Here is a 57,671-nt window from a genome sequence, read left to right as displayed (position 1 = left end):
TATTGCTTTTCGGCAATCTAAAGAAGTAGTATCCAACAAATGAAATAAAGTAAACAGTTTACTCAAAATCTTTCGTGTTTCTGCATCGCTATGTGTTAAACGATGTGTCAGATAATAGATATCTGTAACTGACTTTGCAGTAATATAACCCTCAAATTGCTTATTTGCAGAATATATAAAGAGCTTTTGTGCTGCTTCAGCAAACGGGACACGAGACTGTAACGCATCGATGATAACACAAGTATCAACTAAAACTCTCATATTGTATTCAACCTTTCTTCCCGTGCTTCTTCCAGCGTCATATCATTTGGAAGAACACCAAACAATGACTTAGCAACATCTACTCTGTCCTGATATGGATTAGACAATTTTGCAACAACTTTTCCGTTACGGGTAATATAAATATCCTCTGTTTCTGCAAGCATAAGGTATTTACCAAGATTAGTTTTTAATTCAGTTGCAGTAATAGACATATCATCATCCCCTTTCTTGAAGAATAATTATTTATCGTCTAAAAAATAGAATCTCTCTTTTCAGTTATATTATACACAAATCGAACGATTTTATCAACAAAATCGTTCGATTTGTGCAAATTTTAATATTTACCAAACTTTGAGACTATCCTCCGCATCAATCCCTTCTTGAAAATGTATTATAAGCATTTCTTCCGGTCCCAACTGCCATTTTCATAATTTGTTATAAGTTGTTACCGGATTATATTTCCCTTATGAGGATTCGTAAACAAGGATAGAACAATATAACACGATACAAGATGTGACGGAGAGGACACCCGCGAAAACTTTAGTGTTTTCAAGGGTTTAACGAGATTTTTATAACACAATATAACAGTTATTAAATCCCTAAAAATACCCCAAGTGAGAATTCAAATTTTACAAGAATATTTGTTGTTTTTGTGATTTTCAATGCATTTTTCTCTTCTGAACCAACCTCAAATCTTATGAAACTCCTGAATTTACAAGAAATATATGTTATATTTTCAAATTTTATGTATTTTTTCTCTACACAAGCACTTTTCAAGCTCGTAATGTCAAAACATTTACATGAAATATTTGATATATTTTCAAATTTAATGTACTTTTCAATTTTTCACGCTCAATTATAATACCCCATAATATTCACAATCAATTCCACCGCAAAAATAAGCAGTTGGATTTCTCTATTGAAGCCATCCAACCGCCTATCTTTAAATTTCCGATATTTTATTTCTGATATTTTATTTCCAATATCTTATTTCTTCTACATCCTTACTAATATCCAGCCTGTTTTTCCAATATACACAGTCCTCTTTTCCTGCAATCGCTCCCCACACAACATAGTTATTCTTTAATAATTTCCAAGGATTCGCATGTTAATTGATTCTGCATTAATTCCGCTAAGGGCATTTATGGCACCTGCCTGTGTGGATTTTCCTTCAAACTCAACATAAAACCGATATTCCCATTTTTTCTCCGGAACAGGTCTTGACTCGATTCTTGTCATGTTAAGATCATTGTAAATAATGTGAGACAACATCTGATACAATGTACCACTTTCGTGAGGCATTTCAAAGCTAATACAAATAAGGTCAGCATTACGTCTCGCAATTTTATTCCTGCTGATAATTATAAACTTTGTTGTATTAGTTGCATTGAAGTTAATTCCTTTATGTAAAATATCAAGTCCGTATATTTTTGCTGCATTAGCACTGGCTATACAGCCTCTTGATTTGTCAGACTGCTCTGAAATATATCTGGCACTTATTGCAGTGTTAGCCAGATTAACCTTTCCCCAGCCATGTTCTTCGATAAATGCGTTACTTTGCATAAAAGCCTGGGGATGAGAATAAACATCCTTAATATCCTCAATTTTAGAACCTTTTATACCACAAAGACAATGCTCAATTTTAACATCAAAGGTATCCACAATATAATTATGAAATTCTACTAACAAGTCGTAAACATCCGTAACAATTCCTGCTGATGAATTTTCAAAAGGAAGCACGGCATAATCAGCCTTGCCATCTCTTACATATTTCATAGCCTCTCTGAAAGTCGACACGTTAACATAACTTGACTTATCACCAAAATATTCCGTAGCAGCCTGCTGGCTGTACGCTCCCGGTATTCCCTGATAAGCTACCGTAACATCTTCCTTTGGCAAATCATCCACAATATCAAAGCCAATATCGCTGTTTACCCCTTCTTCCGTAAGTAACTTATACTGCATTTTTCTGCTCATGGACATAATCTGCTCAAAAAGTTCTTCCACACCATGTCCGTAAAATTTATTACTTGCCTGAGCCTTTAAAGTTTTTAACTTATCTAACTCTCTCTTTCTGTCTAAAACCGGCTTTCCCGTGTGAAGCTTATATGCTGCCACATCCTTACATATATCCATTCTTTTCTCAAAAAGCCTTATAATCTGTTCATCAATAATGTCTATCTCTTTTCTGCTGTCCTGTAAATCTCTCATTTTGTTCCTTTCATAATGAAAAATATTTCTTAACGTAATCTATCTTTGAACTTTTTATACCAATCAGAACACTTAACTATCCCGGCTAATCATTCTGCTGCCTAAAACTACATCCGCCACATCCACTACACTTATTTTGTGGCTGTAAATCCTCTAACAATTGTGAAACCGTCTTGTTAAAAATCGGATGAACGGCATATGGTGCTATCTGATTTAAAGGTTCTAACACAAATAATCTCTTATGCATCTCAATATGTGGAATTTTCAAATCCGGTAAATTAACAATTTCATTATCAAACAAAATAATATCAATATCAAGAGTTCTTGGTCCCCAATGAATCTCCCTTGTTCTTCCGGCTTCTAACTCAATTATATTAACCTTCCTCAATAATTCTTTCGGAGAGTACAATGTCTCAATTTCTACACATCCATTTAAGAAATTATCCTGCTCCACTGGTCCATATGGCTCTGTTTCAATAAACTTTGATACTATGCTGACCCTACAGTTTTCATCATCATAAAGACCTTCTATTGCCTGATTAAGGTATTCTTCCTTATCTCCCATATTAGAGCCAATGCTTAAATATGCTCTGCTCCACTTTCTTCTGACTGTAACAGCCACATTGCCAAAAGGCAGCTTTATAGGTGCATTAGGCTTATTTATGGTAAGCTCCACTTCCTTAATCTTAGGAAATTCCTTTAAAAGCCCTCTTGCTGTCTGTTCTGCAACAGCTTCAATTAAATCAAATCTGTTTTCCGTCATAAACTTATTAATAAACTTACATGCCTTAGAGTAATTTACTGTTTCCTCCAAATCATCACTCATTCCGGGAGTTCTTACATCAGTAAACAAATCCGCATCCACATAAAACTTCTGTCCGTTTATTTTTTCTTCTTCATTACAGCCATGGTAAGCAAATACCTCTAACTGTCTGATTTTTATACAATCCATATTATATCCTTTATTTTACATTTTTTATGGCTTTTGCCATCATAAGAGCCTGATAATTTTCCTTAACATCATGAACCCTGAAAATGGTGCATCCTCTTTCATAACCCATAACTGTTGTGGCTACTGTTCCTGCCATTCTGTCATCTCTGTCCACATCAAGGGTAAGCCCTATAACTGATTTTCTTGAAGTTCCAAGGAGCACCGGAAGTCCCAGTTCCTTTAAACGGTTAACTTCATTAATAACCATAAGATTCTGGGGATAATCCTTTCCAAATCCAACTCCCGGATCAAGCACTATCTGTGAATCTTTTACCCCGGCCTTGTGGGCAATTTCCAAAGACTCTCTTAAATCATTTAAAACATCTTCCACAAAGTTATTATAATTTGTATTATCTCTATTATGCATTACACAGGCTGCCACCTTAGTTTCCGCAACAAGGTCAGCCATATCCTTTTTGCCCCATTTAAAGCCCCAGACATCATTTATCATATCTGCTCCTGCTTTAATTCCTTCCCGTGCCACTCCTGTTTTGTATGTGTCAAGGGAAACTGCCACATCAAATCTTTCCTTTACAGCCTCTATTACAGGCACAACTCTGCTTATTTCTTCTTCATCACTTATAAGAGTGTAGCCCGGTCTTGTGGACTCTCCCCCTATATCGATTATTTTTGCCCCATCATCAATCATCTGCCGGGTATGCTCTAAAGCCTTGTCCAAGCTGTTCCATTTTCCACCATCAGAAAATGAATCCGGTGTTACATTTAAAATTCCCATTATTACCGGCTCTTTATCTAAATCAAATTCATATTTTCCTATTTTCATTGTTCGCGTCTCTCCTATTTATTTATCAGTAAAGTAACATCTCTTCTTAAGGCATCATCCTCTTTGAATTTTCCTTTTAATGCAAAGCTGACAGTTTTGCTTCCGGGCTTTTTTATGCCTCGTGCAGACATACACATATGTTCTGCCTCAACCATAACATAAACACCTTTTGCCTCTAAATATTCCTCTAATGCCTCTGCAATCTGTTCCGTCATCTGTTCCTGTATCTGAAGTCGCCTTGCGTAAACTTCCACTGTTCTTGCCAGTTTACTTATTCCCACAACTTTTCCGTTAGGAATATAAGCAATATGCACTTTACCATAAAAAGGCATCAGGTGATGTTCACAGGTAGAGTAGAATGTAATATTTTTCTCTATAACAACATTTTCGTTGTCACAGGAAAATGTTCTGGACAAATGCTCTGCCGGAGTTTTGCCCATTCCGGCGCATAACTCTTCATACATTCTTGCCACTCTCTCCGGAGTATCCTTTAACCCCTCTCTGTCAGCATCTTCACCGATACCTTCTAAAAATAGTCTGACTGCTTCTTCAATTTTTTTCTTATCAAACATGTCAATCTCTCCTTCCGGCTTTAACTGTTTGTTTTAGCTTTAATATATTTCTTTAGTGCCCTGCGCAAATCCTTTAAATACGATAATGAACCAAAGGCAATAATTAAATCACAGTTATTAACATTAACTGAATTTATTGACATTTTAACTGCCTCATCCATTCCTTTTGCGCAAATAACATTACTGTTATATGATCTTATGGTTTCTGCCAATATTTCTCCATTAAGAGCCCGTTCATTATCAGGTGTTACGGTAATAATCATTTCCCCTCTGCCTGCTATCATTTCCGCCTCTTTTTTAAAGTCCTTATCGGCCAACACTCCCATTATAAAGGTAATTTTCTTATTTGTAAAATACAAATCTATAGAATCCCTTAATTCTTTTATTGCTCCGGGATTATGGGCACCATCAATAATAAATAAAGGTGAATCATTTATAACTTCCATTCTTCCCGGCCAATTGGCATTTAAAAGTCCTTTTTCTATGTTTTCTTCAACCTTAAATCCACGATTTTCCAGCGCCAAAGCTGCTTCTATGGCTGTAATTGAATTTTTAACCTGATATGTTCCGGGCATTTTTAATTCTATTTTATAGATTTTCCCGTTAGATGCCTTATATTCATATAAGGTTAAAAATCCTTCAGCCTTTATACCATACGCATTTTGACACAATATGAAAGGAGCCTTTTTTAATTCTGCTATTTTCTTTATGGATTCTACAGCCTCATCAGTCTGATTCGAAACAATCACCGGACAGTTGTCCTTAATTATTCCCGCTTTTACCCTTGCAATTTCACCTATTGTACTGCCTAAAAATTTTGTATGGTCAAGACTTATAGTTGTAATAACACTACACAGTACCTTTTTAAACACATTTGTGGCGTCTCCTTCTCCTCCCATTCCACATTCTACCAGCACTACATCACATTTTTTTCGCTTAAAATATTCAAACGCCATGGCTGTTTCTATTTCAAAAGGAGTTGGGTGCGGCAATGATTCCTTAACCATTTCATTGCATTTTGATTTTATATAGGTTAAAATATCCGCCACCTCTTCCTCTCTTATATAGGTATTATCCGTTCTTATTATTTCCCTATACTCAAAAACTGCCGGTGAGGAATATCTTCCTGTTTTGTATCCTGACTCCATTAAAATGCTTTGCAAAAATGCCGAGGTTGAACCCTTTCCATTGGTTCCTGCCACATGAATCACCTTTAGTTCATCCTGAGGATTTCCCATTTTAGCAAGAAGTGTTTTTATGGTATCAAGTCCTAACACACTTCCATATTTTTTTATTGCTTCCATATATTCCATTGATTCATTATAATTCATATGATCTCTCCTAAAGCCTGTTTTTTACACAAAAATATTGTCGCATTCATCTGAACATCTGATAAATACGACAATATTTTAATTATTCATCATATACATTTTTTTCGCTTAAAAATCTTGTTGCTACATAACCGGTTTTTCCGTTATATTTGATTCTTGTCCAGTCGCCTTCATTACTTAAAACCTCAACCTTTTCACCTTTTTCAATAGTAGTAACTACGTTATCTGATGAATCGGTGCTTGCCTCACTTCTTAAATTTACACCATCATTAGTATACATTGATGTAGATGCTGAAGCGTTGTCACCTGTTGTAGCACTTTCACTTTGATTTTCAGTCTTTGTAGTCTCCACGGCTTTGACTGTTGTTTCCGCTGCTGCATTTTTCTTATTGGTTGTTTCCTCAACTGTTGTAGTTTCAACTACAGTAGTAACCTCAACGGTAGTAGCCTCTGCTGTTGTTTCCTTTGCTGACTTGTTGCCTTTTTTTGAAGAACATGAAACACCGATAATAATAATCAGTATAAGAAGTATCACTACACCTGCAATTCCTGCTAATGTCATATTTCTCTTCTTTATTTGCTCTGCTCTTTTTATCTCTGCGTTTCTTCGTCTGTTTTCTACGATTCTCTTTATTTCTTCATCTCTTGTTTCTGGCATAAAATATCACCTTCTACTGTAAATTTTCTTCTTCCTCTATAATCTCGTCATATTCTCCGGACTCAACTAATTCATCAAAAGCATCTGAAGCTAAATAAAATTCTGCTTCTGTTTCAATGTTATCAAGTCCCGGTTCACCATCTTCATCTTCATAATATCTGTAAAGATATACTTCTCCCTCTTCATTTTCAGGTCCTTCTGTAGGAAGCAATGCGATGTAATCCTGTCCGTTTTCTGCTTCAAAGATACTTACCACAAGGCAATCTACTTCTGTATCATCATCTAATGTAAGAGTTACAAATAAATCCTCATCTTCTTCAAACTGATTATTATTTCCCATATCATCCTCTTTCTGCGTAAACACGCCATATATTTTAACGGATATTCTTCTATGCAAAAAATATCAAAGGAATTTCCTATTCCCATATTCATTACTACTTTATCAGAATAAAACACAAAATGCAACAAAACAAAGACTTTTCACGAAAAGTTAACATATGATTTCATTAGCAAACATGGACATTTCCACATCACACCCTAAGCTTTGTGCCACACCATAAACACACAGTTCTTCTATTGCTCTGGTTATTGCCACATAAAAAACTCTTCTTTCTTCTTCATAATCCCTTTCCCTTACCGCCTTTGAGGTAGGCACAACTCCCTGATTTGCATCTAATATAAACACGATTTTAAATTCCAGTCCCTTAGAACCATGCATTGTTATTATATTTATCCCTTCTTTATCTTTCTGTGACCTGTTATTTTTTTCATTTTCTATTGACCATATCCACTCCTTTAAGGTATTGTATTTTAATGCTTCATTGTAAATATCATCCATTTGTTTAATCAGAGCTTCTCTTTTCATATTATGGTCAATAGCGTATTTTCTCAAATAATTTTCATAGCCTACTCCGTGTTTAATATATGTTATAGCCCCGGAAGGATTTAGCTTTCTTACCATGTCAAAATGGAATTTTAATTTTTCTATATTATCTGTTATTTCTTTACTTTCCTGATATATTTTCCTTAATTCTTCAAAATCTATACTATTTTCCCCTATCACCGCTAAATTTATGTATCTTTGTGGTTTATTAACTATTTTTATAAAACTGTCATTGTCTCTCAGAGGCATTTTATCATAGGTTATGGCTGCTTTTATGTAATTAATTATATCTTCTGCCACCATTCCCCTATAAATGCTTTTTTCCCCTTTTTTACTTTTTGAATCTATGCTTACGTTTTTTAGAAAATCGGATATTTCCGGAATCTGGCTGTTATTCCTTACTAAAATTGCAATATCTGACGGCTTAACTCCCTTCTCCAAATATTTCTTTATTTTCTTTGCCACATACAATAATTCCTGATTCTTATTTTTAAATTGTCTGACATCTACCTCTTTTCCTCCCTTTGTATTAGGTATTATATTTTTCTCATATCTGTTTTTATTATTTTTTATTAAGTTTTCTGATGCAGCTACAATAGTTTCCCCGGAGCGGTAATTAATATTCATGATTATAGTTTCTCCATTTTCATAATCCTTTGTAAACTGCCCCATTATTTCAGGACACGCCCCTCTAAATCCATATATGGACTGGTCATCATCCCCTACTATAAAAATATTGTTATCAGGGCATGCTAACATCTTCACTGTTTCATATTGAATAGTATTAATATCCTGAAATTCATCAATTAAAATATACCTATATACATTCTGCCATTGTTTCAAAATATCAGATCTTTTAACAAACAATTCATGACACCTTAAAAGGATATCATCAAAGTCAATTTTCTTTTCCTTTGACAATGTTTTCTCATACTCCCTGTACACAAGCAAAAATTCCTCTTTTTTGCAGCATTTTGGTTCATAATCAATTAAATCAACCATATTGCCTTTGATATTTCCTATTTCGCCGATTATACCTTGTATAAGTTCCTGTGTGTTATCTGATTCTATATGTTTTCTAAGAACGATTTCCCTTAAAATGTCATATTTTGTTCTTTCTGTTACGATACAGTTTCCCTTATATCCCAATGACATTCTAAGTATCTTAAAAAATATCCCATGAAATGTGCCAAAAGTCACCGGATATGTCCTATGCCCTTCCGCCATAAGTTCTGTGAACTTCTTTTCCATATGAACAGCCGCCGCCTTAGTAAAAGTAACTACCATTATACTCTCAGGTGCAACTCCTTTGTTTATTAGATTCTTTATTCTATGGGTAATAACTGTTGTCTTTCCTGAACCCGGCCCTGCCAATACCATAGCTGGACCTTTAAAAAAATTAATAGCCTGTTGTTGTGATTTATTAAACATGTATTCCTTTCCGTACTCTATCTCCATCAGCAGTATATCATTATTATGTTGTTTTGTAAATATTATAAGATGTTTTGTAGCGAATTTGCTGTTATGCTGTTTTTGTAATTGTTTGTTGTTAATAGAAGCATTTGTTGCAGAAATTGATGTATTAAAGTTTTTTGAAATTGGCTTTAGGCAATTATTGCCAGCACCACGTAGTTGGGTTGGCAGTTGTGTCTGGGGGATGGCACTTGGGCGGATGAAACACATGATATTTGTTTTTCAACTGCCCCTTTTTCACTAAATTCACTTAAAAAACTTGTGAAATGCCATTTGACCTCTTCTTTTCCAACTTCCAATGGTACTTTTGTTGTTGCAATCAATTGTTTCTCCTGTATAGGTACCATTGAATTTTGTCAATTTCAATTCTCAACTGTATATTGCCATTATATATCAAAAATTTCATAGAATTTTAACTTTACGGAAAGTCATATTTACAATATCAATTTTCTATAAGTTTTCTCCCTGCATACTTCTAACCTATGAATTGATTTATTTTACAAGAAATTTTTGTTTAATTGTATTATTTACTGTATATATCCGCCCCAGAAGGTGCTTGCACCGCCTCCATCGCTTTTGTGAGGAAAATATAGCACCTATCTTCAATGTTTGTCATCTCCACCACGAAATTTATTTTATAAAGGATTACCCCCTTGCTTGACAAAGAGCCAAAAAAATGGACACCACTTACATGGTATCCATTTCTATATTTTATAACTTATACTTTATAACTTATATTTCACCCATAATTTCTACTGTGCTGCCTGGGCATTTTCTAACAGTTCGATGCCTTTTTTGATTCTCTTTATGGATTCATCTTTTCCTATAACTTCCATTATTTCGAAAGCACCGGCAGGTGTCATCTGCTTACCTGAAACTGCTGTTCTAAGAGGCCATAATGCCTGTCCGTTTTTGCAACCTTTCTTTCCAATGTATTCAAATACAAGTTCATGAAGTCCATCTACTGAATAATCATCCGTTTCCTCTAATGATGGCAAAAGTTCCTTAAGAACTTCTAATGAATTGTCAGTGTTTGTTTTCATTTTCTTGTGAGTATACATATCAGCACTGTACTCAGGAAGTTCCTCAAAGAAATCTACCATAGCACCAATCTCAGGAAATACTTCAATTCTTGTTTTTACCATATCAAGTATTTTCTTAAGATCCAAATCTTTTTTAATAGCTTCCTTAATGTAAGGCATTGCTTTTTCATAGAATATGTCGTTATCCATTGCCTTAATGTATTCTCCATTCATCCATTTAAGTTTCTGAATATCAAAAACTGAAGGACTTTTGTTTACTTTATGGTAGTCAAATGCTTCTATTAATTCATCAAGAGAAAAAATTTCTCTGTTATCTTCCGGACTCCATCCAAGAAGAGCAATGTAGTTGACAATTGCCTCAGGTAAAAATCCCTGCTCCACCAAATCTTCATATGATGAATGACCTGAACGCTTGCTTAACTTCTTGTGTTCCTCATCTGTAATAAGTGGTAAATGCACATATTTTGGTGATTTCCAGCCAAACGCCTCATACAATCTCTGGTACTTCGGTGAAGATGAAATATACTCATTTCCTCTTACAACATGAGTAATTTCCTGCAAATGGTCGTCAATAACATTTGCAAAATTGTATGTTGGATATCCGTCTGATTTAATAAGAATCATATCATCTAATTCTTTATTTTCAACGGTAATTTCACCATATAATTCATCATAAAAAGTTGTTGTGCCTTCTGTAGGCATATTAATTCTTATAACATATGGCTTTCCTGCGTCAAGATTTGCCTGAATCTCCTCCTTTGAAAGGTGAAGGCAATGCTTGTCATAAACTGTTATTTCCTTTCCATCCTCTCCAACGGAAGTTTTAAGTTCAGCTAATCTTTCCTTATCACAGAAACAATAGTAGGCATTTCCTGATTCAATAAGCTGTTTTGCATATTTCATATAAAGACCTGATGCCTGACGTTCACTTTGAACATATGGGCCAAATCCCTTATCCTTATCAGGACCTTCATCATGAATAAGACCTGTCTGTTCCAAAGTCCTGTAAATAATATCTACAGCTCCCTCAACATATCTTTCACGGTCTGTATCTTCTATTCTCAAAATAAAATCTCCGCCCTCATGCTTTGCAATCAGGAATTCATAAAGTGCCGTTCTTAAATTTCCAACGTGCATCCTACCTGTAGGGCTTGGAGCAAACCTTGTTCTAACCTTTCCCATATTCTCTCTCCTGTTCTTTACTAATAAAAAGAGTATCCTGAGATACTCTTTAGTGATTCTTATTTAAGTTCCTCGAAATACTTTACAGCTTCCTTAATAGAAACCTTAAATTTGTCATCAGATGAATTGTCAAACAGGAATATATTCTTTATGCCTGTTGGAACTGAAAAATCTAATTTCTTAACATATTCATCCCAGTTTTCTAACTTCCATGTATCTCTGTCGGAATTTCTTGCAATCATTCTCTGTCTGCATACTTCAACGTCACACTGTACCCATACAACTATAAGTTCAGCACCTTTCTTTTCCAAAAGCTGACGTCTAAGATTCTCCATGTATCCCGGAGTTCTGACCTCTCTTGTGTAAGGTGCATTAATAAATACAGTATCATTATATTCTAATGCTTCCATTGCAATTTCCATAATGCAATCATATTCATAATCTCTTATTTCTGCTTCAAAGAAATCTGAGCTTCTGTTATATTCCTGATTTGCCACAACAAATATCTGCTTTGATAAAACGATTAATGAGTCTTTATCAAGATATACACAGTTTGGAATGGCCTTTGCCAGTTTCTTCGTTACAAATGTTTTTCCACAAGCAGGTGGAGATGTTACTAAAATCAATTTCTTCATAATATTATAACCTCTTCTATATATAATAAAATCATTACAATTTAACCCAATTTCTTTTCATAATACCACTAAATACGCTTCTTAGTCAACACTATAAACTACAAAAAATGACAAAAAACATAACTCTTTTATTTATAAAGATAATTATTACTTTTTCATATATTCTATTATAATAATTATCACAAAAAATAATACATTAGAAGACTGTAAGATATATTAAAAATTCTCACATATAGCTATAAAAACAGGAATGGCTTCTTAGAGATTCCTCCAAGAAGCCACAAAATTGAAAGGGTTTAGATTATTATGTTACCTAAAAATCTAATACTCTTATAGTTTAATAATTAAAAACGTTTTTTGCAATAATGACGAACTATTTTTTTATCTTTTGTAATTATTGCACAAATAATCCCCTATTATTGTGAAAAAAGAAAACAATATTCATATATTTTGTACAAATAAACATTCGTTTCCCCCTTTTAAAATTTTGTTTTTTTAGTCAAAACTAATAAAAATTCTTTTATTACCTTTAGCTATATAACTGACCGTTATTTTCCTGTTCATTTCCTGCAAGCTTAATGTTACTGTCATCCATTTTCACCTTTGGAATAACTATAGGCGGAAGTCCTGCATTAACCATAATTGTAGTTATAAGAGTTCTTACATTAGGATATATTTCATCATATGCCTTTTTATGTATTTCCTTCTTATCCATTCCCGGCTCACAATCTAAGAATGCAGTAGCACTAATTTTAAAATTGAAATCCATTGGTGCTGTTTTTTCCATCATGTCAATAGTCAGATTTGCTGCGCAATGAAGATTATCATTAGTGTATTTAACATTAAATGATGCTCTCTGCTCAATATCTAACTTCACCTGTCCTTCCAATTTATTTGTAAGGTCAATTTCTTCTACCTTCATTCCTTTAAATATTAATTCACCCATTTTTAACCTCCTGTCCGATTCTTTCGTAGCATATTGTCTGCTAACTGTAACTATTACATTCTATCATAAAAAGAACTCCCTAAAAAGAGAGTTCTTTAACAAATTTATATTTTTTGCTATTTCTTAGTATCTACATACAGTTCGATCATCTTAGCGGCAGTGTCAAAGTCAACCTTTCCTGTATTTATGCATATGTCATATCCTCTTGAATCTCCCCACTTGTTCTCACAGTAGAAATTGTGATATACCTTACGCATCTTGTCAACTTTCTTCATTTTATTTTCTGCCTGCTTTGCATCTACATTTTCCCGCTCCATAACTCTTTTAATCTTGCTTTCCTTATCACCGGTAATAAATACCGTTACAAGGTTAGGATTATCTGCTAAAATTTCATCAGCACATCTTCCGACTACCACAAAAGATTCCTTTTCCTCATCAGCTTTTTTCTTTAAAAATCCAAACTGCTTAATGGCAATCTGCTGTTCAAGGGAAATGGTGCTTCCTGTAATAGGCATTGGCATAAAAGAAATGCTAATTGGCCGTTCATCAAATTTTTCCAGCATCTCTTTGCTAAAATGTCCATCCTTTGCAATTTCATCTAAGAGTTCTTTGTTATACAACGGTATGTTGTAATGCTCAGCCAATTTCTTTGCAATAACATGACCACCACTTCCGAATTCACGTCCTAAAGCTATAATTATCTGTTTCATAATGCCGTCCTCCTGTCTCAATTTTGTTACCTTTATTATACCACAAACTGCAATAAAATCACAGTAAAATCAGTGTGTATTTAACTTTAATTTTAAAAGAAAAAAGGATAGAATTACGAAAATCCTATCCTCTTTATATCTTATTTTAATCTAAAAATTTATAGCTTCCTTTAACGATTGCCTTATCAAATACAATGTACATTGCAGGTAATATGCAGATTACGCAAAGCATACTTACAATAGCACCTCTTGCCATAAGAAGACAAAGGGAACTAATCATATCTATACTTGAATATACACCTACACCAAATGTTGCTCCAAAGAATGTAAATGCACTTACCATAACTGATTTCATTGTAGCCTTAAGAGCATCGCCTGCTGCTGCCTTTTTATCTTTTCCACTAGATCTTTCCAGTTTGTATCTGTTAGTCATTAATATTGCATAGTCAACTGTAGCACCTAACTGAATGGTTCCAATAACAATAGATGCAATAAACGGCAACGTCGTATTAGTATAGAACGGTATACCCATATTAATGAATATAGCAAATTCAATAACTGCAACAAGTATTATAGGAAGTGAAATTGACTTAAATACTAAAGCAATGATTATGAAAATCAGGAAAATTGAAACAAAACTTACTGTTGCAAAGTCTTTGTTTGTTATTTTAATAAGGTCTCTTGTACAAGCTGCCTCACCTACTAACATTCCGTTTTTATCATATTTCTTTATAATTTTTTCAATTTCATTACACTGGTTGTTAGCTTCATCTGAACCTGTTTTGTATGCGGACATGAATATAAGCATCTCATGTTCATCGCTTTCTAACTCTTTTGTTAAATCCTTAGGAATAAATGATTCCGGAACAGAACCGTCTAAAACGCTTTCCTTTCCTAATGCCATTTGTACTCCATCAACCTTCTTAACTTCGTCAAGCATAGCTGATACATCTTTTGACTTTACATCTGAATCTAACAAAATAATGTTCGCAGAACCTAAATCATATTCCTTTGCAATCTTATTCTGGGCAACAACGCTCTCTAAAGAATCCGGAAGACTTAATGTTAAATCGTAGTATACCTTTGTGTTGGCCTGACCATAAATTGCAGGTACTAACAAAATAACAAATACTGCAATGAAAATTTTATAATGTTTTGCAATCCATCTAGGTACCTTATCAAAATCAGGTAAAAGATGTCTGTGTTTTGTCTTCTCAATTGCCTTGTGGAATACAAGGATAAATGCTGGAAGAATTGTTACACATGATATAACACCTAATACAACACCCTTTGCCATTACCACACCAAGGTCTAAACCTAAGGTGAAACTCATAAAGCAAAGTGCTATAAATCCTGCCACTGTTGTTATGGAACTACCTACAACTGAGGATATTGTAGCCCTAATGGCATCTGCCATGGCCTCATATTTATCACCATTTGTCTTTTCCATATGTTCCTCAAAGCTGTGCCATAGGAAAATGGAGTAGTCCATTGTAACACCTAACTGAAGTACCGCCGCTAATGCCTTTGTTATGTAGGATATTTCTCCCATAACAAAATTGCTTCCTAAGTTATAGACTATAGCCATACCAATACTCAAAAGGAAGAATACCGGTATCATAAATGAATCCATAAGTAATGATAAAAGAATGATAGATATTACAACTGCAACACAAACATAAATCGGTGTTTCCTGTTCAGCCAAATCCTTTGTATCTGTTACTATTGCAGAAATACCACTTATTAAGCATTGGTGCTTTGTAACCTTTCTGATTTCATTTATGGCTTTCATTGTTCCGTCACCGGAACTTGTATCATCAAATATTACCAGCATAATTGTTGATGTATCTTTGTTAAATGCATCATATACTTTGCTAGGAAGCATTGACTTTGGCATTCCCAAATCAACAAATGAATCATACCATAATACCTTACTTACATGGTCAACCTTTTCCATTTTTTCTTTAAGTACAGATACGTCACTGTCGCTCATTTTGTCAACCATAACAATTCCAAATGCACCGGAATTAAATTCATCCATCAGGATGTCCTGACCTGTCATTGTATCAATTCCATCAGGAAGATAATATAAAAGGTCGTAATTTACTCTTGTATTGAAGTAGCCGATTGCCGATGGTATCAGTAAAAGAACTGCAATAATCAATATGGCATATCTGGCTTTAACAACAAATTGTGAAAACTTCTTCATAAAATATCAGCTCCTTTACTTTTCAGATTTAATTTCTGCTGTTTTGAAGATAAACTTAACATCTCCACTCATGTCACTGTTAATTCCTGAGAATGAATTATACTTCTTTCCTGCGTTTAAAACATCTTCGATTTTGTTTACTGCATCCTTAGTATCTTCTCCGAATATTTCAGTAATCTTGCTGATACCTTCTTTATTTAATTTAATTGTTCCATCCTTTAAGTCCTTAGTACCGTTTGCTAATGTAACAATACCATTATCAAGAGTCTTTGTTCCGGCTGCTAATGTTTTAGCACCATCACTAATCTGTGATGCACCTGAATTTACAGTTCCGATACCACTCTTAATCTGTGGGCTTGCAGCGCCAATCTTGCTCTTAAGTTCACCTGTTCCTGATTTAAGGTCAGCTGTTCCTTTGGCTAAAGTTGCTGCTCCTGTGTTTAACTGCTTAATTCCTGAATATAACTTTGTAACTCCACTGCTAAGGGATGTTGTTCCTGCTTCAAGGGAATCCATTCCTGCAAGTAACTTCTGAATATCTGCTGCACTTGCACTGATTTGTGCTTCAAATGTACTCTTTACACTTTCAAGAGTCTGAACACTGTAATAAGCCTGAAGTAATGTATAATATGTGTTTACATCAAGACCTTTAGCTGTAAGAACCGTATTTAAATCCATGCCTTTAGTAACAGCTCCATTTATACCTTCAACAATCTGATTTAAAACCTTTTCACTGGAAATCAATCCGCCTGTTGCTGCATTTAACTTAGCAATTATTCCATCTATCTGTGTCTGAATAGATGATGGTGTTCCCTGTAATGTCTGCGCTAACTGCTTAACACCTGCATTTGCTTCTTTTGCACCTTTATTTAATGCCTTTGCTCCATTGTTAAGTCCCTGGGATTTCTTTGTATCCTCAAATGCTGCCTTGGCAGTTGCTAAACCTGATGATAAATCTTTTGCACCTTTGTTAAGTTTGCCTGCTCCATCATCAGCTGATGCAAGAGCTTCTAAAAGTGACTGATTAAATATTGAATACTTTCCTAATAACTCTTTTGTTCCATCTGATAATGTTGAAGTATATTTTGCAATATCAGAAGCACCGCTGTTGATTTTTGATGAACCGCTCTTTAATTCATTAGCACCATTATTAAGCTTTGTGGCACCATTTACCAATTCATCAGTTCCATCCTTTAATTCATCCATTTTTTCCTCTATATCAGAGAAATCAAATGTATCCTTTAAATCAATGTCACCTAATTCCGATGTTGCAACTGTAAGTGCCATATCCATTGAAAAATCCTTAACATCAGCTGTAATAGTAACACTTTCAGGAATATCAATGTCACTAATGTAATCCTTTGCCTTGTCAATTGTATCAAGGAGATGATCCTTAAATCCCGGAGCTGCATATCCTACAACGATTTTGTTATCATCGTAATCTACTACTTTTCCGTTATCTACTGTTACATTTGAGAAGTTATCATCTAAAATCATTCCTGTTAATGTAATAAATGGAACAAAGTTTCCTGCAACTTCTTTTGAATTGTTTGTGTAATCATAAACAATTTTTACCTTACCACTTTTTCCTGCTAAATCTTCAGGAGAAATTTCCTTATCATCAAGATAATATGAAACCTTAATATCAATTGGTGCTGACTTTGTTGTTGTTCCCTGATATGAAATGTCCTTGCCTTTGTTTTCCCATATCAGCTTACCATTATCTGTGGTAAATGCCTCATCACCACTAATATTTGTTATATCTGTTAAATCTGAAACATCACTTATGTTGTCTTTTCCTTTCACCTTAAGAACATCACTTACTGTTGTTTTGGTAACTGTTCCGTCAGCATTCATTTCAACATATACTGTTTCTTTCTTATCAGTGTCCTTTGCATCTCCTAACTTGCCTGTAAGCAACGCCTCAACATTTGCCTCATTGTTTGTTTCCTTTGCAGTGCCTAATGTTTTGTCAGTGTTATCTGTAGTCTTTGTTGTTCCACAACCACTAAAGCCACATACAACCATTGACGCTACTAATGTTAAACTAATTCCTTTTTGAATGTAATTCTTCATAACAAACTTCACTCCTTTATAAAAAATCTAAAATAAAGTATACAGTTATGTATCTTTTAATCATTAGACAGTTTCATAACTGTATTTATTTTTTGTACTAACTTATAATTTTGCATATACGCCGTCTGCTTATTTATCTGTTTCATTTTTGTGATACAAATATAATTCGTGTCCTATCTTTTCTGAACTAAAGGAAATATCCTGGAGTAGCTGTGCTAACTCTTCTTCTCCTTCTTTCATTCCTTTAAGTGCCCAGTCAACTATAATTCCCGTAAGACCGTATGCAAAAAATCTTGCGTAAATGTCACGCATCTTTTTATCAAGATGAGTATAAAGGTTTAAATCTTTTATCGCCTTATTAAATAACTCAATAAATATTCTTTCAAGATATACCGAAAAGAAATCATTGTTAGACTTTATGGTATTCATGAAAAACTGTTTTTTCTGTTTCATATAAACCAAAAGCTCTAATATCTTCTCTCCCCAGTTATCAAAAGTAAGATCCTTTGTCAGGGGAATTACCAGTTCCTGATTGTAAATCCAGGCAAGTAACTCATACTTGTCATTAAAATGGTAATAAAAAGTCTGTCTGTTTACACCACAATGTTCCGTAATGTCAGCAACCGTTATCTTATCAAGTATTCTGGTTGAACCTAGTTCTTTAAGGCTTTCAGCCAGTGCCTTTTTGGTAATGTTTGAATTGGCCATGTGACTTCCTCCTTCTATAAATTTATTACATATATTTATTTTTTATACTTGTGTACAATTTCTTACTAGATGTATAATAACACCTTTTTATACATTTGTCTAGTTTTTTTATTACATTTGTCTGATTTTTTATATTATGACTGTTTTTTAGTCGTGAGTTTGTATTATAAAAACATCTAAACATAAAACTTTATTTGGACATTAAAAGAGACCGTCGAACTGATATGTACCAATTCAACGGTCCCCCGTAATTATATTATTATGTTGTTATTTAACAACTATATTGCTCCAGTTGTAATCTACTTCTTTATATGAAGGATCAACTACCTTAAGAATATTATTATATAAGTAATCATGTGCAGCGCTTGTATTCATCTTCTTTGACTGATACAGCTGATCACAAATCTTATATACTGAGTAAGTATATGCCTTACTATATACATAGCTTCCATCACTAAGAACTGCGTATGCTCTTACCTTATATTCTGTTGTAAACTCTCTGGCAGTGTTTGTACTAAACAATGTAGTTCTTACAAAATATGTTGCTGTTGTTGAATTTCCAAGAACTGTATTACTTGTTCCTGCCGGTGTAGAATCTAATGAAACTACATATTTGTTAGTTGAACCAACATACATATCTGCATCTGTTACTCCCAAAGAATTTCCATCTATTGTATCTACCGCATAAACAAATCCCCACTTAGTAACATTCTTTCCATCTATTGTAGGTTCTACAGAACCAACAACTCTACTTCCTCCAAGAGTCGTACTTACCTGATATCCTTCAATATTAACATCATCACTGATTGTAATAGTCTTAGGATCAGCTGTAGTAGGTTCCTCTGTCGGTGCCTGTGTAGGTGCTTCTGTTGGTGCCTCAGTAGGTTTCTCTGTCGGCTTCTGTGTTGTTTCCTCATCACCTCTTAAGTTAGATAAGAATGCCTGATTCTCTCTTACAAATGAATTGCCATTTTGTGATGAATCCCAGTTGATAGACCATGACATAATACCTCTGAGTCCCGGATGAGCTGCATCAATCTCTGAGAATGCCGCCTGAAGGTTTGCATTAGATATCTGACCGCTTCCTGCTGCACCGGCTGATGACGGAACACCAATTACTACCTGATCAGGTCTAAGTGGTGCAAAGTATGTTGCTTCACTCTTTGCAACACCGGCTCCTGCTCCTACATAAAATCCGTCAAGTAACATGTTACACATTGCTACAACCCCTTCTTTTGTTCCCATATTATAAGAAACTCCATCCGGTGCTGTTATGGCAATTGAATTGTATAACTGAACATGTACAAAGCTTGTTTCCTCACGTAATGCATTAATCATTGGTAAGTATGAACCTGCCCTTGAATCACAATACTGATTAATTCCTGCATAGTACATATATCCCATCTGCATATAGAATGTTTCAGGTGCCCATGAGAGAATGAAATCATCGCCATAGCTGTGTACAATAGTCTTAATTGCTGAAACCATGTTAGCTAATTTAGGTGAATTAATTTTTCTGATATCCTTATCATTGCCCTGGGCAAACTGTACAGATGACTGTTCTAAGTCAATGTCAATTCCATCAAATCCGTATTCATCTACAAATCCCTTAATATCACTTACAAACTGATTTACAGCTGCCTGTGAATCTAAAGAGAAGTATCCCTCGTATCCTCCAATGGAAAGAACTATTTTCTTTCCTTTAGCCTGTAATGTTTTAATATCCTGCTTAAAGTCTTCCTTTGTATAACTGCTTGAAAGACCTGAAATGTTAAATCGCATTTTTCCATCTGTACTTCCTGCACTAACAGGTTCTGCAAAGGAAATATTAATTACATCCCAGTTACTGTCAACATCTCTTAATTTAATAAACGGATTTCCTGCATTATCCCATGTATGGTAATATCCAATCATAAGTCTTGATGAAAGACCTGTTGTTGGTGTACCTGATGTAGGCTTTTCTGTTTGAGCCACTGTTGTGTCTGATTCAGATAATCCTGAAACCTTAATACTAAGTATGCTTCCTGCTGTTTCCGTACCGTTTAATGCTGCTGTAACCTTTATTGTATGACTTCCGTTTTTAGTAAATGTATAAGCTACCTGTGTAGCAGCTGTATATGATTGATAAAAACTTCCATCTATATAAACGTTGTATGTCTGACCTGACTTAATCTGATCCTGTGTCTGTCCCCATGCAAAGGCTACCTCTGCACCATTTTGTGAAATTAAAGATAGTCCAATAACTTCTGTAGGTTTCGCTGTAACCTCTCCCGGTGCTGTTGTTTCCACTGTAGGGGCTTTGGTTGTTTCTACAGTCGGTGCCTTTGTAGGTACCTCTGTAGTTGGCATTTCATCTACTGCTGCATCCATAGCTTTAGCCCATGCATAATTATTTGTTGCATCCCAATTGATTGACCATGTCATTACACCTCTGAATGTAGGGTATTTTCTTGGCGGTGTAAAGCCTCCTGATGAAGTACCGTTTACCATGGAATTAAGTGCTGTCTTTATAGTGTCATTTGACACATAACCACTACCTGCTGCCTTAGCCATTGATGGAACACCAAACGCTACCTGATCTGCCCTAAGTCCTGCTTCGATTACTAATGTTGACATTGAAGTAAGGAAATCAGCTGTTCCCGGATTTACAATTGATCCACCGTATCCGTTCATTCCACCTGTATTGTAGAACTGTGGATAGCAGATTGTTAAAATATCCTTAATCTTTAATGCCAATCTTAAATATGAAGTTGTAATATCATTAGCTGATAATCTGTCTGCCTGAATATAATATGTTTCAGGAGCCATTGTAATTATAAAATCATCTCCAAAATGATCATGTACTGTTCTCAGTGCTTCTGCAATATAATCAACACCTGTAACAGCACTTCCCTCAAGGTCAATATCAACACCTTCAAATCCATATTCAGTAATAATGTTGATTAATCCGTTAGCAAATCTCTGTGCTGCTGCCTCACTGTTGATTTCAATTCTGCCTTCAGCACCACCTACAGAAATAATAACATGCTGTCCCTTAGCCTTTGCGTCCTTAATATCCTGTATAAACTGTGCCTTTGTATATCCTCCAAGTTCCTTACACAAGTCACTGTCTAGTTCAAATGTAACCTCTCCCGGAGTTGATGTGTTTCCTGTAAAGGCAACACAAATCATATCATAATATGTAGGAACATCACTTATCTTAAGTGCCTTTGAGCCATTTAAGAAATTATGCCAGTATCCTGTAACCATATGCTGTGGTAACTTACCATTTACAGTATAATTATCCTCTGTTGTCTGTTCTTCTCCTGATCCCTTAGTTGTTTCAGGATTACCTGCTACTAAGTCAGTTCTTTCCTTCCAAAGTGTACCTGCTAATATTGGTGACCAGCCTGAATTTGAAGTATGACCATATGTACATTCATATACTTTTCCTTCATACTGAACAAGAACTCCAAGTTCATATTTAACACTGTCAGGTGACCATACAGGATAATCTCCTGTGGCTGCCTTTGTTGTAGAATCCTCTTTTGTTGTAACATTATCCTTTGATGTTACAACTTCACCTTCTTTAGTTGTAACGTGTGTATCATCTTTTTTAGTTGTTTCAGTCTGGGCCGGGGTTCCATCTGAGTATAACACGGTTTTGCCCATCTCTTCACCATTTTCTAATGCCTTTGATGTCATATAGATTTCTGAAATATCAGATGCCTTAGCTGTTCCTGATGTTTTCAAAGTAAATGTAAGAGAATCACCCGGTGCAAATTTCTTTGAACTCCATGCTGGTGGAGTAATAATTGTATATCCATTTCCGCTGGAAATTGTTCCACCTGACTGCCAATCTCCTGTAAGAATCTCCCCGCTCTTTGTCTTAAAGTAAAACGTAGGATATGCCACTGACTCACCAAATGTTTCTGCCTGTGGCAATGCTGCCTTATCACCTGAAGGGTTAGGCAATGTTGCCTCACTTGATTCAGTAAGAGTGTTATTGTTTTTTACAGTAAATGTATATGCACTGCCTGATGTTGCAATATCCACTGAAATGTTATCCTTCTGTGGAATTACAATTTTCTGGTTTGGAAGGCTTGCTGAACCATATAAAGAATCCTTCATAGTCTTAGTTACTGCATTTGTGCTGTCTAATGAAGCCATCCATGAAATAAGACCACCCAGACCTTTTTTCTTTACATAATCACCTTTTGCAGCAACGGATCTTTCATTGTCACATGTAAAGAAATATCCTGTTTCTGCACTATAGTAATAAGCTGCCTGAGCCTTTTCGTCATAATATTCTTTTAATTTGTACTGACTGATAAGAGTATCAATATCGCCATATGCATATGTACCACTTGTAGTTCCGTCAGCTGCCTTAACACTGTTAGGTGTAGCTGTTGCATAAAGTCCCGGGTTGTCAGGATCTAAGCCGTCATTTTTAACTTCTGCCCAACCTCTTGTATACGGTGCAACACCAATTACTACCTTAGACATATCAACTTTATCGCCATATGTATCTTCTAAATATTTAACACATGTATCTACTGAGAACTGCGCATCTTTTTGCTTGTCATGATCATATGAATCGTTAGTATATAAAGCTGTCTGGTGAGCTGTATATCCGTTCCACGCACCATTTAAGTCATATGTCATCATGTTGGCAAAATCTACTGTCTGTAAAACTTTGTCATATTCGATTTTTGCCATCATAGCCGGTGATGCTGACATGGCACATGATAATTCATAATACTTACCATCTTTTACACTATACTCATCTAAAGTATTTCTAAGTTCCTGCATAAGAAGTGTAAAGTTCTTTGTATCTGCCTCTGAGCCTTTACATCCTTTATCAACAGTTACTCCGTTTCCTGTAGGATCCGGGTCTCTGTCTGCTGTAGGATACTCCCAGTCAATATCTACGAAATCATATCCGTAATAATGAACAAATTTTGCAATATTCTGCGCAAACTTTTTTCTTGTTTCTGCAGTTGATGCAAGTTTAGGAAATGCTCCTGATCTTGTCCACCCACCTACGGAAATACCGATTTTCATATTAGGGTACTGCTGTCTTAAAAGAAGCATTGCTCCTAATACACCGGCATATAAAGATTCTGAGCCAACGCTGTATCCAACATTAGGATTATCAAAATCTGCCCAGTAATCACAAACATTTAAATTACCTTTTTCATCCACGTCCATAAATGCGAAGTTTAAATGTGTAATTAAACTTCCGTCAATTTTACTTGGATAGAAATTCTTCTGTCCTGCATAAACTGACCATTCACCGTAATACATTACGTTACGGTAAGTTGCCGATGAAGCCTTGTTTTCAGCTTTCAATTCAGCAAGAGTCTTTGTGGCAGCCTTTACATCTGTCACACTGCTTTCTGAAACTGCTACATAACCACACATAAGGTTAAACACCATTACTATGGTTAAGACAACACTCCAGACACGTCTTGTGATTGATTTCTTTCTAAAATCACTCAATTTCATTGTTCCCTCCTTAATATTTAACAAAAATAATTACGAAATCTATTATATGTTAGCACTTTTAACTAAATCTTTAAAGCCATTTTACCAAATTTATCCTCAGAACTGGTAAATTGCACAAATAAATACAAGAAAAAACAACTATAAACAAAAAAAGTTCCAACCTAACGTAAAATCAGATTGAAACCTTTTCATATTAATTAATTTTATCTAAAAAGAAAATATACTAAAACTACTGCTCCTAAAATAATTCTATACCATCCAAATATCTGGAAATCATGCTTCTTAATATATCCCATAAGGAACTTTATAACAAGTAATGAAACAAAAAACGCCACTGCCATTCCCACAAGCAAAATGCTTAACTCAGATACTGTAAATAACAAACCGAATTTTAAAAGTTTTATAAAACTAAGTCCAAACATAACCGGCACTGCAAGGAAAAATGTGAATTCTGCTGCTGCCACTCTTGATACCCCAATAAGCAATGAACCGATTATTGTTGAACCTGAACGGGACGTTCCCGGGATTATGGATAACACCTGAAATAAACCAATTATAAATGCAGTTTTGTATGTTATGTCTGAAAGAGTGTTGATTTTTGGTGTTCTTGTTTTATTCCAACGCTCGACTATTATAAAAGCAATACCATAGAATATAAGTGTAATGGCTATAACTGTAGGTGTATGTAAATGTGCCTCAATAAAATCATCAAAAGCTATTGTAACAACCGCTCCCGGTATACAGGCTACTACAACCTTAAACCATAAAGACCATATATCCTTTTTAAGGATTGAGCCTTTTTTGTTAATTCCATCTTCTGTATCCTTTCTTTTAAAAGGCCACATTTTATTCCAGAACATAACCACAACTGCCAGAATTGCTCCTAACTGAATTACCACGAAAAACATTTCCTTAAAGTCACTGCTTACATTCATTTTAATAAATTCATCTACCAGTAACATATGTCCGGTGCTGCTTATTGGCAACCACTCAGTTATTCCCTCAACTATTCCTAAAAATATAACCTTTAATATTTCAATTATAAAATCCATCACTACATCCTTTCATATATAATTTACATTGCCGTTTCATCCGGAATATCATCCAAATTGTCATCTCCAACATCTATGACCTTTGGTTTCTTTCTATAGAAAATGTCATATAGAACCGGAACAATAAACAATGTCATTAATGTTGCATACAGTAAACCTGCACTAACCACTATAGCCATACTCTTTTGCATTGCATCACCGGCATTTTGTGAGAATACCATAACACTCATGGATAAAATAGTGGTAAGGGCTGTCATAAGTATTGGTCTCATTCTTGTTTTTCCCGTTCTGATTAATGCCTCCCGTTTTTCCATTCCTTTTATCCTCAGTTGGTTGGCATAATCCACAAACACTATTCCGTTATTTACAACTGTTCCCATAAGTATCATAAATCCCATAAGCGCCATGGCTGATATAGACTGACCAAATATCATAAGTCCAATCATACCTCCGGTAAATGCCAATGGAACCGTAAATATAATGATAAACGGAGATAAAATGCTTTGGAACTGTGCTACCATAATAAGATATACAAACACGAAACCTAAAGCAAGGGCTAACAGCATCTGTTTTATCATTTCCATTACCTGAGCTGATTCACCCTGAATTTCTATGTTATATCCATCCGGTGTATCATACTTTGCCAAAGACTTTTCTAACTGTCTTGACAAAAGTGTAGCATTGTAATCTTCTTTAACTTCAGCTGTTACAGACATATATCTTGACTGATTTTCCCTTCTTATGCTGTCGACACTTTCTCCCTTAATCATTTTTGCAAACTTAGATAGCTTATAGGTTTTATTTACATCTTCTCCTGATGCATTTTTAGTTGTAGATGTAATTTCCGTATTCATGAGATTTTCAACATCCGGCTTATCAAGGTCATTTATTACATTAACATCCATATCCTTGTTATCCACAGTAATTGTTACGGCTGTTTTGTCTGTTTTTATCTTTGCCGCTAACTGCTGGTAAATCTGTGCTGTTGTAAGCCCATATTCTGCCGCTTTATCTTTATTTATTTCTAAATGTATCTGTTTATTTTTCTCACTGATGCCATCTTTTACATTTTCTGTTCCCTTAATGTCTTCCATCATTTTTTTAACGTCTTTGCTGATAGACACAAGTTTATTCTGGTCATCACCATATATATTTACCTGAAGTCCGTTACCGGAAAGACTTGATGTGTCTCCTAGGGCTGAAGATGACACCTTAAGTTCTTTGCATTTTATATCTTTAGCGTTGTCCTCAATTTCTTTTATAATTTTCTTAAACTGACCTGTAGTTTTTATGTCTTCATCAGTTATTACACTAAATATAAAGGAGGTATAATTTCCACCGGCTCCTTCTAAAACAGATGATGTGGCGCCGGCATTTCCATCCATGGCACCTACCTTGTCAATTCCCTTAACCTTAAGTATGGCATCCATTACCTTATCAGCTGTGGCATATGCCTCTTTCTTTTCTGTGTCATCATCTACTGTAAGACTTACTGAAATCTGATTGCTTACCATGTCATCCATCATTACAAGCCCCATTCTAAATGCCTGCACAACGCATATTACCAGCAGTAAAACAGAGATTATAAGAGGGATTGCCTTATGCTTCAAACATTTCTCTAATACCTTTCCGTAGTAATTATTTACTTTGTCATATAACTTATGCTGTTTTGTTTTTGTGTTTTTTAAAACTGTTGCACTAATAGTAGGAACTACAGTCATTGCCACAATAAGGGATGCTATAAGGGCATATGAAATGGTAAATGCAAAAGGCATCAGTAAATCACTAATCATTCCCGTAACATATACCATAGGAAGGAATACACTTATGGTAGTTAAGGTTGAAGCCACAATAGGTGCTGCCACCTGTTTAGTACCCTGTACCGCAGCTCTTGGTGCGGATATGCCATGTCCTCTTAACCTGTAAATATTTTCCATTACAACAATGGAGTTGTCTACTAACATTCCTATTCCAAGACATAAGCCTCCAAGAGACATTACATTTAATGTGATGTTGGTAAAATACATTATAACTACGGCAAACAACACACTAAATGGTATACTAAAGGCTACTATTAATGTAGGCTTAATATCCTTTAAAAACAGTGCCAGCACAATAATTGCAAGAATTGCACCAATAAGCATACTGCTTAAAACGGAACTGATAATCATATCTATATAATTGTTCTGATCCATAATGGTTGTTACTGACAAACCATCATATTTCTTTTCCAGTTCCTTTGATGCTGATTTTATGTTATCAGACACATCACTGGTGTTGGCTGTACTTGATTTATATATGGCAAGTAATATTGCATCCCCACCATTAATTTTTGAATAGCTTTCTCCCGCATTATCAACCACTGTTACATCAGCTACATCTGATAATTTAATCTTTCCAATGCCGGATATTTTTGTGAGAACCATATCTTTAATTTCCTTTTTACCGGTATAATTATCTCCCACATCAATCAACCACTGGTTGTCATTTTTATCGTCTATGTATCCCGCAGGCATTGAAAAGTTTTGAGCATAAATAAGATTAGATAATGTATCAATACTTAACAATGCGTCCACATTTGCATTCTCCTTAGCAGCTTTTCTTGAATTTTCCAGTTTTTTCTTTGCATCTTTTAAATCTTTTTTAGCACTTTCTAACTGAGTCTGACCTGCTGCTATCTGTGCCTGACCTGCACCAAATCCTGCGGCAGCGTTATATCCCCCTTCAATTGTTTTTGACTGATTTTCGTCTATTCCCTTCATCTGTCCTGAAATAGTGTCATTCATCATTGATGCTGCCTTAATTTCTATTTCAAGATTTGCCAGTTCAGTTTTTATCTGAGGCATTCTCACTTCTACAATGTCATAAACCTTTTTCAGATTTTTGTAGGTTAATTCCTTTGTTTCTTTGCCGTAACCTATTTTTTCCAGCCACTTTACAAAAGTTTCAAATTCCTTTTTGTTATTCACCGCATCCTTAATATTTTTAGGAACAGTTACCCCTGCCTGTTTTGCCAGTTCACCATACTGAGAGCTAAAAGTTGTAAACGTCTTGTCAATTTTATTGTACATATCTTCAACCTTTGCATCCTCATATGCCTTCTGCTCCGCTTCAAGGGCACTTTTACCTGCCTTTAAGCTGTTAAGGGATGCCTCGTAAGCATTTTTTACAGCCTGTGCCTGGGATAATTTAACCTGGGCATCAGCTAACTGCTTATTAGTGCTTTTTTGAGTGTCATCTAAATTAGACTTTTGGGAATATAATTCCTTTTCCCCATCTGATAATTTCTTTTGTGCATCATCTATCTGCTTTTGTGCATCTACCAATTTACTGTTTGTTTTAGCCAGGATTTTATCATTAATTTTGTCAATTTTTTTACTGTTTAGCTTTACTTCTATGGAATCTGTGGTAAATCCCATAGAGGTAATACTTGCCACACCATTTTGTCTTTCAAAGTAAGGTTGCAGAGTATTTTTAGTAAAATCCGTAAGTTCTTTTATGTCCTTACCCTTATAATCCACACCTACGTACATGGTTGCCACCATATCCATGCTTACTTCCATTATATTGGGAGTTCCACATTCATCAGGAAGGCTTACCGTATCTAAAACCTTTGATATTCTTACCAAAGCCGAATCCATATTGGTATCATCTGCAAACTGTAGCATTATCATACTGTAGTTATCAGCAGAAACACTTTTTACGTCTTCCACCCCATTTACTGTTCCAAGAGAACTTTCCAGTGGCTTTGTAACGTCATTTTCAACTTTTTTAGGAGTAGCTCCCGGCTGGGTTGTTATTACCATAATATATGGCAGTTCCATATCCGGCATTAAATCCATATTCATTCTGTTTAAGCTTACTCCCCCGATAAGGAGAATAATTATTACTGCCACTACTACGAAATATGGCTTTTTTACAAAAAATTTAGTCATTAAATTACCCTTTCGTTCTATTTATCTTATGCCAAAAATTTTCTCTATAGTTCACAATTATTAACCGTTCTTGGGAAGGGAATTACATCTCTTATATTGCCCATTCCCGTAAGATACATAATCATTCTCTCAAATCCCAATCCAAAGCCGGCATGTCTTGCAGTACCGTATTTTCTTAAGTCAAGATAAAATTCATAGTCCTTTTCATTAAGTCCTAACTCCTTCATTCTTTTCCTTAATACGTCTTCTTTTTCCTCACGCTGGCTTCCACCGATTATTTCTCCGATTCCCGGCACCAGACAGTCCATAGCTGCCACGGTTTTTCCGTCATCATTTAACTTCATGTAAAATGCCTTTATTTCCTTTGGATAATCCGTTACAAACACCGGTCTTTTAAATATCTTTTCCGTAAGATAACGCTCATGCTCCGTTTGAAGGTCACATCCCCATTCTACCTTATACTCAAATTCATCATTATGCTGTTTTAAAATATCTATGGCCTCCGTATATGTTACTCTGCCAAAATCTGAATTTACCACATGATTTAATCTGTCTAAAAGTCCCTTATCAACAAAGCTGTTAAAGAAATCCATTTCCTCCGGTGCATTTTCTAACACATATTTTATTATGAATTTTATCATAGCCTCTGCTAATTCCATATCATCTTCTAAATCTGCAAAAGCTATTTCCGGCTCAATCATCCAAAACTCTGCTGCATGTCTTGTAGTGTTAGAATTTTCTGCCCTAAATGTTGGTCCAAAGGTATAAATCTTTTTAAATGCCATAGCATATGTTTCCCCATTAAGCTGTCCTGATACTGTAAGATTAGTTGGCTTTGAAAAAAAGTCTTTTGAATAATCCGTATTCCCCTCTTCATCCTTTGGAACATTATTTAAATTCAGAGTAGTAACCTGAAACATTTCCCCTGCCCCTTCGCAGTCGCTTCCTGTAATAAGGGGAGTATGAACATATACAAATCCCTGTTCCTGAAAGAATTTGTGAATGGCATAGGCACAAAGGGAGCGCACTCTGAAAACTGCCTGAAATGTATTTGTTCTTGGTCTTAAATGGGATATTGTTCTAAGATATTCAAAACTATGTCTTTTCTTTTGCAGAGGATAATCACCGGTACTTTCCCCCTCGATTATTACCTCCTCTGCCTGAATTTCAAAAGGCTGTTTTGCATTAGGTGTGGCAACTAATTTTCCCTTTATAATAAGTGCCGCTCCAATATTTGTTTTTGATATTTCTGAGAAATTATTAAGTTTATCACTGTAAACCACCTGTATGGGTTTAAAGAATGTACCATCATTTACTGTTATAAATCCGAAGGTTTTAGAATCCCTTATACTTCTTACCCATCCGCATGTTTCAACTTCTTTGTCAATATATTTTTCTGTATTATCATACAATTCCTTTATTTCAACAGGTTTCATAAATGCCTCCAACATACTTTTATGTTTGAATTTCAAACACTCATTATGATAGTATATCGTCTTTTTTACCCATTATCAACTAATGGTTCCTGATTTCACGTCAGTTTTTATATCGTTTTTCTGAAAATTGTTATTATAATATGTAAACTCCTCAAACTCACTTATTCCTATATTTACTGATGTTCCGTCAATTCCCGAATGAATCTGCCACAACACATCATTTATCAGATTCACCCCTATTCCCTCATCTGTTTTCACATTTTGCATTTTTGACTTTTTTTCTATGCCATAATAATCTGCAAGAGAATCTATTATTTTAGACTGTATAATAGCTAATGACAAATTGTCTTTTCCTTCATAAACCTGTACTGCCATTTTTTCAAATATCTCAACATCTTTACAGGTTACAAGATATATTTTCATGGTATCACTATCCACATATATTTGTAATGGGTTTTTAAGTCCATTTTCTTTATTGTATACAACAACATCACAAACATAATAAGATATTCCCATATCGTATATTGTGTATAATTGAATATCATTAAAGTACAGCTGTCCATCAAAAAGCAAATCATTATATTTTTCCCCAAACAATTTCTTTTCAATCTGAAGCCATTTCTTATATTCATTGTTAATACTTTTTTCAACACTTTTAAGTTTCTTATTTTCCGAATTAAATATTACATTTATAACCTGGGCATTTGACTTACCACTTAAAACATCCCCTAATATTTCAAGCTTTTCCTCAGTAGACTTAGTTTCTCCTGTAGTCACCTCATAAGCCGTTTCATCATTGTAGCTTATTTTTCCTACATTACTTTTATTTGTCACTTCATTTAAAATTATCGGCAAAATCATGGCTAATGCAATTATAACCACGATTCCCATAATCGCTAATATCGTTTTTTTAATTTTCATAGCCTTCTCCTGCTAACTGTTTATTATCCATAGGTAGTATCACATATACATTTGTGCCTACCCCCGGTTTACTGCCTATTTTCCATTTCCCATGGTGTATGGAAACAATCTTCTTGCACAAAGCCATTCCAATGCCTGCGCCTCCCTCTTTTCTTGCTCTTGATTTATCCACCATATAAAATGCCTCTGTTATTTTTCTAAGTTCCTCCGGTTCCATTCCACATCCGTTATCCTGAACGGTTACCATATATTCATTGCCTGATGCCTGTCCCGTAATAAGAATTGCCCCACCTATATCCACAGCCTTTCTGGCATTATCCACTATGTTATTTATCAGTGATATAAGCAATTCTTCATTTCCATATACCTTGCCCTCTTCAGCTTTAATCTTAAACTTTATTCTTTTTTGTATAAGATTAGGTTTTGCCATTTCTCCTACCTGTTTAAGAAGACGCTTCATATTCACCTTTTCAAAGCTGATATTCTGCTTGTCAAGAGATATTAAATCCATCAGTGAAAAGGACAGTTTTTCTAATCTTTTTCCCTGAGAGAAAATATAATTGGAATATTCCTTAATTTCTTTTTCACTTAAATCCATTGAACGAATCATATCTGAATATCCTACAATGGCTGTAAGAGGTGTTTTTAATTCATGAGCAAAACTTGCAGTAAAATCTTCCTGTTTTCTGGCACTGTCCTCTAATTCTTCTATATTCTCTTTTAAAATATCTGCCATACTGTTAAAGCTGTTAATTAAAACTCCAACCTCTCCCGTCTGTTTTCCCTTTGCCCTTGCGCCGTAATCTCCTGATGCCATTTTCTCAGTAATTTTTGATAATTCAACTATAGGTTTTGTTATCCTTTTAGAAATTAAATAAGACAATATTCCTGACACAACAAATGCCATAATTACCATAAGCCTGTATCTGTTATATAATGTATTTCTATCTTCATATATGTACTGTATATTTTTTATGCTGCTTACATAATAAGTTTTTCCGTATACAACTATTTTGTTCATATTTTCAATATAATGTTCATTATCATCTGCAAGCTTTATAACATAAGCACTGTTTTTTTTATTCATTTCCTTAACGGAAATAAAACTTTCTATGGTGCTTCCCCTGTACTTTTCCACTCCCTTGGAATTACATAATTTGATATTGTATCTGTTTTGTCCCAAACTGTTTCGTACAGATTCCGTGGTTTTTATAACATTTTCCTCTAACCTGTTATCATCCTCCACAGATACACTTAAAGACGTTTTAAGCATATTCATAAACATTTTATTTTCGCTTACTTCTCTTTGAATTTCCCTGTTTAATGAATTATTAAAAGACGCATAAAGTAATGCACCTCCAAAAACAAGGTACATTACCGTTACAATGCTTAAAATAGATAAAAATATTTTCCAAAAAATTTTCATGTCTAGCCCTTTAATCTATATCCTACTTTATATACTGATTCTATTTTTTTCTCCCACCCTAACTTTTTCCGCACTCTTTGAATATGAAGGTCAACAGTTCTGCTATCTCCCATATAATCACTTCCCCATACATTTTCATATATAACTTCCCTGTACAAAGCCACGTTTTTATTTCTCACTAATAATACTAATAAATTAAATTCCTTAAGTGTAAGCATAACCTGCTTTCCGTTTTTTTTCACTTCCATAGAAGCTAAGTCAATGGTTACATCCTCTTCCACTATAAGATTTTCCGCCTTCCTATAACGTCTCAATACACTTTCCACTCTTGCAAGCATTTCAACTATTTCAAAGGGTTTGGTTATGTAATCATCTGCCCCTAACTTTAGTCCCTTTACCTTATTATCCGTGCTTCCCATTGCCGTAATGAAAATCACAGGGTAATCCATGGTTTTGGCATATTCTAACAGGTCATATCCATCTATTTCAGGAAGCATTATGTCAAACAGACACAAATCAAATTTTACCGTGTCCATCATTTTCGCAGCATCCCTTCCATTGTATGCACAGGTGCAGGAATAACCAGCCTTTACTAAATTTACCTTTATAAGATTTGCAATTATTTCATCATCTTCTGCTATTAAAATTTCAATCATTTTTATCCCTCAAAAAATACAAATTATCTGTTACCTTTATATTTTGTAACTTCTTTGTATCACAAATGTATCATACCATATTGCCAAATATTTACCAATAGAAAAAGAGGCTACCACAATGTGATAACCTCTCTTTAATATAAAATCTATTCCGGTTTTACTAATGAATTACCAATGTTAAAATCTATCTTTGTATACGCCGGATTTACTGCACTTATTATTGTGTCATATAAATAATCATGAGCAGCCTTATTTTTCATTTTATTATTTCTGTAAAGATTTTCAGCTAAATCATATACTGAGAAATTTAATGCATCACTGTAAATAACTGTTCCATCATTTAACTTTGCATATGCTCTCTCGCATATCTTGACATTGAAAAACTCTGCGTTCTTTACAAACTCCATAGTCATGACATATTTTGTAGATGAATCAGCAGAAGATAATATTCCATTTTCTGTTGCCTTGCTTTCCTTTACATATGCATTGGTACTTCCAACTTCTAAATCATCTTCACTTACATAATCTGCCAATCCGTATATCATTCCCACTTTTGCCACTTCACTGTCAGGATCATCTAATGTATATACTGTTCTGTATCCTTCCACAGTTGTGCTTATCTGTAAACCGTCAATTTTAACATCTGCGCTATAATTTCTTTCATAGTCAGCTTTTTCATATGTACCAGGCTCTGCCAGATAAATATAATCTAACCATATCCAGCAACTGTCTAATGCATCCTGAACCTTTATTACATCTCCCGGCTTAACAGGAATACTTCCAATACCCTGTACACTTGGAACAAATCCCCAATAGTCATTGGTCTTTGTATAGTTCATCTTATAGCATCTGTTATTTACCCAAATATTAACCTGACCTGATGTTCCACTGGAATAGCTTAATACAAGATCGTATGTACCTTTTTCCACGCCTTCCGGAACAACCATGCTTACACTTCCCTGATTAAGTCCAATGTTATTTACATATTTTCCTTCAGAAGCATTTTCCTCAGATACCACCTGTGGCTTATCATTTCCGCCCACATCCTTAAGTGTTCCGTCTTCTGCTTCCATTCTGTAAATAATGCCTTCCGGATACTCATATGTCTTTGTATATTCAGCTTCATCAGTTTTAACTAATTTAACAATAATCTTGTCAACCCATCCGTAACCGCTTCCATCATCAGGATTATCTGAAATCGTTATTTTCTCTCCTCCTGATAAGGAAATAGTAGAGGATAATTTGTCAGTAGTCATCTGGTTCATACCAAATCCGTTGCCGTTTCTTACTATGTAAGCTGCATCATTGTCTCCCACTGCCACACCAATTTTGGTACGGTTACCACAAGAAACAACACTTACTTCGTATTTGCCCTTTACAATGTTTTCAGGCATTGTAAATGAGAATGATTCTCCCGGCTGTAAATCTGCCTGACCTTCTGCTAATTTTTCTTTATAATAATCTTCACCTTCAAATGTGTATGATTTTTCAAGGTTTGTTCTCTCATTTAACTGTGTTGGTTCATCTGATGACATATATAACATATCCCAGTATTCAAGAGATGGAACTGCAAACTCAATATACTTTCCATCACTATCCTCACCCTTTGTAAATGCCACACTTTCAGTCATTCCACCATTTTTATCCGGAGATGCAAGATAAAGTGAATTTACTTCATCTGAATAGTAATATTTAACCTTTAAATTTTCTACCTTTGTAGGTGTTGCTTTAGTTCTGTCTTCATCTCTCCATTTATTATCTGTTCCCAGAAGATTTATTAAATGGAGCATCTGATATCCGTTTCCTTTTTTTGTATAAGTCCAGATCTTGTCTGATTCGCCCTCTGTACTTGTAGCATAATCTGATATGGAAACCTTATTATCTGTTGCTGTCTGTCCGTCACGTAAAATATTTTCATAAGCAACAGCAAAATCATAAATATTTCTCATTCTGCTGCTTAAGTCGTTTGTCATTGTTACTCCATCATGTGGATAATATTCCTCATGAAGAATGTTATTTCCATTTCCTAATTCAACTCTGTTACCACCTGCTGCAAAAACAGCTGCATTTACCAGCATAACAGCCGGTGTGTTCATATGACCGTCTGTAGCATTTCTGTTGATGTATGACTTAACTGCCAAAGACTTTCCGTTGCTGTCTTTCATGGAGTTTTCCACTTCAGTTACAAGAGAGTTATATGTATCATATGTATTTCCGTTTCTGTCTGTATCCCATGGCCAGAATTCTGTGTAAAGAGCATCTACTGCACTTGTATTTGCCTGAATAATTCCCTTTGCGCCTACCGGGTTAAATGAAATACACTTATCTCCTAATGCCGCTTTTGCTGCATCTAAAAATTCTTTATATGTATCTGCTATTACATATATCGGCTGTCCGTCATCTGTATAGCCAAGAGGCTGTCCGTCGGCAGTTACCATGTCCCCCCAGTCTCCTACAGTATCTCCATGCCATCCGTCAAAGTCAAAATATTCAAAAACTTTCTTATATTCATTAAATATGTAATTTTGCCAATCCTTATTAAGAGGATTCATAAAATAGAGAGTTCCGTTACCTGTAGGTGAATCTCCCATCTTGTAACAGAAAGCTCCTGTTCCTCTATTATTGTCATCTTTAAAAAATACCTGCCAGTTTTTGTGTTCATTGTTATCACCGGCAACAAAATCATCTGTTCCTGCATATATCATATCATATGCCATACATGCCATATTCTTTGATTTAGAACTCTTAATATAATTTTTAATGGTATTAACATATATGTTACGTCCTGCCCAGTCCTGATATACTCCTGAATCAAGCTGTTCCTTAGGTGCTAACGGCTGGTGATGTAAATGATGCCAGTCATAGTATTCTATTACGTTGATATGATATTTACTTAACTGTTCAACTTTTCCATATGTTTTTGCATTTTCACTGAAATCACAAAGGTATCCGTATCTTGGGAACTTTCTCCAGTCTGAAGAAACGTCTACGCCTACACTTTCTTCATCTATAACAGTTCCGTTTTCGTCCTTTGCTACAATTTCCAGCATATATCCCTGAAAATCATTATCCGGTGCTGTCCATTTAAGAATTCTTGTGCTTTTTGCCTTCGCCTCAATATTGCAATCAGTCACAATTTTATCTCCAACTTTTTTATTTAAATGCATAGCCTGCAATTCCAGACTTTTGATTTTGCTTTCAGATTTGTTATTTACATTAACTGTAATCTTAACGGTATCTCCGGGATCATACATAGCCTTATCTGTGTATGTATCATAAAATACAGATATTGCCTCCCCTGATGTGGCTGCGTCTACCCTTGTAGTGTTTTCATAAATCCCCACTTGCAATGTCATGGCTATTGCCATTACAAAAGCAATTATTCTTCTCAATTTCATTTTATTTACCTGTTGATATTATAAATATCCCTTTCAAATTATTTATCTTTATATTTACCTTCTACCCTCCTTCCAGTTAAACGTTAAACTACTTATACAATAAATATTAACATTGTAATTTTACAATGTCAATTTGTTTGATATAGGAAAATATCACAATATTTTACGGCTTTTTTATGCACTTTATATACTGAAACGTTATTATTAAAAAGGGTATTAAAACAGTAACTTTAACTTTGTAATTTCACTATTTTAATACCCTTTTTTGTCTATAAAAAGTATATGTCGCACTATTTATTTTTTCTTTTTGCCTTGTCAACCTCAGGCTGGAATCTTTCCACCTCTTTAGCTATTACCCCACTTAATGCAAGGAGGCATATAAGGTTTGGAATTGCCATTAATGCATTAGCTATATCTGAGAAATTCCATACCACATCCAAAGCCGTGGTTGCGCCCACAAATACCACCAGTGAGAACACTATTCTGTACACCATGTTAAATTTGTGAGTATTGAAAATATATTCAAAAGCCTTTTCACCATGATATTCCCAACCAAGTATGGTGGAAAATGCAAATAAAACTATTCCTATGGTTACTAAATATCCTCCTAATTTTCCAAGAACAGATGAAAATGCTGCAATGGTAAGAGCTGCTCCCTTTACCACTTCCTTATATTCATATTTACCACCCTCAAATATGTACTCATTGCCTGCTGCGTCGTTCCATGTTCCATCTATAACCGAAGGCTGCTTATCCTTCTCTGAATATGTAAGCTCTATGGTATTTTCTTTGTTATTATCATCAACATATTTTAATATTAAATTTGAATTTTTAAGTTCATATGCATAATTAACATTTGCATCCTTTTTGTCGTTATCATGAGCTACCACTGCAATGTTATTTGACTCCACATCATATGTTCCCTTAATAGTGGTATCTGTCATACCAAGCACTCCTGATGAAGCTATGCAAAGTCCTGTTATGGTACATACTACAATGGTATCCCAAAATGTACCTGTCATGTTAATATATCCCTGACGTACAGGATCATCTGTGGTGGCTGCTGCTGCTGTTATGGCTGCTGAACCCATTCCTGCCTCATTTGAGAAAACTCCACGGGCAACACCGTAACGCATGGCATTCATCATTGCCGCTGTTATAGCTCCGCAAAGTCCACCTCCCACTGCATTAAAGCTAAATGCCATTTTAAATATCATGGCAACCCCTGCCGGAACATTTTGTATATTTAATATAATAACAATCAATCCTGCTATTACATAGAAAATAGCCATAAAAGGCACAACAACTGATGACACCTTTGAAATTGTCTTGATTCCTCCTACAATAATTACAAGAGCAAGAATTGTAAGAATAACACCTACTATGGTAGTTGATACTCCAAAGGTGTCATGTACTGACTCCGCAATGGAGTTAGCCTGTGTCATGTTACCGATACCAAAGGATGCTATTACTGCAAACACTGCAAAAAGCATTCCCAGAAATGCTCCTAGTTTTTTGTTTTTAAAGCCCTTTTTCATTGTGTACATAGGACCACCGGACATTTCGCCTTTTTCGTTGACTTCACGATATTTTATGGCAAGCATACATTCACTAAATTTTGATGTTAATCCAAAGCAGGCTGATATCCACATCCATACCAATGCTCCGGGACCACCTGCCACCATAGCCGTAGCCACTCCTACTATGTTTCCTGTTCCAATGGTTGCCGCCAAGGCTGTAGTAAGTGCTGAAAATGGTGATACATCACCTTCTCCCCTACTTGTAGTTCTTGCTTCCTTACTTAATGTGCTTTTCAATGCATACCCTAAATTTCTCCAAGGTCTGAACTTTAATCTTACTGTAAGAAATACTCCTGTTCCAACCAGCAATATTAACATCACCGGTCCCCACACAAAATCGTCAATAGCTGAAATTATTTCTGCAAAACTCATATATTTTTTCTCCCTTTTTTGAAATAAAAAAATAAAAGGAGGTAGTCAAAATAGAACTACCTCCTTTGGTAACATATTATGTATCATAGTTTAATGTGAAAATATTGTCAAGGTATTCCATGAAATATCTTAATATATAAGCCTTTTAGAATATTTTTTCCAATAAACTATCTGACATTTAAATTCTTTAAGTATTCTTCAATAACTGCTTTTCCCTTTTTGGATTTAAAATTAACTACCACAATCACTATAGCAAGTAAAACAGTTACCACCAGACACAAAATTATGTTATCCGTCTGCTTTTGCATTGCCGAAGCAACAAATCTCGCAACAATAAGAATAGCTGCAAAAAATACCAGTCCATACAAATAAAATCCATAGGTGAATTTTCCTGATATAATGCATTTGTCACTTTTATCCGCCAGTTTTCCTTTAAAGGTCACGGGAATCGCATCTTCCCCATTATTAAACTTTCCCTGCTCTAAGGTGATGCTTATCTTATCATTTTCTAAACCAACTTTAAGATTTTTCTTTTCAGCCTTACTTTTCATCACGTTAATCAGTGATTTTTTGTCTCTGTTATATTCAAATTCCATATTGCTATCCTTTAATTATCTGCTGCATTTAAACAGTAAATCTTCCCATCTTCTGTCAACCTCCTTCTGATACTTTTCTATCAGATGTTCATTTTCAGGTTTAAAAAGATGCTTAAATCTTCCCTGAGTTTTCAAAAACTCTTCAATTGGAAGTCTGTTCTTTGGCTCATAGTTAAGTATCCATTTACCCTCAACTACTTCAAACAAAGGCCAGTAATTAGTTTCAACAGCTTTTTTGCAAATATCCATTATTTCATCTGTCTTGTACTTCCATCCTGTAGGACATGGTGAACATACATTTAAAAATGCAGGGCCTTCAGTATAAATGGCTCTTTCTGCCTTTGTATGTAAATCCTTAAATCCGTTAAAGAATGTAGTCTGTGCCACATATGGAATGTCATGGGCTGCTAAAATTGCTGCCAAATCCTTTCTATACTGCTCTTTTCCGTTGCATTTACTTCCTACAGGAGTTGTAGTTGTATCTGCATACATAGGCGTGGCAGATGAACGCTGGGTTCCTGTATTCATATAAGCACCGTTGTCATAACATACATATGTATAGTTAGTTCCACGTTCCATTGCTCCTGATAATGACTGAATACCTATATCGTATGTTCCACCATCACCGCCAAAGCAGATAAACTTGTAATCTTCCTTGAGTTTTCCTTTTCTTTTTAATGCCTTGTATGCCCCTTCAACACCACTCATGGTAGAGCTTGCATTTTCAAAAGCACTATGTATATAGCTGTCTTCCCATGCCACGTATGGGTACTGGAAAGATGAAACATTTAAGCACCCTGTTGCACATCCTATAACAGCTTTATCTCCTTCGTGAAGTCCACGAAGAACATTTCTTGCACAAATTGTGGCTCCACAACCTGCACACATTCTATGACCGGGAGCAAAACGTTCCGGTTTATTCATTGTTTCCTTAAAATTGTAACCCATTATTTTGCCTCCTTATCACGTAATCCCATATATCTGTATGTAGGACCTGTCTCACCTGTTTTTGCTATATCCTTTAATGTTTCATAAACATTTATCATATCTTCCACTCTTACATCACGCCCACCAATACCATACATAATATCAATGGCAAGAGCATCACATTTTCCCGTGTACATAGCCTGCATTGTTTCAGCACCTAAAGGACCACCGTTTGTAGAAAATGCCTCGCTTCTGTCCATAACAGCTACTGCCTTGCATTTCTTTAATGATGCTGCAATTTCTTCTCCCGGAAACGGTCTGAAAGAACGAACCTTTATAAGTCCTACCTTATCACCATTAGCTCTCATTCTGTCTATTGCATCTTTAGTAGTTCCAGCTGCTGAACCGATGATAACCACTGCATATTCAGCATCTTGCATCTTGTATTCTTCAATCAATCCGTACTTACGTCCTGATATTTTTTCAAATTTTTTTGCAACATCTAAAATAACCTTCTTAGCATTTTCCATTGCGTGAGCCTGTGCTTTTCTTGATTCCATATAGTAATCGGATACAGCATAAGGTCCCACAGCAAAAGTTTCATCCGGATTTAAAAGATAGTCTACCGGCTGTCTTTCTCCCACAAATTCTTTTACCGTAAGGTCATCTAAAAGCTGCATGTTCATAACTGCGTGACTGGTTATAAAACCATCCTGACATATCATAATAGGAAGCATAACATCCGGGTGTTCTGCTATATTATATGCCATAACCATGTTATCATAAGCCTCCTGATTATCCTCGGCATATAACTGTATCCATCCTGAATCTCTTGCACCCATGGTGTCTGAATGGTCACAGTTAATATTAAGAGGTCCTGTAAGAGCTCTTGCCACTGCCGCTAATGCTATAGGCATTCTGCTGGAAGCCGCAACACCTAATACCTCCCACATAAATGCAAGTCCTGCTGAAGATGTAGCAGTAACGGCTCTTGCTCCGGCAGCTGCCGCTCCTAATGCCGCACTCATGGAACTATGTTCTGATTCTACAGTGATAAATTCCGTATCTACTAATCCGTTAGATACATAATTTGAAAAATACTGTGGTATTTCCGTTGACGGTGTAATAGGAAACATTGGAAATACATCCGGATTAATTTGTCTGAGGGCTGTAGCTACAGCCTCATTTCCTGACATTAAAACTCTCTTTGGCATCCTATTTCACCTCCATCTTAATTGCATTAAAAGGGCATGCCTTTACACAAATGCCACATCCCTTGCAATGATCGTAATCTATAGCCTGTCTTTTATAATCTTTTACAGGAATTGCACTGTCAGGGCAAACCGGCACGCATAAAAGACACTGCTTGCATTTTTCTTCATCAACTACAGGAGCTACGTTAGTCCAGTCACCTGTTACAAATTCTCTTGTAGTTCCACATCCCACAATTGTATTTCCTCTTGTTACATCCTGCCATGCAACATCCTGAGCTAATTTGGTAATATCTGTCTTAGCCATCTACTTAACCTCCCTTAACGCAATTCTTAATGCTTCCATATTTCCCTTTACCACTTCCGGCTTTTTAGCAAATTTATGCCTAAATGAGCCTTCCATTTCGTTAAGGAATGTTTCGTCATCAATAACACCTGTTACTTTAACTATTGCAGCAAGCATAGGTGTGTTTGGGAAGTTTTTGCCAAGAGTATCCATTGCAATCTGTCTTGCATCAATTGTATATACTTTTCCTTTGTATCCTCTTAAATGTGGGATGATTTCTTCCTTACTCTTTGCCGTATTAATAATAATAGCACCATCTTCTCTAAGTCCGGCTGTTACATCCACTATTTCAATAAGTGTTTCATCAACAACTACTACAAACTGCGGATCATAAATATTAGAATGAACCCTGATAGGTTTATCACTTATTCTGTCATATGCAGTAATAGGTGCTCCCATTCTTTCCGGGCCATACTCAGGAAAACCCTGGGCATTCTTTCCTGTTTTAAAAGCCACTTCTGCCAAAAGAAGCGCTGCTGTTTTAGCACCCTGACCTCCACGTCCGTGCCATCTGATTTCAAGAGTATTCTCCATTTTTTAATTCCTTCTCTTTTTATAGTTTTCTCAAATACTTATGTAACTTATTTCGTTTAATTCTTTAGTGTGTTAAAGTTACGCTAAATTTTATTATATACAAATGCCTTTAGAATTGCAATAGTGAAGATTTACTGTATTTGGGCTTTTAAATCATCTTTTTCCTTAATTTTTCTTGCTAAATAAACAAATGGAGTATCTGCTAAACTGGTTACAATAAATATAATATAGCTTGATATTACAATGCTCCAAAGGGTCTTTATGCTATAAATTCCCCAAAATGAAGCAAAGGTAAATAATAAATCATTTAAGAATTGGGATACCATAGTGGAACCGTTATTTCTAAGCCACAAAAAATCTCTTTTGCTGTTGGAGCGTTTTTCTGTAAAACTCCATATTTTATGGTATGCCCACACATCAAATTCCTGAACTATTGCATACACTAACATACTGGCAATCATAATTCTTGGAGTATTTGAAAAAATAGTTTTCATTGCTCCCATCATTATGTCCGTAGAAGATGGTGTGTATAAAAGCCACCACTGGGAAAGAATAATAAATGTAACAGATGTTGCAATTCCTATATGTACAGCTTTTCTTGACTCTTTTTTACCATATAATTCACTTATAATATCCGTAACAAGAAACGTTGATGCAAACAAAACATTTCCCAAAGTCATTTCCATTCCAAAGGCAACAATAACAATTAAAACTTCTATGTTAGCAGCAATTGTAGCTAACACCGTAAAGCAGTAAAGTCCCTGCTTTCCAAAAAGTTTAAAGAAAGCAATAACACTTCCATAAATAATAAATATTGATAATACTAATAAAACTTCATTTGACATAATACTTATCCTCCTGTTTTTTGTCTTTTACAGCTATTGCATCAATTTCTTTGCATAGCCGGCATATGTCTTTTTATTCTATTTGTTTTCTCCCACACCAAAATCCGTATTATTAAGAAGGATATCCACTCTTTCATTGTCTATGTATTTTGGATATACCTCTTTAATAAATTCATTAATTACTTTTTTGTCCGGTTTTATAGGCATGGCATTTTCCACCATAATGTTTACACACACTCTTTTAAAATACTTAAGCCCCATTTCAATGTCCCGTATCATTGAATCTGCATTTTGTCCCTTTATTCCCTGCAAAAGATTTATCTCGTCAAAATATTTAGCAATAACCTCAGGATTCTTTTCTTCAATTCCTTTTACCAGCACTTCCTCACGTAATTTGTAATCAAAGGTTTCTAATCCTAATTTTATAAGTACGGTAATTCCAAGATGTGAAAAATCCTTTTTAAACTTTTCAATGTCATCTTTATGCATATAATGGCATTCAAAATGCACCTCATTAATCCCTTTATCTAAACAGATATCCTTTATTAACTTTATGGTTTTATCATCTAAATCCACAAAGCTCCCTGAATTAATGACCTCTAGTTTTTTGTAAATTCCTGTTATGTGACCTAATGCTTCTTTGTTTATTTTATAGTTGTTTTCAATATCCAAACTACTATCTAAATGATAATCACAAAATCTGCATTTTCGCCATTTACATCCATCACCTACAAGCATTACTATTTCTCTTGGATTCTTCTCTTTAATAACAGAATATCTTACAGGATTAAATCCTTCCACCATAAAACTTTTCCTCCTAAACTGAAAAAAGAGTGCACTAAGGCACTCTTTTTCATTCTTATATTAATTCTTATATAAATTAATAATATAGGTTCCCTAGTTTTGTTTATAGACAGGATGGTTACGAACTGTCTTTTATATATTAATATATCTGATTTTACTCTTCTGTAGCATCAGTGCTTTCGACATCCTCTGAAACAGTAACTACTTCTTCTGAAGTATTTACCTCACCGTTTTCTTCTGCCGGTGTTTCTCCTTCAGCTGTTGTTTCCTCATCACCTTCTGATAATTCTAAAACATCATCCTCTGAAAGAACTGTATTTCTGTTATCTGTAGAAAGTCTTACAGAATTGTATCTCTTCATTCCTGTACCTGCCGGAATCAACTTACCAATAAGTACATTTTCCTTGATACCGATAAGTGGATCAACCTTACCGTTAATAGCTGCTTCAGTAAGAACTCTTGTTGTCTCCTGGAATGAAGCTGCTGAGAGGAATGAGCTTGTAGCAAGAGATGCCTTTGTGATACCAAGCATAATCTGTGTACCTGTTGCAGGCTCTTTGCCTTCTTCTACTAACTTCTCATTTACTTCATTGAAATCAAGAACTTCCACTGTTGTTCCCGGTAAGAACTCTGAATCACCGGCTGTTTCCACCTTAATTTTCTTAAGCATCTGTCTAACGATAACCTCAACGTGCTTATCGTTGATATCAACACCCTGTAGACGGTATACTCTCTGAACTTCTCTAATCATATAATCCTGTACTGCACGAAGTCCCTTAATCTTTAAGAGGTCGTGTGGATTAATACTACCTTCTGTAAGCTCATCACCGGCTTCAAGTATTGTTCCATCAAGAATCTTAATTCTTGAACCATAAGGAATTAAGTAAGCCTTTGACTCACCTGTTTCATCGTTTGTTACAATAATTTCGCGTTTCTTCTTAGTTTCCTTGATTTCAGCTCTACCACCAAATTCTGCAATAATTGCAAGTCCCTTTGGCTTTCTTGCTTCAAACAATTCTTCTACTCTAGGAAGACCCTGTGTAATATCGTCACCGGCAACACCACCTGTATGGAAGGTTCTCATTGTAAGCTGTGTACCAGGCTCACCAATTGACTGAGCGGCAATAATACCAACAGCTTCACCTACCTGTACTCTCTGTCCTGTTGCCATGTTTGCACCGTAACACTTAGCACAAACACCTATATGAGATTTACATGTAAGAATTGTTCTTATTTTAACCTTTGTAACACCTGTTGCAACAATTGCAGCTGCCCTCTTAGGTGTAATCATATGGTTTGCTTTTACTATAACATTACCCTCTGCGTCATACATTGTCTCTGCAGCGGTTCTGCCTGTTATACGTTCTTCAAGGCTTTCTACAACTTCATTTCCGTTCATTAATGACTCAATTTCCATATAAGGAATAGCCTTGCCTTCACAACAGTCAACATCACGGATAATTAAATCCTGTGATACGTCAACAAGTCGTCTTGTAAGGTATCCTGAATCGGCTGTACGAAGAGCTGTATCAGAAAGACCTTTACGGGCACCATGGGCAGAAATAAAGTATTCCAAAACGTCAAGACCTTCACGGAAGTTCGATTTAATAGGAAGTTCGATAGTCTTACCTGTTGTATCTGCCATAAGACCACGCATACCGGCAAGCTGTTTAATCTGCTTGTCAGAACCACGGGCACCTGAATCAGCCATCATAAAGATGTTGTTATACTTATCAAGGCCACCAAGAAGTGCGCTGGTAATCTTATTATCGGCATCCTGCCATGTTTCAATTACTTCTTTATATCTTTCCTCGTCTGTTAAGAAACCTCTTCTAAAGTGCTTTGTAATCTTATCAACAGTCTTTTCTGCATCTGCTAAAATCTGCTTCTTAGCAGCCGGTACTGTCATATCTGAAATTGAAACTGTCATGGCAGCTCTTGTGGAGAACTTGTAACCCATAGCCTTGATATTATCAAGAACCTCTGCAGTCTTTGTAGCACCATGGTTATTAATAACCTTCTCAAGAATCTGCTTTAACCCTTTCTTTCCTACATGGAACTCAACTTCAAATCTAAGATAATCTTCATCTTTTTCTCTCTTAACAAATCCTAAATCCTGAGGAAGTATTTCATTGAAAAGACATCTTCCTAAAGTAGTGTCAATAACACCTTCTACTTTTTCACCTTTTCCGTTAAATACTTTTCTCTTAATTTTAATCTTCTGATGAAGTGAAATATCGCCATTTTCATATGCAATAATTGCCTGGGCAACGCTACTGAAATAACGTCCCATAACATCTAACGCTTCTGAAATAACAACTCTGTCATCTGCCTGATATCTGATTATATCCGATGTTTTAATTATTCCATCATCTAAATCTTTCTTAATTTCTTCTTCAGACTGATATACCTTTTCACCAGCCATTGCTTCTTTTTCAGCATCTCCGGTGTAATCTACCATCTTATCCATTGTCAGATAGTAAATACCAAGTACCATATCCTGTGAAGGGACTGCTACAGGCGCACCATCAGACGGCTTAAGAAGGTTGTTAGGTGAAAGTAATAAGAATCTACATTCAGCCTGTGCCTCCACAGAAAGTGGAAGATGAACAGCCATCTGGTCTCCATCGAAATCGGCGTTGAAAGCTGTACATACCAACGGATGTAACTTAATAGCTTTACCTTCTACTAATACCGGTTCAAATGCCTGAATACCTAATCTATGAAGTGTCGGCGCACGGTTAAGCATAACCGGATGTTCCTTAATTACATCTTCAAGTACATCCCAAACTTCTGTCTGAAGTCTTTCCACCATCTTCTTAGCACTCTTAATATTATGTGCTGTGCCGTTTGCTACTAATTCCTTCATTACAAATGGCTTAAATAATTCAATTGCCATTTCCTTTGGAAGACCACACTGATAAATCTTAAGTTCAGGTCCTACTACGATAACTGAACGTCCTGAGTAGTCAACACGCTTACCAAGTAAGTTCTGACGGAAACGTCCCTGCTTACCTTTAAGCATATCTGAAAGTGACTTAAGTGCTCTGTTACCAGGTCCTGTTACAGGTCTGCCACGTCTTCCATTATCGATTAATGCATCAACAGCTTCCTGAAGCATTCTCTTTTCGTTTCTTACAATAATCTCAGGTGCTCCAAGTTCAAGAAGTCTTTTAAGACGATTGTTTCTGTTAATGATTCTTCTGTATAAATCATTTAAATCAGATGTGGCAAATCTACCACCGTCTAACTGTACCATAGGTCTGATATCAGGTGGAATTACCGGTATAACATCTAAGATCATCCATTCAGGTCTGTTTCCTGAATTTCTGAATGCTTCGTGCACCTCTAATCTCTTTACGATTTTTGCCTTTTTCTGACCTGTCGCTTCAAAAAGTTCCTGCTTTAATGCTTCTGCTTCTTTATCAAGGTCAATTGCCTGAAGCAATTCTTTTATTGCTTCAGCACCCATTCCTACTCTGAACTTGCCATCAAATTCTTCGTAAGCTTCTCTATATTCCTTCTCTGACAATACCTGCTTGTACTCCAATGTGGTATCCATTGGGTCAAGTACGATATATGACGCGAAGTATAATACCTTCTCTAAAACTCTAGGTGAAATATCAAGTATAAGTCCCATTCTTGAAGGGATACCCTTAAAATACCAGATATGTGATACAGGTGTAGCAAGTTCTACACTACCCATACGTTCACGACGTACACTTGACTTTGTAACTTCAACACCACATCTGTCACAAATTACGCCTTTATATCTGATCTTTTTATATTTACCACAATGACATTCCCAATCCTTATTTGGTCCGAAAATCTTCTCACAGAACAAACCATCTTTTTCAGGTTTTAAAGTTCTGTAGTTAATTGTCTCCGGCTTTGTTACCTCGCCTCTTGACCATTCTCTGATTTTCTCAGGTGATGCAAGACCAATTTTAATTTTATCAAATGCTGCCTGTTCACTAACATTCATGTCTGCCATGATCAATCTCCCTTCTTTTAATTTTCTTCTCCGTCAGAAAATACCTCTCCTGAAGCATCAACTGTCTGGAGTTCATCATTTACAAATTCCTGTGTCTGGAAGCCTGCCTGTTCAAATGCCTGACTATCTTCCTTATTTCCACTAAAATTCTTATCGCTGTTTAAGATTGCATTGAAGTTTGTTTCACCGTAATCAACGCTTTCCTTTAATTCAACTTCTTCATCATTTTCATCTAATACCTTAATATCTAATGCCAATGACTGAAGTTCCTTAATAAGAACCTTGAATGATTCAGGAATTCCCGGCTGAGGGATATTTTCACCCTTAATAATTGCTTCGTAAGTCTTAACACGTCCTACAACGTCATCAGACTTAACTGTTAAGATTTCCTGTAATGTGTATGATGCACCATAAGCTTCTAATGCCCAAACTTCCATTTCACCAAATCTCTGTCCACCGAACTGAGCCTTACCACCAAGTGGCTGCTGAGTTACTAATGAGTAAGGACCTGTTGAACGTGCATGAATCTTATCATCTACTAAGTGATGGAGTTTTAAGTAATGCATGAATCCGATTGTTACAGGGCTGTCAAAATACTCACCTGTTCTACCGTCTCTAAGTCTTACCTTACCATCTCTGTTAATAGGAACCCCTCTCCATTCTTCTCTATGGTCAAGGTGTTCTTCTAAATATTCCATAACTTCAGGTCTTAATGTATCCTTATACTTAGCCTGGAAGTCTTCCCATTCAGTGTTTGCATAATCATTTGCAAGCTCAAGGGTATCCATAATATCATACTCGTCTGCTCCATCAAATACAGGTGTTGCAATATTGAAACCTAATACCTTTGCAGCAAGACTTAAATGAATTTCAAGGACCTGACCTATGTTCATACGTGAAGGTACGCCCAATGGATTAAGCACGATATCAAGTGGACGTCCGTTTGGAAGGAATGGCATATCTTCAACAGGTAATACTCTTGAAACTACACCCTTGTTACCATGACGTCCAGCCATCTTATCACCAACGGAAATCTTTCTCTTCTGTGCAATATATATACGAACTGATTCATTAACACCAGGTGCTAATTCATCACCGTTTTCTCTCTTAAATACCTTAGCATCAACAATGATACCTGACTCACCGTGAGGAACCTTAAGGGATGTATCTCTTACTTCTCTTGCCTTTTCTCCAAAGATTGCTCTAAGAAGTCTCTCTTCCGGTGTAAGTTCTGTTTCACCCTTAGGTGTAACCTTACCAACAAGAATATCCCCTGCTCTTACTTCAGCACCAATTCTTATGATACCTCTTTCATCAAGGTCTTTTCTTGCATCATCACCAACGCCCGGAACATCATTTGTAATTTCTTCAGGTCCAAGTTTGGTATCTCTTGCCTCTGTTTCGTATTCTTCTATATGAATTGATGTATAAACATCATCCTGTACTAATCTTTCACTAAGAAGTACGGCATCCTCGTAGTTGTAACCTTCCCATGTCATAAATCCAATAAGCGGGTTCTTACCAAGAGCGATTTCACCATTAGATGTGGAAGCACCATCGGCAATAACTTCACCGGCTTCTACATGGTCACCCTTAAATACGATTGCTCTCTGGTTATAACAGTTACTCTGGTTACTTCTCTGGAATTTAAGAAGTTTGTATGTTTCCTTCTCACCGTTATCATCATATCTTAATGTGATTTCCTTAGATGTAGATCTTTCAACTACACCTGCACGTTTTGCAACAACACATACACCTGAGTCAACAGCTGCCTTGCCTTCCATTCCCGTACCAACTACAGGAGCTTCTGTAGTCATAAGAGGAACTGCCTGACGCTGCATGTTAGATCCCATAAGGGCACGGTTAGCATCATCGTTCTGTAAGAAAGGAATCATGGATGTAGCAACTGAGAATACCATTCTAGGAGAAACGTCCATAAGGTCAATTCTCTTCTTGTCAAACTGTGATGTTTCCTCTCTGAAACGTCCTGATACATTATTGTTTACAAAGTGTCCTTCTTCATCTAAAGGTTCGTTAGCCTGTGCTACTGTGTAGTTATCTTCCTCATCAGCTGTAAGGTAAACAACTTCATCTGTTACCCTTGGATTTTCAGGATCTGATTTATCTACAACACGATATGGTGCTTCAATAAATCCGTACTCATTTAATCTGGCAAAAGATGCAAATGAGTTAATAAGACCGATGTTTGGTCCTTCAGGTGTCTCAATAGGACACATTCTTCCATAGTGAGTATAATGTACATCTCGAACCTCGAATCCGGCACGGTCTCTTGAAAGACCACCAGGTCCTAAGGCTGATAAACGTCTCTTATGTGTCAACTCACCAAGTGGGTTATTCTGATCCATAAACTGTGACAACTGGGAACTTCCAAAGAATTCCTTAACAGCAGCTGTTACAGGTTTAATGTTAATTAATGTCTGTGGTGAAACTCCTTCAAGATCCTGAGTTGTCATTCTTTCACGAACAACTCTTTCCATTCTTGAAAGACCTATTCTATACTGGTTCTGAAGTAACTCGCCAACTGCACGGATACGTCTGTTTCCTAAGTGGTCAATATCATCAGATGTACCAATACCATACTCTAAGTTGAGTAAGTAGTTAATAGAAGCAAGAATATCTTCCTTAGTAATGTGCTTTGGAACTAATTCATGAGCACGTCTCTTAATGGCATCCTTTAAATCTTCTTCTGAATCATTTTCTTCAAGGATTTCTGCCAAAACAGGATAATATACATCTTCTAAAATTCCAAGACTCTTGCAGTCAAAGTCAACATAGGCATTAATATCTACTGCAAGGTTTGAAAGTATCTTTTCATTCTTAACATCTGTCTGAATCATAACAGATGGAATTGCAGCATTCTGAATCTTTACAGCTAAATCCTTTGTAACTGTAGTTCCTGCTTCCGCAATAACCTCACCTGTAGTCATGTCTATAACATCCTCTGCTAATACATGACCTGTGATACGATTCTTAAATGCTAATTTTTTGTTATATTTATAACGTCCTACTCTTGCAAGATCATATCTCTTTGCGTCAAAGAACATTCCTGTAATAATTGATTCCGCACTGTCAACACTTAAAGGCTCGCCCGGACGGATTTTCTTGTATAACTCAAGAAGTCCGCTCTCGTAATCGTCACTCTGGTCTTTTTCAAATGTAGCAGTAAGTTTCTCTTCTTCACCAAATAATTCAGTGATTTCTGCATTTGTTCCAACACCTAAAGCTCTAATAAGAACTGTAACCGGTACTTTTCTTGTTCTGTCAACACGAACATAAAATACATCATTAGAATCTGTTTCATATTCTAACCATGCACCACGGTTAGGAATAACCTGTGAAGTATATAATTCCTTACCAACCTTATCATGTCCGATAACATAATAGATACCAGGTGAACGCACCAGCTGACTTACGATAACACGCTCAGCACCATTGATTACAAATGTACCTGTTGCTGTCATAAGAGGTAAATCTCCCATGAAAATCTCATGTTCTGTAAATTCTCCGGTTTCCTTATTATGAAGTCTTACTTTTACCTTCAAAGGTGCAGCATATGTTGCATCTCTTTCCTTACATTCCTCGATTGTGTATTTCTTTTCATCTTCACACAATTTGAAATCAACAAATTCGAGGCTTAAGCTCTGTCCGTAATCTTCAATTGGAGAAATATCATCTAATACTTCTCTAAGACCTGATGTCAGGAACCATTCATATGAATCTCTCTGAACTTCAATAAGGTTAGGCATTTCAAGCACTTCTTTTTGTCTGGAATAGCTCATTCTGATGCCTTTTCCCGCTTTTACAGGACGAATTCTGTTCTTTTCCATCGACGTTTCACTCCTTGTCTTTATTTTGTTAATTAATTAGCTACATAAACTTTATTTTATTAGTTTTTAAAGCGTTTTCTTAGTAAAAAACTGCCATTTTTGCTCTTAAAAGGGCGCACTAACCCCCTTGTATGCGCGTAGCAAATTTTACTATACCACTAAATGTAAAAAGAGTCAACCATTTAAAAACAATTGACTCTTTTCATGTATAATATTTTAATTTTGTTTAATGTTAATTATAATTCTTTATTCTTTTTAAGGTACTCACGGGTATCCTTTGCCACTACACCACCTAATGCAAACAAAGCAATTATGTTTGGAATTGCCATAAGTCCGTTAAAGATATCAGCTATAGTCCAAACTGCTGCAACTGTCATATAAGGTCCAATGAATACTGCCAAAATATAAAGCCATCTGTAAACCTTTACAGCACCTTTGCTTCCATTAAAGAGATATTCAAGACATCTCTCACCATAATAATTCCATCCAAGAATAGTAGTAAAAGCAAAGAACACAAGACAAATCATTAATATAAATGATGCCACATCTCCCGGAAGGAAATATAATCCCTTCTGCCATGCTGCAGTTGTAACCTGAACGCCTTCAAGACTCTTATCTGCCCATGTTCCCATCATTACAATTGATAAACCTGTCATTGTACAAATAATTATTGTATCAATAAATGTACCTGTCATTGAAACAAGTCCCTGTCTTACAGGTTCCTTAGTCTGAGCTGCTGCAGCTGCTATAGGTGCAGAACCAAGTCCTGACTCATTGGAGAAAATACCTCTTGCAACACCTTTTTGCATTGCAATTGCAATAGAGGCAAGAACACCACCTGCAACGGGTTTAACGCCAAATGCTCCTTCAAATATTTCAACAAAAGCTCCCGGAACATTTTCAATATTAGCTATAATAAGTACCAAAGCTGCAACTACATAAATAACTGCCATAAACGGAACAATTATCTGTGATACACTGGCAATTCTCTTAATGCCGCCAATTACCACCAAGCCTACACAAAGTGCAAGAATTACTGCCGAAACAACAATTGCATATGAATATTCAGCTCCAAATATGCTTACAGTATGTGCCTTATTAGGATCAAAAAATCCCTGTACGGCTGATGCAATACCCTGAACCTGTGTAAATGTACCTATACCAAACAAACCTACACACGCCCCAAAGAAAGCAAAGATTTTTCCAAGCCATCTCCAATTACGCCCCATACCGTTTTCAATGTAATAAAATGGTCCGCCAAGCACATGACCATCTTCGTCTATCTTTCTATACTTTACTGCAAGAAATCCTTCAGAGTACTTTGTTGCCATTCCAAAGAAGGCTGCCAACCACATCCAGAATAAAGCTCCCGGTCCACCGGCAAGAACGCCAATAGCTGTGGCTACACCTACGATATTTCCTGTTCCAATAGTTGCTGAAAGTGCTGTACACAATGCCCCAAAGCTTGTAACTTCACCTTCACCTTCATCTTCGTTTTTAACCATAAATCTAAGAGCTTTAGGTAAATGTATTACCTGTATAAGTCTCAAACGAAAAGTAAGGTAGATACCTGCTGATAAAATGAGTACGATAAGCGGTACTCCCCAAACAAAGTTATCTACCTGACCTAAAAACTCTGTAAACTGTTTCATTTTTTCCTCCTGTCCTTTTGCCTGAGAGATCGACTGTACTTCCAGTCTTACACCTTCGGCGCCTGAGTCAGCTATAAGCCATCAGACCTCTCCAGTTATTTTTTCTCAATATTATCAATAGAATATATTTTCAAAAGAAAACAGACATTATGTATTAAATACAAATGCCTGTCTCCATTTAAACAAATTAATTATTTAAGAGTTACTGTTGCTCCAACTTCTTCTAACTGCTTCTTAAGAGCTTCAGCTTCTTCCTTAGAAATTCCTTCCTTAACAACCTTAGGTGCTCCGTCAACAACTTCCTTAGCTTCCTTAAGTCCTAAACCTGTAGCATCCTTAACTGCCTTAATAACTTTAACCTTCTGAGCTCCAACTTCTGTTAACTCAACGTCAAATTCTGTCTTTTCTTCAGCTGCTGCTGCATCTCCACCTGCTGCTGCAACTACAACACCTGCTGCTGCAGATACTCCAAATTCTTCTTCACATGCCTTTACAAGGTCATTTAATTCTAATACTGTTAATCCTTTGATTACTTCAATGATTTCTGCTGTTGTCATTGTAAATTCCTCCATTTTATTCTTTTAATTCTTGTGCGGACTCATAATCCGTAATTGCTCATACAACTAATTACTGAGCTGCTTCTTCGTTCTGTTCTGCAATCTGCTTAATAACACGAGCGAAGTTTGTAATTGGTGACTGCATAGATCCAAGTAATTTTGAGAGAAGTACTTCTCTTGATGGAATAGATGCAATCTGCTTTACACCGTCTGCATCATAGTAAACACCGTCAACTACACCGCCTTTAACTTCCAATGCTTCTGCACCCTTTGCAAAGTTTACTAAAACTCTTGCTGCTGCAGTAGCATCATCCTTACAAACTGCGATAGCTGTAGGTCCTTCAAGATGCTGAGCTAAATCTGAAAATTCTGTATCTTTGATTGCAAAATTAATCATAGTGTTCTTGTATACTTTGTATACAACGCCTGCTTCTCTTAACTGTTTACGAAGCTCTGTGTCCTGTGCAACAGTAAGTCCACGATAGTCAACTACAACTGCTGTAGCTGCACCATTGAGTAATTCTGAAATCTCTTCTACGATAGGTTTCTTTAACTCTACTTTTGCCATGAATGTCTTGCCTCCTTATTTTTTTTAGGTCTGCAACCTTCATTCGCCGAACTTATTCATAAAAAAACTCCCTGCGAAAACAGAGAGGTACTAATAGTCATATATAAATAACTCCCTCGGTAGGCGATGTTAATGCTTACTTCACATATGAATCATATGCAAAACCTACTGTCTTCGGCAATTGGTTTTTAACCACTTGTGCATAATAGCACATTATTATTATATTGTCAACTGATATGCTTCAATAAACATGAAGCATATCAGTAACAAGTTACATAAATAAATTATGCGTTAACAATTTTTGAAACGTTAACCTTTACACCAGGTCCCATTGTTGATGTAACAGTGATTGACTTAATGTAAGCACCCTTAACTGCTGCCGGTTTAGCTTTCATAATAGCACCCATAAGCGCTTCGAAGTTCTGTGTTAACTGTTCTTCTGTAAATGAAGCCTTTCCAACAGGAACGTGAACGATGTTAGCCTTGTCAAGTCTGTACTCAATCTTACCTGCTTTGATATCAGCAATAGCTTTTGTAACATCCATTGTTACTGTACCTGCTTTTGGGTTAGGCATTAAGCCCTTTGGTCCGAGAACACGACCAAGTCTACCAACAACACCCATCATATCAGGTGTAGCTACAACCACATCGAAATCAAACCATCCGTCGTTCTGAATCTTAGGAATTAATTCTTCTGCTCCAACAAAATCTGCTCCTGCTGCTAAAGCTTCGTCAGCCTTTGCTCCCTTAGCGAAAACCAAAACCTTAACTTCCTTACCTGTACCGTTAGGTAAAACTACGGCACCACGGATCTGCTGATCTGCATGACGTCCGTCACAACCTGTTCTAATGTGACATTCTATTGTTTCATCAAATTTTGCAACTGCTGATTTCTTTACTAAAGAAATCGCTTCTTCTGTATCATACTGTGCAGCTCTGTCAATATTCTTTGCTGCCTCAATATACTTCTTACCTCTCTTCATTTAAACCTCCTCGTGGTAATAACGGATATACCTCCCACGTTCTTTTCAATTCATTTTTATTATAGTAGAATCTTCCTCAGACTCTGCCATTTCGAAAATGTTTCATGCAATTGTATGATAACAATGCCTTCATTTACGAAAATTAGTCTTCAACCTTGATTCCCATGCTTCTTGCAGTACCTGCGACCATGCTCATAGCAGCCTCAACTGTTGCCGCATTTAAATCCTTCATCTTTGTTTCTGCAATCTGCTGTAAATCAGCTTTTGAAATTGTTGCAACTGTTTCCTTAATTGAGTTTCCTGCACCCTTCTGAATCTTGCAGGCTTTCTTTAATAAAACTGCTGCAGGTGGAGTCTTTGTAATAAAACTAAAACTCTTGTCCTGGTAAACAGTGATAACAACAGGAATGATCATTCCCGGCTGATCAGCTGTTCTTGCGTTGAAGTCCTTTGTGAACTGAACGATGTTTAATCCATGCTGTCCAAGTGCTGGACCAACTGGTGGAGCTGGTGTTGCTTTTCCAGCCTCAATCTGCAATTTAATGTAACCTTCTACTTTCTTTGCCATTTTTCGGCACCTCCTATTGTGGTATTATCGGGAATCCCTCCCACTGCTTCGTGGCCACCACGAAACATTCTTCTTTTATCTTAAAACCAATATTTAAATGGTCTTAATTCATCTTTTTAACTTCGGAGAAATTAAGTTCTACCGGAGTTTCTCTTCCAAACATGTCCACGTTAATTGTGACTGTCTGTCTGTTATCGTCAATACGCTTAATAGTACCTGCAGTACCTGTCCATACGCCTCCAATAACAGTAATCATATCCCCTTCCGCAAAATCAATATTGACTCTTTCGGTCTTAATACCTAAAGTAGCCATTTCTTCTGCTGTAAGAGGAACCGGCTTAGATCCTGGTCCTACGAAACCTGTAACACCTCTGGTATTTCTTACTACATACCATGTGTCATCGTTCATAACCATATTAATAAGCACATATCCAGGGAAAAGCTTCTTCTCAGTAACTTCTCTTTTGCCGTTCTTCAATTCTACCACTTCCTGTTTTGGAACTGATACTTCTAATATCTGATCCTGCAATTTTCTGTTTTCAATTGACTGTTCGATATTAGTTTTAACTTTGTTCTCATATCCTGAATAGGTATGAACAACATACCATTTTGCTTCTGACATCTAATCACCTCTTATATTCTTATATTATCCAATAATCTTATCAAGACCAAACTGTATCAGCTGATCAATCATGCCAATGAGGATACCAAGAATAGTTGTGATTATAACTACTACAACGCTCTGTCTTACTATAGAAGCCTTTGTAGGCCAGATAATCTTTGCATATTCAGCTTTAAGACCTGTCCACCAGCTCTTAGTTTTAGAGCTTTTCTTCTTAGCTTTAGCTTCTGCCATGTTTCTACCTCCCAAAAAACTATTTTGTTTCTTTGTGTAATGTATGCTTCTGACAGAACTTGCAATATTTCTTTGTTTCTACTCTGTCCGGATGAGTTTTCTTATCCTTAGTAGTATTGTAATTACGCTGCTTGCATTCTGTGCATTCTAATGTGATTCTTGTTCTCATGAGATTCACCTCCGTTATATTCTATCTAATCCATCCCAGAGAGTATTTTTTTTATCACTTTTTGTAATATGAGCAAAAAAAAAAGACCTCTCTTTGCTATATAACTATAACATCTAAACCTTTTTACGTCAACAGTAAAATAGCAAATTCGAAATCTTCCTAAAATGAAATTTTAAATTCCACTCTCCCACTGTACAGTGGAATTTACTTTTACATAAACGGAATTTACTCTTTCACACCATTTTCCTCTATTATATTGCTTATTCCCTCTTCTTTT

At 35.8% G+C, this 57,671-nt stretch carries 44 protein-coding genes, 1 riboswitch and 1 other annotated feature (1 of these 46 running past the window's edge); all 44 genes read right to left on the bottom strand.

Annotated elements, in window-relative coordinates:
- Positions 1 to 261 carry the 5' portion of a PIN domain-containing protein gene (locus H8S00_RS09190; RefSeq protein WP_021953759.1) on the bottom strand. Its footprint begins 171 nt before the window's first position, so 261 of the gene's 432 nt are visible here — the first part of the coding sequence; its start codon is at positions 259 to 261; the stop codon falls past the left edge of the window.
- Positions 258 to 473 carry a type II toxin-antitoxin system Phd/YefM family antitoxin gene (locus H8S00_RS09185; RefSeq protein WP_021953758.1) on the bottom strand — a complete coding sequence of 72 codons (216 nt, stop codon included), beginning with the start codon at positions 471 to 473 and terminating at the stop codon, positions 258 to 260. Before H8S00_RS09185 ends, H8S00_RS09190 begins: the two co-directional genes overlap by 4 nt.
- Before the next feature lie 871 nt (positions 474 to 1,344).
- Positions 1,345 to 2,472, bottom strand: a complete 1,128-nt coding sequence (locus tag H8S00_RS09180; protein ID WP_021953757.1) for a bifunctional chorismate mutase/prephenate dehydratase — start codon at positions 2,470 to 2,472, stop codon at positions 1,345 to 1,347.
- Positions 2,473 to 2,557: 85 nt separating this feature from the next.
- Positions 2,558 to 3,424 carry a 2-amino-4-hydroxy-6-hydroxymethyldihydropteridine diphosphokinase gene (gene folK, locus H8S00_RS09175; protein ID WP_021953756.1) on the bottom strand — a complete coding sequence of 289 codons (867 nt, stop codon included), beginning with the start codon at positions 3,422 to 3,424 and terminating at the stop codon, positions 2,558 to 2,560.
- A gap of 10 nt (positions 3,425 to 3,434) precedes the next feature.
- Positions 3,435 to 4,247 (bottom strand): dihydropteroate synthase, encoded by an 813-nt coding sequence (gene folP / locus H8S00_RS09170; RefSeq protein WP_186840444.1) that lies wholly within the window; start codon positions 4,245 to 4,247, stop codon positions 3,435 to 3,437.
- 14 nt (positions 4,248 to 4,261) lie between these two features.
- Positions 4,262 to 4,819: a GTP cyclohydrolase I FolE gene (gene folE, locus H8S00_RS09165; RefSeq protein WP_021953755.1), complete on the bottom strand. Its 558-nt coding sequence runs from the start codon at positions 4,817 to 4,819 to the stop codon at positions 4,262 to 4,264.
- 20 nt (positions 4,820 to 4,839) lie between these two features.
- Positions 4,840 to 6,150, bottom strand: a complete 1,311-nt coding sequence (locus H8S00_RS09160; protein WP_021953754.1) for a bifunctional folylpolyglutamate synthase/dihydrofolate synthase — start codon at positions 6,148 to 6,150, stop codon at positions 4,840 to 4,842.
- 82 nt (positions 6,151 to 6,232) lie between these two features.
- Positions 6,233 to 6,808, bottom strand: coding sequence for an SH3 domain-containing protein (locus H8S00_RS09155; protein WP_021953753.1), 576 nt, complete (start codon positions 6,806 to 6,808; stop codon positions 6,233 to 6,235).
- A gap of 13 nt (positions 6,809 to 6,821) precedes the next feature.
- Complete coding sequence (locus tag H8S00_RS09150; RefSeq protein WP_021953752.1) at positions 6,822 to 7,148, bottom strand: DUF1292 domain-containing protein; 327 nt, start codon at positions 7,146 to 7,148, stop codon at positions 6,822 to 6,824.
- Positions 7,149 to 7,298: 150 nt separating this feature from the next.
- The gene (locus H8S00_RS09145; RefSeq protein ID WP_021953751.1) at positions 7,299 to 9,149 is read right to left on the bottom strand and encodes an ATP-dependent helicase; all 1,851 of its coding nucleotides are present in this window, start codon (positions 9,147 to 9,149) and stop codon (positions 7,299 to 7,301) included.
- A 146-nt stretch (positions 9,150 to 9,295) separates the two neighbouring features.
- The gene (locus H8S00_RS09140; protein WP_118589390.1) at positions 9,296 to 9,487 is read right to left on the bottom strand and encodes a hypothetical protein; all 192 of its coding nucleotides are present in this window, start codon (positions 9,485 to 9,487) and stop codon (positions 9,296 to 9,298) included.
- Positions 9,488 to 9,916: 429 nt separating this feature from the next.
- Positions 9,917 to 11,389, bottom strand: coding sequence for a glutamate--tRNA ligase (gltX, locus tag H8S00_RS09135; RefSeq protein ID WP_021953750.1), 1,473 nt, complete (start codon positions 11,387 to 11,389; stop codon positions 9,917 to 9,919).
- Between the two features lie 59 nt (positions 11,390 to 11,448).
- Entirely contained in the window at positions 11,449 to 12,024 is a 576-nt protein-coding gene (locus tag H8S00_RS09130; protein ID WP_021953749.1) for a P-loop nucleotide/nucleoside kinase family protein, read from the bottom strand.
- A gap of 529 nt (positions 12,025 to 12,553) precedes the next feature.
- On the bottom strand, positions 12,554 to 12,970 hold the full coding sequence (locus H8S00_RS09125; protein WP_021953748.1) for a hypothetical protein: 417 nt from the start codon (positions 12,968 to 12,970) through the stop codon (positions 12,554 to 12,556).
- A gap of 116 nt (positions 12,971 to 13,086) precedes the next feature.
- A complete protein-coding gene (locus tag H8S00_RS09120) occupies positions 13,087 to 13,680 on the bottom strand; it encodes a cytidylate kinase-like family protein (RefSeq protein WP_021953747.1) in 594 nt (197 codons plus the stop codon).
- 145 nt (positions 13,681 to 13,825) lie between these two features.
- Positions 13,826 to 15,889: an efflux RND transporter permease subunit gene (locus H8S00_RS09115; protein WP_021953746.1), complete on the bottom strand. Its 2,064-nt coding sequence runs from the start codon at positions 15,887 to 15,889 to the stop codon at positions 13,826 to 13,828.
- Positions 15,890 to 15,904: 15 nt separating this feature from the next.
- A complete protein-coding gene (locus H8S00_RS09110) occupies positions 15,905 to 17,965 on the bottom strand; it encodes a hypothetical protein (RefSeq protein WP_021953745.1) in 2,061 nt (686 codons plus the stop codon).
- A gap of 129 nt (positions 17,966 to 18,094) precedes the next feature.
- A complete protein-coding gene (locus tag H8S00_RS09105) occupies positions 18,095 to 18,673 on the bottom strand; it encodes a TetR/AcrR family transcriptional regulator C-terminal domain-containing protein (RefSeq protein ID WP_021953744.1) in 579 nt (192 codons plus the stop codon).
- Between the two features lie 267 nt (positions 18,674 to 18,940).
- Entirely contained in the window at positions 18,941 to 24,160 is a 5,220-nt protein-coding gene (locus tag H8S00_RS09100; RefSeq protein WP_186840443.1) for a glycosyl hydrolase family 18 protein, read from the bottom strand.
- Positions 24,161 to 24,363: 203 nt separating this feature from the next.
- On the bottom strand, positions 24,364 to 25,212 hold the full coding sequence (locus H8S00_RS09095; protein WP_021952268.1) for an undecaprenyl-diphosphate phosphatase: 849 nt from the start codon (positions 25,210 to 25,212) through the stop codon (positions 24,364 to 24,366).
- Positions 25,213 to 25,235: 23 nt separating this feature from the next.
- The gene (locus H8S00_RS09090) at positions 25,236 to 29,147 is read right to left on the bottom strand and encodes an efflux RND transporter permease subunit (protein WP_118589396.1); all 3,912 of its coding nucleotides are present in this window, start codon (positions 29,145 to 29,147) and stop codon (positions 25,236 to 25,238) included.
- Between the two features lie 44 nt (positions 29,148 to 29,191).
- Complete coding sequence (gene asnS, locus H8S00_RS09085; RefSeq protein ID WP_021952266.1) at positions 29,192 to 30,583, bottom strand: asparagine--tRNA ligase; 1,392 nt, start codon at positions 30,581 to 30,583, stop codon at positions 29,192 to 29,194.
- Between the two features lie 75 nt (positions 30,584 to 30,658).
- Positions 30,659 to 31,504, bottom strand: a complete 846-nt coding sequence (locus tag H8S00_RS09080; RefSeq protein ID WP_118589397.1) for a hypothetical protein — start codon at positions 31,502 to 31,504, stop codon at positions 30,659 to 30,661.
- Positions 31,494 to 32,930 (bottom strand): sensor histidine kinase, encoded by a 1,437-nt coding sequence (locus tag H8S00_RS09075; protein WP_021952264.1) that lies wholly within the window; start codon positions 32,928 to 32,930, stop codon positions 31,494 to 31,496. Before H8S00_RS09075 ends, H8S00_RS09080 begins: the two co-directional genes overlap by 11 nt.
- Before the next feature lie 2 nt (positions 32,931 to 32,932).
- Positions 32,933 to 33,586, bottom strand: a complete 654-nt coding sequence (locus H8S00_RS09070) for a response regulator transcription factor (RefSeq protein ID WP_021952263.1) — start codon at positions 33,584 to 33,586, stop codon at positions 32,933 to 32,935.
- A 146-nt stretch (positions 33,587 to 33,732) separates the two neighbouring features.
- On the bottom strand, positions 33,733 to 36,984 hold the full coding sequence (locus tag H8S00_RS09065) for a glycoside hydrolase family 66 protein (protein WP_186840442.1): 3,252 nt from the start codon (positions 36,982 to 36,984) through the stop codon (positions 33,733 to 33,735).
- A 290-nt stretch (positions 36,985 to 37,274) separates the two neighbouring features.
- Positions 37,275 to 38,936 (bottom strand): alanine/glycine:cation symporter family protein, encoded by a 1,662-nt coding sequence (locus H8S00_RS09060; protein WP_021952261.1) that lies wholly within the window; start codon positions 38,934 to 38,936, stop codon positions 37,275 to 37,277.
- Between the two features lie 167 nt (positions 38,937 to 39,103).
- Positions 39,104 to 39,532, bottom strand: a complete 429-nt coding sequence (locus H8S00_RS09055) for a hypothetical protein (RefSeq protein ID WP_021952260.1) — start codon at positions 39,530 to 39,532, stop codon at positions 39,104 to 39,106.
- A gap of 15 nt (positions 39,533 to 39,547) precedes the next feature.
- Complete coding sequence (locus H8S00_RS09050; RefSeq protein WP_021952259.1) at positions 39,548 to 40,480, bottom strand: thiamine pyrophosphate-dependent enzyme; 933 nt, start codon at positions 40,478 to 40,480, stop codon at positions 39,548 to 39,550.
- Entirely contained in the window at positions 40,480 to 41,673 is a 1,194-nt protein-coding gene (gene porA / locus H8S00_RS09045) for a pyruvate ferredoxin oxidoreductase (protein WP_118589399.1), read from the bottom strand. Before porA ends, H8S00_RS09050 begins: the two co-directional genes overlap by 1 nt.
- Before the next feature lies 1 nt (position 41,674).
- Entirely contained in the window at positions 41,675 to 41,977 is a 303-nt protein-coding gene (locus H8S00_RS09040; protein ID WP_021952257.1) for a 4Fe-4S binding protein, read from the bottom strand.
- The gene (locus H8S00_RS09035) at positions 41,978 to 42,550 is read right to left on the bottom strand and encodes a 2-oxoacid:acceptor oxidoreductase subunit gamma family protein (RefSeq protein ID WP_021952256.1); all 573 of its coding nucleotides are present in this window, start codon (positions 42,548 to 42,550) and stop codon (positions 41,978 to 41,980) included.
- Between the two features lie 131 nt (positions 42,551 to 42,681).
- Positions 42,682 to 43,395, bottom strand: a complete 714-nt coding sequence (locus tag H8S00_RS09030; RefSeq protein WP_118589400.1) for a queuosine precursor transporter — start codon at positions 43,393 to 43,395, stop codon at positions 42,682 to 42,684.
- A gap of 78 nt (positions 43,396 to 43,473) precedes the next feature.
- Positions 43,474 to 44,199, bottom strand: a complete 726-nt coding sequence (locus tag H8S00_RS09025; protein WP_021952254.1) for a radical SAM domain protein — start codon at positions 44,197 to 44,199, stop codon at positions 43,474 to 43,476.
- A gap of 154 nt (positions 44,200 to 44,353) precedes the next feature.
- Positions 44,354 to 48,193 (bottom strand): DNA-directed RNA polymerase subunit beta', encoded by a 3,840-nt coding sequence (gene rpoC / locus H8S00_RS09020; RefSeq protein ID WP_118589401.1) that lies wholly within the window; start codon positions 48,191 to 48,193, stop codon positions 44,354 to 44,356.
- A gap of 17 nt (positions 48,194 to 48,210) precedes the next feature.
- Positions 48,211 to 52,041, bottom strand: coding sequence for a DNA-directed RNA polymerase subunit beta (gene rpoB / locus H8S00_RS09015; protein ID WP_186840441.1), 3,831 nt, complete (start codon positions 52,039 to 52,041; stop codon positions 48,211 to 48,213).
- A 236-nt stretch (positions 52,042 to 52,277) separates the two neighbouring features.
- Complete coding sequence (locus H8S00_RS09010; protein ID WP_186840440.1) at positions 52,278 to 53,693, bottom strand: alanine/glycine:cation symporter family protein; 1,416 nt, start codon at positions 53,691 to 53,693, stop codon at positions 52,278 to 52,280.
- Positions 53,693 to 53,798, bottom strand: a riboswitch (glycine riboswitch). It overlaps the preceding gene by 1 nt.
- 86 nt (positions 53,799 to 53,884) lie before the next feature.
- On the bottom strand, positions 53,885 to 54,250 hold the full coding sequence (gene rplL, locus H8S00_RS09005) for a 50S ribosomal protein L7/L12 (protein WP_021952250.1): 366 nt from the start codon (positions 54,248 to 54,250) through the stop codon (positions 53,885 to 53,887).
- A 70-nt stretch (positions 54,251 to 54,320) separates the two neighbouring features.
- A complete protein-coding gene (gene rplJ / locus H8S00_RS09000; protein WP_118589404.1) occupies positions 54,321 to 54,818 on the bottom strand; it encodes a 50S ribosomal protein L10 in 498 nt (165 codons plus the stop codon).
- Positions 54,819 to 54,870: 52 nt separating this feature from the next.
- Positions 54,871 to 55,014: a sequence feature (ribosomal protein L10 leader region), on the bottom strand.
- A gap of 88 nt (positions 55,015 to 55,102) precedes the next feature.
- Positions 55,103 to 55,801 (bottom strand): 50S ribosomal protein L1, encoded by a 699-nt coding sequence (rplA, locus tag H8S00_RS08995; RefSeq protein WP_021952248.1) that lies wholly within the window; start codon positions 55,799 to 55,801, stop codon positions 55,103 to 55,105.
- 142 nt (positions 55,802 to 55,943) lie between these two features.
- Positions 55,944 to 56,369 (bottom strand): 50S ribosomal protein L11, encoded by a 426-nt coding sequence (rplK, locus tag H8S00_RS08990; protein ID WP_118589405.1) that lies wholly within the window; start codon positions 56,367 to 56,369, stop codon positions 55,944 to 55,946.
- 103 nt (positions 56,370 to 56,472) lie between these two features.
- Positions 56,473 to 56,991, bottom strand: coding sequence for a transcription termination/antitermination protein NusG (nusG, locus tag H8S00_RS08985; protein ID WP_021952246.1), 519 nt, complete (start codon positions 56,989 to 56,991; stop codon positions 56,473 to 56,475).
- Positions 56,992 to 57,015: 24 nt separating this feature from the next.
- Positions 57,016 to 57,225: a preprotein translocase subunit SecE gene (gene secE / locus H8S00_RS08980; RefSeq protein WP_021952245.1), complete on the bottom strand. Its 210-nt coding sequence runs from the start codon at positions 57,223 to 57,225 to the stop codon at positions 57,016 to 57,018.
- Positions 57,226 to 57,244: 19 nt separating this feature from the next.
- Positions 57,245 to 57,394, bottom strand: coding sequence for a 50S ribosomal protein L33 (rpmG, locus tag H8S00_RS08975; protein WP_021952244.1), 150 nt, complete (start codon positions 57,392 to 57,394; stop codon positions 57,245 to 57,247).
- Between the last annotated feature and the right edge of the window lie 277 nt (positions 57,395 to 57,671).

This window comes from Eubacterium segne (assembly GCF_014287775.1).
Classification (GTDB): domain Bacteria; phylum Bacillota; class Clostridia; order Lachnospirales; family Lachnospiraceae; genus Eubacterium_G; species Eubacterium_G segne.
This window is presented reverse-complemented; position numbering and strand designations above follow the sequence as displayed.

Coding starts and splice junctions, on each gene's coding strand:
- H8S00_RS09185 (WP_021953758.1), bottom strand. CDS start 473: ATGTCTATTACTGCAACTGAATTAAAAACTAATCTTGGTAAATACCTT.
- H8S00_RS09180 (WP_021953757.1), bottom strand. CDS start 2,472: ATGAGAGATTTACAGGACAGCAGAAAAGAGATAGACATTATTGATGAA.
- folK (WP_021953756.1), bottom strand. CDS start 3,424: ATGGATTGTATAAAAATCAGACAGTTAGAGGTATTTGCTTACCATGGC.
- folP (WP_186840444.1), bottom strand. CDS start 4,247: ATGAAAATAGGAAAATATGAATTTGATTTAGATAAAGAGCCGGTAATA.
- folE (WP_021953755.1), bottom strand. CDS start 4,819: ATGTTTGATAAGAAAAAAATTGAAGAAGCAGTCAGACTATTTTTAGAA.
- H8S00_RS09160 (WP_021953754.1), bottom strand. CDS start 6,150: ATGAATTATAATGAATCAATGGAATATATGGAAGCAATAAAAAAATAT.
- H8S00_RS09155 (WP_021953753.1), bottom strand. CDS start 6,808: ATGCCAGAAACAAGAGATGAAGAAATAAAGAGAATCGTAGAAAACAGA.
- H8S00_RS09150 (WP_021953752.1), bottom strand. CDS start 7,148: ATGGGAAATAATAATCAGTTTGAAGAAGATGAGGATTTATTTGTAACT.
- H8S00_RS09145 (WP_021953751.1), bottom strand. CDS start 9,149: ATGGAGATAGAGTACGGAAAGGAATACATGTTTAATAAATCACAACAA.
- gltX (WP_021953750.1), bottom strand. CDS start 11,389: ATGGGAAAGGTTAGAACAAGGTTTGCTCCAAGCCCTACAGGTAGGATG.
- H8S00_RS09130 (WP_021953749.1), bottom strand. CDS start 12,024: ATGAAGAAATTGATTTTAGTAACATCTCCACCTGCTTGTGGAAAAACA.
- H8S00_RS09125 (WP_021953748.1), bottom strand. CDS start 12,970: ATGGGTGAATTAATATTTAAAGGAATGAAGGTAGAAGAAATTGACCTT.
- H8S00_RS09120 (WP_021953747.1), bottom strand. CDS start 13,680: ATGAAACAGATAATTATAGCTTTAGGACGTGAATTCGGAAGTGGTGGT.
- H8S00_RS09115 (WP_021953746.1), bottom strand. CDS start 15,889: ATGAAGAAGTTTTCACAATTTGTTGTTAAAGCCAGATATGCCATATTG.
- H8S00_RS09110 (WP_021953745.1), bottom strand. CDS start 17,965: ATGAAGAATTACATTCAAAAAGGAATTAGTTTAACATTAGTAGCGTCA.
- H8S00_RS09105 (WP_021953744.1), bottom strand. CDS start 18,673: ATGGCCAATTCAAACATTACCAAAAAGGCACTGGCTGAAAGCCTTAAA.
- H8S00_RS09100 (WP_186840443.1), bottom strand. CDS start 24,160: ATGAAATTGAGTGATTTTAGAAAGAAATCAATCACAAGACGTGTCTGG.
- H8S00_RS09095 (WP_021952268.1), bottom strand. CDS start 25,212: ATGGATTTTATAATTGAAATATTAAAGGTTATATTTTTAGGAATAGTT.
- H8S00_RS09090 (WP_118589396.1), bottom strand. CDS start 29,147: ATGACTAAATTTTTTGTAAAAAAGCCATATTTCGTAGTAGTGGCAGTA.
- asnS (WP_021952266.1), bottom strand. CDS start 30,583: ATGAAACCTGTTGAAATAAAGGAATTGTATGATAATACAGAAAAATAT.
- H8S00_RS09080 (WP_118589397.1), bottom strand. CDS start 31,504: ATGAAAATTAAAAAAACGATATTAGCGATTATGGGAATCGTGGTTATA.
- H8S00_RS09075 (WP_021952264.1), bottom strand. CDS start 32,930: ATGAAAATTTTTTGGAAAATATTTTTATCTATTTTAAGCATTGTAACG.
- H8S00_RS09070 (WP_021952263.1), bottom strand. CDS start 33,586: ATGATTGAAATTTTAATAGCAGAAGATGATGAAATAATTGCAAATCTT.
- H8S00_RS09065 (WP_186840442.1), bottom strand. CDS start 36,984: ATGAAATTGAGAAGAATAATTGCTTTTGTAATGGCAATAGCCATGACA.
- H8S00_RS09060 (WP_021952261.1), bottom strand. CDS start 38,936: ATGAGTTTTGCAGAAATAATTTCAGCTATTGACGATTTTGTGTGGGGA.
- H8S00_RS09055 (WP_021952260.1), bottom strand. CDS start 39,532: ATGGAATTTGAATATAACAGAGACAAAAAATCACTGATTAACGTGATG.
- H8S00_RS09050 (WP_021952259.1), bottom strand. CDS start 40,480: ATGGGTTACAATTTTAAGGAAACAATGAATAAACCGGAACGTTTTGCT.
- porA (WP_118589399.1), bottom strand. CDS start 41,673: ATGCCAAAGAGAGTTTTAATGTCAGGAAATGAGGCTGTAGCTACAGCC.
- H8S00_RS09040 (WP_021952257.1), bottom strand. CDS start 41,977: ATGGCTAAGACAGATATTACCAAATTAGCTCAGGATGTTGCATGGCAG.
- H8S00_RS09035 (WP_021952256.1), bottom strand. CDS start 42,550: ATGGAGAATACTCTTGAAATCAGATGGCACGGACGTGGAGGTCAGGGT.
- H8S00_RS09030 (WP_118589400.1), bottom strand. CDS start 43,395: ATGTCAAATGAAGTTTTATTAGTATTATCAATATTTATTATTTATGGA.
- H8S00_RS09025 (WP_021952254.1), bottom strand. CDS start 44,199: ATGGTGGAAGGATTTAATCCTGTAAGATATTCTGTTATTAAAGAGAAG.
- rpoC (WP_118589401.1), bottom strand. CDS start 48,193: ATGGCAGACATGAATGTTAGTGAACAGGCAGCATTTGATAAAATTAAA.
- rpoB (WP_186840441.1), bottom strand. CDS start 52,041: ATGGAAAAGAACAGAATTCGTCCTGTAAAAGCGGGAAAAGGCATCAGA.
- H8S00_RS09010 (WP_186840440.1), bottom strand. CDS start 53,693: ATGAAACAGTTTACAGAGTTTTTAGGTCAGGTAGATAACTTTGTTTGG.
- rplL (WP_021952250.1), bottom strand. CDS start 54,250: ATGACAACAGCAGAAATCATTGAAGTAATCAAAGGATTAACAGTATTA.
- rplJ (WP_118589404.1), bottom strand. CDS start 54,818: ATGGCAAAAGTAGAGTTAAAGAAACCTATCGTAGAAGAGATTTCAGAA.
- rplA (WP_021952248.1), bottom strand. CDS start 55,801: ATGAAGAGAGGTAAGAAGTATATTGAGGCAGCAAAGAATATTGACAGA.
- rplK (WP_118589405.1), bottom strand. CDS start 56,369: ATGGCAAAGAAAGTAGAAGGTTACATTAAATTGCAGATTGAGGCTGGA.
- nusG (WP_021952246.1), bottom strand. CDS start 56,991: ATGTCAGAAGCAAAATGGTATGTTGTTCATACCTATTCAGGATATGAG.
- secE (WP_021952245.1), bottom strand. CDS start 57,225: ATGGCAGAAGCTAAAGCTAAGAAGAAAAGCTCTAAAACTAAGAGCTGG.
- rpmG (WP_021952244.1), bottom strand. CDS start 57,394: ATGAGAACAAGAATCACATTAGAATGCACAGAATGCAAGCAGCGTAAT.